Annotated in this window: 46 protein-coding genes and 1 pseudogene; 24 read left to right on the forward strand and 23 right to left on the reverse strand. The window is 69.9% G+C overall.

Annotated elements, in window-relative coordinates; translation table 11 throughout:
- Position 1 precedes the first annotated feature (1 nt).
- Positions 2 to 1,367: pseudogene (locus ACIPC1_RS33750) on the forward strand (NF041680 family putative transposase); the annotation flags it as partial.
- On the opposite strand, the gene ACIPC1_RS33755 reads toward ACIPC1_RS33750, so the two are convergent.
- The 5 genes from ACIPC1_RS33755 to xylB all read right to left on the reverse strand — a co-directional run bounded on the left by ACIPC1_RS33755 (position 1,269) and on the right by xylB (position 7,633).
- Positions 1,269 to 2,666 carry a GAF domain-containing protein gene (locus ACIPC1_RS33755; protein ID WP_402523998.1) on the reverse strand — a complete coding sequence of 466 codons (1,398 nt, stop codon included), beginning with the start codon at positions 2,664 to 2,666 and terminating at the stop codon, positions 1,269 to 1,271. The pseudogene ACIPC1_RS33750 and the gene ACIPC1_RS33755 overlap by 99 nt on opposite strands.
- A 111-nt stretch (positions 2,667 to 2,777) precedes the next feature.
- Positions 2,778 to 3,377 carry an N-acetylmuramoyl-L-alanine amidase gene (locus ACIPC1_RS33760; RefSeq protein ID WP_402524000.1) on the reverse strand — a complete coding sequence of 200 codons (600 nt, stop codon included), beginning with the start codon at positions 3,375 to 3,377 and terminating at the stop codon, positions 2,778 to 2,780.
- 210 nt (positions 3,378 to 3,587) lie between these two features.
- Positions 3,588 to 4,601, reverse strand: coding sequence for an acetamidase/formamidase family protein (locus ACIPC1_RS33765; RefSeq protein WP_402524003.1), 1,014 nt, complete (start codon positions 4,599 to 4,601; stop codon positions 3,588 to 3,590).
- A 287-nt stretch (positions 4,602 to 4,888) separates the two neighbouring features.
- Positions 4,889 to 6,103: an ROK family protein gene (locus ACIPC1_RS33770; RefSeq protein WP_402524005.1), complete on the reverse strand. Its 1,215-nt coding sequence runs from the start codon at positions 6,101 to 6,103 to the stop codon at positions 4,889 to 4,891.
- Positions 6,104 to 6,187: 84 nt separating this feature from the next.
- Complete coding sequence (xylB, locus tag ACIPC1_RS33775; protein ID WP_402524008.1) at positions 6,188 to 7,633, reverse strand: xylulokinase; 1,446 nt, start codon at positions 7,631 to 7,633, stop codon at positions 6,188 to 6,190.
- Between the two features lie 204 nt (positions 7,634 to 7,837).
- On the opposite strand from xylB, the gene xylA reads away from it, so the two are divergent.
- Positions 7,838 to 9,004, forward strand: coding sequence for a xylose isomerase (xylA, locus tag ACIPC1_RS33780; RefSeq protein WP_402524011.1), 1,167 nt, complete (start codon positions 7,838 to 7,840; stop codon positions 9,002 to 9,004).
- A 447-nt stretch (positions 9,005 to 9,451) separates the two neighbouring features.
- Positions 9,452 to 10,075, forward strand: a complete 624-nt coding sequence (locus ACIPC1_RS33785; RefSeq protein ID WP_402524013.1) for a hypothetical protein — start codon at positions 9,452 to 9,454, stop codon at positions 10,073 to 10,075.
- A 68-nt stretch (positions 10,076 to 10,143) separates the two neighbouring features.
- Here ACIPC1_RS33785 and ACIPC1_RS33790 read toward each other — a convergent pair whose 3' ends face one another.
- From ACIPC1_RS33790 to ACIPC1_RS33800, 3 genes are all read right to left on the reverse strand, one after another.
- On the reverse strand, positions 10,144 to 11,487 hold the full coding sequence (locus ACIPC1_RS33790) for an esterase-like activity of phytase family protein (protein ID WP_402524015.1): 1,344 nt from the start codon (positions 11,485 to 11,487) through the stop codon (positions 10,144 to 10,146).
- A gap of 88 nt (positions 11,488 to 11,575) precedes the next feature.
- Positions 11,576 to 12,859, reverse strand: coding sequence for an SWF or SNF family helicase (locus ACIPC1_RS33795; RefSeq protein ID WP_402524017.1), 1,284 nt, complete (start codon positions 12,857 to 12,859; stop codon positions 11,576 to 11,578).
- A complete protein-coding gene (locus ACIPC1_RS33800; RefSeq protein ID WP_402524020.1) occupies positions 12,856 to 15,708 on the reverse strand; it encodes an SNF2-related protein in 2,853 nt (950 codons plus the stop codon). Before ACIPC1_RS33800 ends, ACIPC1_RS33795 begins: the two co-directional genes overlap by 4 nt.
- 420 nt (positions 15,709 to 16,128) lie before the next feature.
- Between ACIPC1_RS33800 and ACIPC1_RS33805 the strand changes: the two genes are divergently transcribed.
- Positions 16,129 to 16,311, forward strand: coding sequence for a hypothetical protein (locus ACIPC1_RS33805; protein WP_081223009.1), 183 nt, complete (start codon positions 16,129 to 16,131; stop codon positions 16,309 to 16,311).
- Positions 16,312 to 16,510: 199 nt separating this feature from the next.
- Here ACIPC1_RS33805 and ACIPC1_RS33810 read toward each other — a convergent pair whose 3' ends face one another.
- From ACIPC1_RS33810 to ACIPC1_RS33820, 3 genes are all read right to left on the reverse strand, one after another.
- A complete protein-coding gene (locus tag ACIPC1_RS33810; protein WP_402524023.1) occupies positions 16,511 to 17,365 on the reverse strand; it encodes a hypothetical protein in 855 nt (284 codons plus the stop codon).
- A gap of 138 nt (positions 17,366 to 17,503) precedes the next feature.
- On the reverse strand, positions 17,504 to 17,818 hold the full coding sequence (locus ACIPC1_RS33815; RefSeq protein WP_402524025.1) for a hypothetical protein: 315 nt from the start codon (positions 17,816 to 17,818) through the stop codon (positions 17,504 to 17,506).
- 149 nt (positions 17,819 to 17,967) lie between these two features.
- The gene (locus ACIPC1_RS33820) at positions 17,968 to 18,519 is read right to left on the reverse strand and encodes a PadR family transcriptional regulator (protein ID WP_402524028.1); all 552 of its coding nucleotides are present in this window, start codon (positions 18,517 to 18,519) and stop codon (positions 17,968 to 17,970) included.
- 109 nt (positions 18,520 to 18,628) lie between these two features.
- Here ACIPC1_RS33820 and ACIPC1_RS33825 point away from each other — a divergent pair, with 109 nt between their 5' ends.
- Entirely contained in the window at positions 18,629 to 19,387 is a 759-nt protein-coding gene (locus tag ACIPC1_RS33825) for an alpha/beta fold hydrolase (protein WP_402524030.1), read from the forward strand.
- A 4-nt stretch (positions 19,388 to 19,391) separates the two neighbouring features.
- Here ACIPC1_RS33825 and ACIPC1_RS33830 read toward each other — a convergent pair whose 3' ends face one another.
- On the reverse strand, positions 19,392 to 19,991 hold the full coding sequence (locus ACIPC1_RS33830) for a class I SAM-dependent methyltransferase (RefSeq protein WP_402524033.1): 600 nt from the start codon (positions 19,989 to 19,991) through the stop codon (positions 19,392 to 19,394).
- A gap of 152 nt (positions 19,992 to 20,143) precedes the next feature.
- Between ACIPC1_RS33830 and ACIPC1_RS33835 the strand changes: the two genes are divergently transcribed.
- The 5 genes from ACIPC1_RS33835 (at position 20,144) to ACIPC1_RS33855 (ending at position 25,251) form a co-directional block, all read left to right on the forward strand.
- Positions 20,144 to 20,917: an MHYT domain-containing protein gene (locus ACIPC1_RS33835; protein WP_402524035.1), complete on the forward strand. Its 774-nt coding sequence runs from the start codon at positions 20,144 to 20,146 to the stop codon at positions 20,915 to 20,917.
- Positions 20,918 to 20,979: 62 nt separating this feature from the next.
- Entirely contained in the window at positions 20,980 to 23,514 is a 2,535-nt protein-coding gene (locus ACIPC1_RS33840) for a nitrate- and nitrite sensing domain-containing protein (RefSeq protein ID WP_402524037.1), read from the forward strand.
- The gene (locus ACIPC1_RS33845) at positions 23,511 to 23,948 is read left to right on the forward strand and encodes a roadblock/LC7 domain-containing protein (RefSeq protein ID WP_402524039.1); all 438 of its coding nucleotides are present in this window, start codon (positions 23,511 to 23,513) and stop codon (positions 23,946 to 23,948) included. The genes ACIPC1_RS33840 and ACIPC1_RS33845 overlap by 4 nt, the downstream gene beginning before the upstream one ends.
- Before the next feature lie 19 nt (positions 23,949 to 23,967).
- Positions 23,968 to 24,381, forward strand: coding sequence for a DUF742 domain-containing protein (locus tag ACIPC1_RS33850; RefSeq protein ID WP_384378198.1), 414 nt, complete (start codon positions 23,968 to 23,970; stop codon positions 24,379 to 24,381).
- A 264-nt stretch (positions 24,382 to 24,645) separates the two neighbouring features.
- A complete protein-coding gene (locus tag ACIPC1_RS33855; protein ID WP_402524041.1) occupies positions 24,646 to 25,251 on the forward strand; it encodes a GTP-binding protein in 606 nt (201 codons plus the stop codon).
- A gap of 55 nt (positions 25,252 to 25,306) precedes the next feature.
- Here ACIPC1_RS33855 and ACIPC1_RS33860 read toward each other — a convergent pair whose 3' ends face one another.
- The gene (locus ACIPC1_RS33860; protein WP_384378204.1) at positions 25,307 to 25,735 is read right to left on the reverse strand and encodes a PPOX class F420-dependent oxidoreductase; all 429 of its coding nucleotides are present in this window, start codon (positions 25,733 to 25,735) and stop codon (positions 25,307 to 25,309) included.
- A 94-nt stretch (positions 25,736 to 25,829) separates the two neighbouring features.
- Here ACIPC1_RS33860 and ACIPC1_RS33865 point away from each other — a divergent pair, with 94 nt between their 5' ends.
- Both ACIPC1_RS33865 and ACIPC1_RS33870 read left to right on the forward strand, forming a co-directional pair.
- Positions 25,830 to 26,240, forward strand: a complete 411-nt coding sequence (locus ACIPC1_RS33865; protein WP_402524044.1) for a roadblock/LC7 domain-containing protein — start codon at positions 25,830 to 25,832, stop codon at positions 26,238 to 26,240.
- 128 nt (positions 26,241 to 26,368) lie between these two features.
- Positions 26,369 to 27,394 carry a DUF6397 family protein gene (locus ACIPC1_RS33870; RefSeq protein WP_402524046.1) on the forward strand — a complete coding sequence of 342 codons (1,026 nt, stop codon included), beginning with the start codon at positions 26,369 to 26,371 and terminating at the stop codon, positions 27,392 to 27,394.
- Positions 27,395 to 27,410: 16 nt separating this feature from the next.
- On the opposite strand, the gene ACIPC1_RS33875 is transcribed toward ACIPC1_RS33870, so the two are convergent.
- Both ACIPC1_RS33875 and ACIPC1_RS33880 read right to left on the reverse strand, forming a co-directional pair.
- Positions 27,411 to 28,277, reverse strand: coding sequence for an acyl-CoA thioesterase (locus tag ACIPC1_RS33875; protein ID WP_402524048.1), 867 nt, complete (start codon positions 28,275 to 28,277; stop codon positions 27,411 to 27,413).
- A 19-nt stretch (positions 28,278 to 28,296) separates the two neighbouring features.
- The gene (locus ACIPC1_RS33880) at positions 28,297 to 30,810 is read right to left on the reverse strand and encodes a DEAD/DEAH box helicase (protein WP_402524050.1); all 2,514 of its coding nucleotides are present in this window, start codon (positions 30,808 to 30,810) and stop codon (positions 28,297 to 28,299) included.
- 145 nt (positions 30,811 to 30,955) lie between these two features.
- Between ACIPC1_RS33880 and ACIPC1_RS33885 the strand changes: the two genes are divergently transcribed.
- A complete protein-coding gene (locus ACIPC1_RS33885) occupies positions 30,956 to 31,750 on the forward strand; it encodes a metal-dependent hydrolase (RefSeq protein ID WP_384378219.1) in 795 nt (264 codons plus the stop codon).
- A gap of 17 nt (positions 31,751 to 31,767) precedes the next feature.
- On the opposite strand, the gene ACIPC1_RS33890 is transcribed toward ACIPC1_RS33885, so the two are convergent.
- From ACIPC1_RS33890 to ACIPC1_RS33905, 4 genes are all read right to left on the reverse strand, one after another.
- On the reverse strand, positions 31,768 to 32,043 hold the full coding sequence (locus ACIPC1_RS33890; protein ID WP_402524053.1) for a type B 50S ribosomal protein L31: 276 nt from the start codon (positions 32,041 to 32,043) through the stop codon (positions 31,768 to 31,770).
- 39 nt (positions 32,044 to 32,082) lie between these two features.
- Positions 32,083 to 32,553 carry a DUF5709 domain-containing protein gene (locus ACIPC1_RS33895; protein WP_402524056.1) on the reverse strand — a complete coding sequence of 157 codons (471 nt, stop codon included), beginning with the start codon at positions 32,551 to 32,553 and terminating at the stop codon, positions 32,083 to 32,085.
- A 234-nt stretch (positions 32,554 to 32,787) separates the two neighbouring features.
- Entirely contained in the window at positions 32,788 to 34,569 is a 1,782-nt protein-coding gene (locus tag ACIPC1_RS33900; protein WP_402524058.1) for an ABC transporter ATP-binding protein, read from the reverse strand.
- A complete protein-coding gene (locus ACIPC1_RS33905; RefSeq protein WP_402524061.1) occupies positions 34,566 to 36,419 on the reverse strand; it encodes an ABC transporter transmembrane domain-containing protein in 1,854 nt (617 codons plus the stop codon). The genes ACIPC1_RS33900 and ACIPC1_RS33905 overlap by 4 nt, the downstream gene beginning before the upstream one ends.
- Before the next feature lie 295 nt (positions 36,420 to 36,714).
- Between ACIPC1_RS33905 and ACIPC1_RS33910 the strand changes: the two genes are divergently transcribed.
- On the forward strand, positions 36,715 to 38,331 hold the full coding sequence (locus ACIPC1_RS33910; protein WP_402524063.1) for a peptide-N4-asparagine amidase: 1,617 nt from the start codon (positions 36,715 to 36,717) through the stop codon (positions 38,329 to 38,331).
- Positions 38,332 to 38,482: 151 nt separating this feature from the next.
- Positions 38,483 to 39,967 carry a cation:dicarboxylate symporter family transporter gene (locus ACIPC1_RS33915; protein WP_402524065.1) on the forward strand — a complete coding sequence of 495 codons (1,485 nt, stop codon included), beginning with the start codon at positions 38,483 to 38,485 and terminating at the stop codon, positions 39,965 to 39,967.
- Between the two features lie 114 nt (positions 39,968 to 40,081).
- On the opposite strand, the gene ACIPC1_RS33920 is transcribed toward ACIPC1_RS33915, so the two are convergent.
- A complete protein-coding gene (locus ACIPC1_RS33920; protein ID WP_402524067.1) occupies positions 40,082 to 40,537 on the reverse strand; it encodes a MarR family winged helix-turn-helix transcriptional regulator in 456 nt (151 codons plus the stop codon).
- Between the two features lie 158 nt (positions 40,538 to 40,695).
- On the opposite strand from ACIPC1_RS33920, the gene ACIPC1_RS33925 reads away from it, so the two are divergent.
- Together ACIPC1_RS33925 and mltG are read left to right on the forward strand one after the other, a co-directional pair.
- Complete coding sequence (locus ACIPC1_RS33925; RefSeq protein ID WP_402524070.1) at positions 40,696 to 42,561, forward strand: ABC transporter ATP-binding protein; 1,866 nt, start codon at positions 40,696 to 40,698, stop codon at positions 42,559 to 42,561.
- A gap of 43 nt (positions 42,562 to 42,604) precedes the next feature.
- Positions 42,605 to 43,465, forward strand: coding sequence for an endolytic transglycosylase MltG (mltG, locus tag ACIPC1_RS33930; protein ID WP_402524073.1), 861 nt, complete (start codon positions 42,605 to 42,607; stop codon positions 43,463 to 43,465).
- Between the two features lie 33 nt (positions 43,466 to 43,498).
- Here mltG and ACIPC1_RS33935 read toward each other — a convergent pair whose 3' ends face one another.
- Positions 43,499 to 44,548: an NAD(P)-binding domain-containing protein gene (locus ACIPC1_RS33935; protein ID WP_402524129.1), complete on the reverse strand. Its 1,050-nt coding sequence runs from the start codon at positions 44,546 to 44,548 to the stop codon at positions 43,499 to 43,501.
- 232 nt (positions 44,549 to 44,780) lie between these two features.
- Between ACIPC1_RS33935 and ACIPC1_RS33940 the strand changes: the two genes are divergently transcribed.
- On the forward strand, positions 44,781 to 45,203 hold the full coding sequence (locus ACIPC1_RS33940; RefSeq protein ID WP_402524075.1) for a secondary thiamine-phosphate synthase enzyme YjbQ: 423 nt from the start codon (positions 44,781 to 44,783) through the stop codon (positions 45,201 to 45,203).
- Positions 45,204 to 45,599: 396 nt separating this feature from the next.
- On the opposite strand, the gene ACIPC1_RS33945 is transcribed toward ACIPC1_RS33940, so the two are convergent.
- The gene (locus ACIPC1_RS33945) at positions 45,600 to 48,659 is read right to left on the reverse strand and encodes a lantibiotic dehydratase (RefSeq protein ID WP_402524078.1); all 3,060 of its coding nucleotides are present in this window, start codon (positions 48,657 to 48,659) and stop codon (positions 45,600 to 45,602) included.
- Between the two features lie 260 nt (positions 48,660 to 48,919).
- Between ACIPC1_RS33945 and ACIPC1_RS33950 the strand changes: the two genes are divergently transcribed.
- The 6 genes from ACIPC1_RS33950 to ACIPC1_RS33975 all read left to right on the forward strand — a co-directional run bounded on the left by ACIPC1_RS33950 (position 48,920) and on the right by ACIPC1_RS33975 (position 55,543).
- A complete protein-coding gene (locus tag ACIPC1_RS33950) occupies positions 48,920 to 49,072 on the forward strand; it encodes a hypothetical protein (protein ID WP_365440292.1) in 153 nt (50 codons plus the stop codon).
- Between the two features lie 61 nt (positions 49,073 to 49,133).
- Positions 49,134 to 51,143: a B12-binding domain-containing radical SAM protein gene (locus ACIPC1_RS33955; RefSeq protein ID WP_402524081.1), complete on the forward strand. Its 2,010-nt coding sequence runs from the start codon at positions 49,134 to 49,136 to the stop codon at positions 51,141 to 51,143.
- Positions 51,140 to 52,150 (forward strand): DUF692 family multinuclear iron-containing protein, encoded by a 1,011-nt coding sequence (locus tag ACIPC1_RS33960; protein ID WP_402524084.1) that lies wholly within the window; start codon positions 51,140 to 51,142, stop codon positions 52,148 to 52,150. Before ACIPC1_RS33955 ends, ACIPC1_RS33960 begins: the two co-directional genes overlap by 4 nt.
- Positions 52,147 to 52,923, forward strand: coding sequence for a hypothetical protein (locus ACIPC1_RS33965; protein ID WP_402524087.1), 777 nt, complete (start codon positions 52,147 to 52,149; stop codon positions 52,921 to 52,923). Before ACIPC1_RS33960 ends, ACIPC1_RS33965 begins: the two co-directional genes overlap by 4 nt.
- Positions 52,924 to 52,949: 26 nt before the next feature.
- The gene (locus tag ACIPC1_RS33970) at positions 52,950 to 54,899 is read left to right on the forward strand and encodes a RiPP maturation radical SAM C-methyltransferase (RefSeq protein WP_402524131.1); all 1,950 of its coding nucleotides are present in this window, start codon (positions 52,950 to 52,952) and stop codon (positions 54,897 to 54,899) included.
- Entirely contained in the window at positions 54,896 to 55,543 is a 648-nt protein-coding gene (locus ACIPC1_RS33975; protein WP_402524090.1) for a DUF5825 family protein, read from the forward strand. The genes ACIPC1_RS33970 and ACIPC1_RS33975 overlap by 4 nt, the downstream gene beginning before the upstream one ends.
- Here the strand turns inward: ACIPC1_RS33975 and ACIPC1_RS33980 are convergent.
- The gene (locus ACIPC1_RS33980) at positions 55,508 to 56,275 is read right to left on the reverse strand and encodes a Stf0 family sulfotransferase (RefSeq protein ID WP_402524092.1); all 768 of its coding nucleotides are present in this window, start codon (positions 56,273 to 56,275) and stop codon (positions 55,508 to 55,510) included. The two genes, ACIPC1_RS33975 and ACIPC1_RS33980, sit on opposite strands and share 36 nt — an antisense overlap.
- Positions 56,276 to 57,152: the final 877 nt, after the last annotated feature.

The raw sequence follows: 57,152 nt of genomic DNA on the forward strand, positions 1-57,152 counted from the left end.
TCTGTTGCTTGATGCAGTTCTGGGGGAGGCGTTCCCTGAAGCAGCACGCTTCAGGGAACGACTACTTTGCCTGCCTGACCGCCTGCGCGGACGAGTTGTTCGAGCTGACGGACGCGGTGCTGTGTGCGGACGGGCCGGTGACCACGCCGGTGGACCTCACGTTGACGGACGAGCATCGGTGCGGGCACGGTGCGATGTACGACGCGCTGAATCGCGGGAAAGTCGATGTGCCACGGCTGAGGCAGGTGCTAGCAGGGCTGCCGCAGCCTGAGGCCGCCGACGGGCGTCTGGTCCTGGCGGCGGACGTCACTCACTGGCTCCGGCCGGACGCGCCGACCCGTCCTGACCGCTTGTTCTGTCACGTCTACGGACGTAGCGGCCGGTCCTCGGACCGGTTCGTGCCCGGCTGGCCCTACTCGTTCGTTGCCGCGCTGGAGTCGTCGGGCCGGACCTCGTGGTGCCAGATCCTGGACGCGCTGCGGCTGGGGCCGGCCGACGATGTCGCCGAGGTCACCGCCGCCCAGGTCCGCCGGGTGGTCGAGGACCTCATCGAAATGGGGCGGTGGCAGCAGGGCGACCGCGACATTCTGATCGTCTTCGATGGCGGCTACGACGCTCCGTGCATGGCCTATCTGCTTGAAGGACTGCCGGTCGAGGTCCTCGGACTGCGCACGGACCGCGTGATGCGCAGGCCGGTCCCGGTTCCGTGGATCTCGCCGCCGCAGGGCGGGCGCCCGCCGAAGCATGGCAAGGAGTTCCGCTTCGCAAGGTCCGACACATGGGGCGAGCCTGATGTTGCGACCGTGCAGGTTACCGACCGCTACGGCACTGCTCGTGCGACGGCCTGGGACCGCATCCATCCTCGTCTGACCACCCGCTCCGCGTGGATTGACCACACCGGCGAACTCCCTCTCATCGAAGGCACGTTGATCCGCCTTCAGGTCGACCGCCTGCCCGGCGGCAGCGATCCACTTCCCGTCTGGCTGTGGACATCAGCAACCGGCCTGCCGGGCGTGGACGTCGACCTGCGCTGGCAGGCGTTCCTTCGCAGATTCGACCTGTAACACACCTTCAGAATGATCAAGCAGACGCTCGGCTGGACCCGCCCGAAACTCCGCACGCCCCAGGCGGCGGACCGGTGGACCTGGCTGATCGTCGCACCCACACCCAACTCCACCCCGCCCGGCCGCCGGCCGCGGACATTCGCCGCCCCTGGGAGAAGCCGGCCGAGCCCGGCCGGCTCGCCCCAGCCTGCGTCCGCCGGGGGCTCAGAAACCTCCGCCCGAACCTGCCCTGTCCAGCCCGCGCACCGAAACCCAATCGGCCCGGCCCCGGCAGGCCCCTCGGCTCGAAGAACAGGCATCCGCGGTCGAGTGTGAGGGAGCCATCGAGTGTGAGGGGCCGCCCGAGTACGAGGGGGTTGCCGACAGTTCGGACTCCAGTGCGCTCAGGCGCGCTCGTACGGCTGCTGTCGGCCGTGCGGCGGCCAGCGCCCGCCATACGTCAAGATCCTCCTCGCCCCAGGGCGCATGGGCCCAGTCCGCCAACAGGTCGGGATCGCGGCGGGCGATGAGCGCCGCACGCAGCCCGTCGGCGAGCCTGCGCCGCAACCGCACCACCGCCGGGGCCCCCGAACCGGGCAGCAACGGACCCGTGTACGCCGACGCGGCAGCCGTCACCGCACCGGTACCGAGCCGCCGTTCGACGACCGCGACATCGGACTCGACCGGCGTGGTGAGCCGGTAGGGGCGTGAGTCCAGCAGCCCCGGGCCGAGCAGCCGGCGCAGCCGGGTGAGCTCGGCGCGCAGTGTCACCGGCGACACCGACTCGTCCTCGTACAGCGCACACAGCAACTCGTCACCCGTCAGCCCTTCCGGGTGCCGGGCCAGCAGCACCAGGATCTCGCTGTGCCTGCGGCTGAGCCCGACCTTCCGGCCGCCCGCGACCAGTTGGGCCTCGTCGCGGCCCAGCGCGGACAGCTCGATGGTGCCGGAGGTGGCTTGCGGCGGTGCGAGCAACGCCAACTGGGACTCCGCGGCCCTCGCCACCGCCTGCACGAATCCGAGACTGTGCGGATGCGCGAGCCGGTCCCCGCCGGTGATGTCGACGGCGCCGAGCATCCGCCCGGTGCGCGGATCGTGCACCGGCGCCGCCGCACACGTCCAGGGCTGGACCCGGCGGAAGAAGTGCTCGGCCGCGAACACCTGCACCGCCCGGTCCACCGCGACCGCCGTGCCCGGTGCGTTCGTCCCGACCGAGGACTCCGACCAGCGCGCACCCGGCACGAAGTTCATCCGCCCCGCCTGTCGCCGTGTCACGGGATGACCCTCGACCCACAGCAGCCTGCCCTGGGCGTCGCACACCGCCAGGAGATGCTCCCCGTCCGCCGCGAACGTCCCCAAGAGCTCACGGAACAGCGGCATGACCCGGGCCAGCGGATGCTCCGCCCGGTATGAGCCGAGATCGCCGTCCGTGAGCTCCACGTTCGCGGTGCCGTCCGGTACGACACCGGCCCGTGCCGAACGCCGCCACGAGTCGGCCACCACCGAGCGGACCGGCCGCGGCACCGTGCCCGCCTCGGTGAACGCCTTGTGGGCACGGCGCACGACCCGTACCCGCTCGGCGGGATCGGCGCCCGGTTCCAGAGCCACCCATGGATCGGTCAACTCGGCCTCCCGGAAAGCGATGCGGCTGGCCCCATCGTCACGCCCGGTGCGGGTCCGGACAAGCTCTGTGACCATTCCTTCGGCCGGGCGGACAGTGGACGGGCCTGTGGCTCAGGCGAAGTTGACGAGCCTTATGAAGCGCGTCCAGTCCCAGTTCGGCCCCGGATCGGTGTGGTCGGTGCCCGGCACCTCGTAGTGGCCGATGATGTGCGCGCGGTCCTTGGGGATGCCGTATCTGGTGCAGATCGCGGCGGTGAGCTTGGCGGACTCCTCGTACAGGGCGTTGGTGAAGTAGGCGGGCTGATTCACCCAGCCCTCGTGCTCGATGCCGATGCTGCGCGTGTTGTAGTCCCAGTTACCCGCCTGCCAGGCGATGTCACGCTCCCGCACGCACTGCGCCACATGCCCGTCGGCCGATCGCACCAGGTAGTGGGCGGACACCTTCTTCTGCGGGTTCTGGAAGATGGACAGGGTGTCGGAGTAGTTCTCCTGGGTGACGTGGATGATCACGTAGTCGAGCGGATAGCTCGTCGGCCGGTTGGACGCCGTGTAGTTGGACGTGGTCGCCGGAACCCATTCGGTGGGCGGGTAGTCGACGGCCGCGACCTGTGCCGTGGCCCGTGCGTCGGGGAGTAACGCGTAGGGGAGGGCGGCGAGGGCGGCGCCCTTCAGGACGCGTCGCCGGCTGGGGGACGATCTGGCCCGTTCCATGGGGCATCTGCCTTTCGGTGTGGCGGGGCGAACGCCCCGCGGGAGTGTCTTCGGCTCGGCCCCGCGACGGGAGCCGTGGCCTCAGCGCGGGTGAGCCATGGCCTGGTGCCGGTGAACCGTGGCCTCAGTGCCTCAGTGCCTCAGTGCCTCAGTGCCTCAGTGCCGCGGAGCCGCGGCTCAGTGCTGGTGAGCTGCTGGTGAGCCACGACCTCAGTGCCGGATAGCCGCGGCCGTCCCGCGCAGTTGCGTGTGCAGCCCGCGATGAGTCTCGCGTGCCGGCAGCCATTCCTTGCGGAGCTTGGCGACGCACGTGTAGTTGGTGTCGCAGACGTTGGCGAGCGGCGACTCGACCGCCTGGGTCGCGAACTGGTAGGCGTCCAGCTCGCTGAATCCGTAGTCGCGCACCAGCCATCGCACCAGGTCGAGCTGGGATATCCGGAACGCGTCCTCCAACGGGCGTGCGGACCCGGTCGAGATGATGTGCGTGTCGGATTCGATGCGCGGCCAGGGGGTGGCGATCCCCTTGAGCAGCTCGACGATCACCACCGTGTTCATCGCGCACTCGACGGCGACACCACACGTCTCGCCCTCGCCCTGCCGTGCGTGTCCGTCTCCGAGGCTCAACAGGGCGCCCTCGACGTTCACTCCGAGGAAGCAGGTGACGCCGGCCCGCATCTCCGGAGTGTCCATGTTCCCGCCGTGCGCGTCGGGCACCAGCGCGGAGCGCACCTCCAGGTTCGCCGGCGCCACGCCGACGGTCCCGTGCATCGGATCCATGGGCAGCTCGATCCGTATGTCACTCTCACGCGCGCGGAACAGTGCGGTGCGCCGCTCCCGGTCGAGCTGCCAGATCCATACCGTCTCCGGCAGCGGTGGCTGCAGCGTGGCAGTCGTGTGCGTGGAAGTGAGCGCGCCGAACAGAGGGACTGTCGTCGACGCCGCCCAGTCCCGGGCCGGTTCGATCGACACGAAGTGCACCGCGACCGTGTCTCCCGGTTCCGCTCCCTCCACATGGAAGGGCCCGGTCTGCGGGTTGAGGAAGGGGAACTCGCAGACCTCGGACACCAGGTCCTTCTCGGACCGTACGCGCCCGGCGAAGCAGTCCTCGGTGTACAGGTTGAGGATGGTGCCGGGCGCGATACGTGCGACGGGCGGCGCGCCGCCGAACGTCCACGCGAACTCACCGGGTTCGGGTCGTACGGTCAGGATTCGGGGGTCGGTCATGGCTGCACAGCTCCGCTCTTCCGCGTCGGTGGACCGGGACACACTGCCATCGGTCCGACGGCTGTGCATCGCGAGAATCACGGTACGGCGCCTGCCGGTTGAGCAGGGGAGACGGTCCTGAATCAGTGGACGGAGGCCGGACTGTGGACAACATGGCCACCCGAAAGGGGGAACAGGTCTCCGGCGGCGGGCGTCCTGACGTACAACCACGGCTTTCTACGTCTGACCTGTGTCGGCCAACTGCTAGGTCCTGTCGTCGCGAGGCAGACGGGAATTGACGACAGGGCCTAGGACCGCCCTGCCACGGCCACCGCCGCCGGATCGTCGAGAACGGCCCGTACCACCGAGTGGGCCGCGCCAAGCAGCGGTCCCTCCGGCCCCAGCCGCGAAACGGACACGGCACAGGCGGGGCCCGCCGTGCGCCGCGCCAACTCGCCTTCCAGCGCGGGCAACAGCCATGGTGCGAGGCCGGACAGCGCTCCGCCCAGCACGACGGTCTCCGGATCCAGCAGATTGACCGCCCCGGTCAGGGCGATGCCGAGCGCGGTTCCGGCTCCGCGCAGCGCACGTCGTACGTCCGGGTCGCCCTGGGCCGCCCGCTCGGCGAGCAGACCGACCCGGTCTCCGCCCGGTTCCAGTCCGGCGGCACGCAGCACGGCCTCCTCACCGGCGTACTGCTCAAGGCAGCCGCGGCCACCGCAAGGGCACGCGGGCCCGTCCGGCCAGACAGGCACATGCCCCAACTCGCCTGCGAAACCGCGCGTTCCGCGCAACAGCCGCCCGTCCACGAGCACCGCCGCACCGATGCCGATCTCCGCCGACACGTGGAGAAAGTCGCGCGGAGTCGCGTTGCCGAGCCAGAGTTCCGCGAGGCCGCCGAAGTTTGCCTCGTTGTCCACGGTCAACGGCAGTTCGCCGGGCAGCAGCGCGCCGAGGTCCGTGTCGTGCCAGTCGAGGTTGGGGGCGCGGACCACGGTCCGGGCGTCCCGCGCCACCAGACCGGGTACGGCGACCGCCAGGCCGGCGGGCCACAGCTGCTCCCGCTCCGCCTCGGCGACGACCTGACGGACCATCGAAGTCAGTTCCGCGATCACGGGCTCGGGCGCCCGCCCGCGATTCGTGCCGTGCCGTACCGCCCGCGCCCGCACCTCACCGCGCAGATCGACCGCGCACACCGCGAGATGGTCGACGCCCACCTCCGCGCCGATCCCCGCCGGACCGTGATCGCTGACGGCGAGCGCCGAGCCGGGCCGCCCCACTCGCCCCGGCCGCTCGGGTCCCAGCTCTTCGAGGAGCCCCGAGCGGATCAACTCGTCCACCAGCGTCGAGATGGCCGCCCGGGTCAGGCCGATGCGCGAGGCGACGGCGGCGCGGGACAGCGGCCCTTCGGCGTTGACCGTGTGCATGACCCGGGAGAGGTTGCGGCGGCGCATGCCCTGCTGGGTGTCGGGCAGATGCCGGCCGGAACCATTCGGATGGGCCTCGTGCAACGGTGCGGTCATGCCTCTCTCAGTCCTTGTGCGGCCTGTCCGTTCAGGCGGTTCGCTCTCAGTTCTTGTGCGGCCCGTCAGTTCAGGCAATCCGCGTCAGTTTCCGTTCGGCTCCCGCTCCAGCAGCGGGGCCGCGTCGGAGAGTACCCCGGCGATCCGCGCGAGTGTCTCCTCGTCCCGCTCCACGGCGTCGAGAACGGGCCCGTGGGCGGTGTTCCAGCGCCGGGCGACCGCGGCCGGGTCCTCGCCGGTCAGCAGACCCGCGGCCTGTGCGGCGGCGCCCAGCGCCACCAGCTCCCTGGCCTCCGGTACTTGAACGGGCCGCCCCGACAGACGACGTACGGTCTGCTGCCAGGCCGCACCCTGCGCGCCCCCTCCGATGAGCAGCAGTGGCGCGGAGCGGTCGGCGTCCGGGTCGAGCACCAGGTCGAGGGCGCCCAGCAAGGAGTGGACGGCACCGTCGTATGCCGCCTGGAGCAGCTGCCCGCCGGTCGTGTCGTGCCGTAGCCCGTGCAGCAGCCCCGAGGCGTGCGGCAGGTTCGGTGTGCGTTCACCGTCCAGGTAGGGCAGGAGCGTCACGCCCGTGCTGGGCTCGACGGCCTCGCGGTCCAGGCCGAGGAGCGCGGCGACGCGGTCGACGGCGAGTGTGCAGTTCAGCGTGCAGGCCAGTGGGAGCCAGTCGCCGCGCGCGTCGGCGAAGCCCGCCACCGTGCCGGTCGGGTCGGCGGAGCGTCGCGTCGAGACGGCGTACACCGTGCCCGAGGTGCCGAGGCTCAGCACCGGTGTGCCGGGGCGCAGCCCGAGGCCGAGTGCGGCGGCCGCGTTGTCACCTGTGCCGGCGGCGACCAGCGTGCCCCTGGAGAAAGGCAGCCCACCCCTGGAGTGCACGGTTCCGGCGACCTCGCCGGGCCGGACCACCTGGGGGAGCAGGGTCGGGTCGAGGCCGACATGCGCGAGGATCTCGTCGTCGTACGCCTCCGTCGCCGATGCCCACCACCCCGTACCGGAGACGTCCGAGCGGTCGGTGGTGCCCCGTCCCGTGAGACGTTCGGTGAGGTAGTCGTGGGGCAGGCGCACGGACACGGTCGCGCGTACGGCGTCGGGTTCGTTCTCTGCGAGCCAGGCCCACTTCGTGACCGTGAAGGAGGGGCCCGGCACGCTGCCGGTGCGCTCGGCCCAGGCCTTCGGGCCGCCCAGCTCCTCCACCAGGCGGCGGGCCTGCGGCGCCGAGCGGACGTCGTTCCACAGCAGGGCCGGGCGTACGGGGTCGCCCTGGGCGTCGAGTGTGACCAGGCCGTGTTGCTGGCCGCCGATCGACACCGCTGCGGCCTCGCGCGCAGCGTCGCCGCACTGCTGCAGTGCCTCGCAGAGCGCGTCCCACCACTGCCTCGGGTCACTCTCGCGGCGCACTCCGGAGGTGACGGTGTGCGGGGCCTGCCCGCTCGCCACGACCTGTCCGGTCGACGCGTCGACGACCAGGGCCTTGGTGGACTGGGTGGACGAGTCCACCCCGACGACGAGCGGACCCTCAGCTGCTGACATCGGTTCTCCCTCTTCCGCGGCTCCGCGGGATCGGCGTGTTTTCGGGCACCCAGGACCACTGTGACCCGGGTTCCGCACCTTGTCCCTGCCCTGAAGCAGCTTGTCCCTGTCTTCGGACATCCCTGTCTCTTCCCAGAGATGCCTCCGCATACTAATTTGTTAAGCGCCATGACGAAATAGTCGGAGCCGGCAAGGAGTCGCGATATGAACTACCAGCCCACCCCCGAGGACAGGTTCACCTTCGGTTTGTGGACCGTCGGCTGGCAGGGAAGGGACCCGTTCGGCGACGCCACCCGGCGCGCCCTGGACCCGGTCGAGTCGGTGCAGCGCCTGGCCGAGCTCGGTGCCTACGGAGTGACCTTCCACGACGACGACCTGATCCCCTTCGGGTCCTCGGACAGCGAGCGCGAGTCCCACATCAAGCGGTTCAGGCAGGCCCTCGACGCGAACGGCATGAAGGTGCCGATGGCCACCACGAACCTGTTCACGCACCCCGTCTTCAAGGATGGCGCGTTCACCGCCAACGACCGTGACGTACGCCGCTACGCGCTGCGCAAGACGATCCGCAACGTCGACCTGGCGGTCGAGCTGGGCGCCCGGACGTACGTCGCCTGGGGCGGCCGTGAGGGCGCCGAGTCCGGCGCCGCCAAGGACGTACGCGTCGCACTGGACCGCATGAAGGAGGCCTTCGACCTCCTTGGCGAGTACGTGATCTCGCAGGGGTACGACCTGAAGTTCGCGATCGAACCGAAGCCGAACGAGCCGCGCGGCGACATCCTGCTGCCCACGGTCGGCCACGCCCTGGCCTTCATCGAGCGCCTGGAGCGTCCGGAGATGTACGGCGTCAACCCAGAGGTGGGTCACGAGCAGATGGCCGGGCTGAACTTCACGCACGGCATTGCGCAGGCACTGTGGGCGGGCAAGCTCTTCCACATCGACCTCAACGGCCAGTCAGGCATCAAGTACGACCAGGACCTGCGCTTCGGTGCGGGCGATCTGCGCTCTGCGTTCTGGTTGGTCGACCTCCTGGAGAGTGCCGGTTACGCGGGGCCGAGGCACTTCGACTTCAAGCCACCGCGGACCGAGGACCTGGACGGCGTCTGGGCGTCGGCGGCGGGGTGCATGCGCAACTACCTGATCCTGCGCGAGCGTTCGGCCGCCTTCCGTGCCGACTCCGAGGTCCAGGACGCGCTGCACGCCTCGCGCCTGGACGAGCTGGCGCAGCTCACCGCCGCGGACGGTCTGAAGGGGCTGCTCGCAGACCGCGCGTCCTTCGAGGACTTCGACGTGGAGGCTGCCGCCGCGCGCGGGATGGCCTTCGAGCGGCTGGACCAACTGGCCATGGACCATCTGTTGGGCGCGCGAGGCTGATCCGCGGGAACGCCGGGTGTCGGCGCCTGGCGGGTGTCGGACGTGGCTCCTGCTGCCGATCTACACTGTTTTCCGGTGCTCTCCGCACCGAATTCTCCGGAATCGTGCGATCCATGGCATGGGTCCGTATCAACTTCCGCACAGGGGTCGCCTCATGACCGGTTCGAGGCGACTCTTGACGGTATGGCCATGCCACCCTTACCGCCCCAGCCTCCTCGGCCACCGGGAGGAACACCGCCTTCTGGAGGCGGTGGTTTCGGCCCACCGTCTTCAGGAGGCTACGGGCCTCCACCCGCCGACTCCGGCGGCTATGGTCCGCCACCCGGAGGCTCCGGCGACCACTACGGTCCACCGTCACCGGGCGGCGGAGGCTGGCAGCCGCCGCCCGGATCACCGGGTGGACCCGGCGACCATCGTGGAGGACCGCGCCGCGGCACCCTGTTCCTTGTGCTCGCCGTACTGGTGGGACTCGGAGTCATCGTCGCCGTCGCGTTGATGACCACCAACGGAGGTGGCGACGATGACAAGAAGTCACCCACTGAGAGCGGCGGGAGCACGCGAACGCCCACCCCGTCGTTCAGCATCCCGTCCGAGCTCCCCAGCGAACTGCCGTCCCTGCCTTCGGAACTGCCGAGCGAACTGCCCTCGGAGTTTCCCAGCGAGCTACCTTCGGAGCTGCCGAGCGGCCTGGAATCGCTCATCCCGAACCTGGCGGACGACGAAGTGCCGTTCTACTTGCTGAGGAAGGGCGACTGCTTCGACACGCGCGACAGTCAGCCCGGGCAGGCCGCCAAGCGCTCGTGCGGCACGCCGCATGACGCCGAAGTCGTGAAGGTGGCCGAACTCAACGGCAGTTACACGACCGACGCAGCCCTCCAGAAGGCCGCGACGGAGCTGTGCGAAGCCCCACTGGAACGCAAGGCGGCCCAACAGCCCGCGGGCACCGTGCGCGGCACCCTCGTGCAGTATCCGGACCCCGGCGTCTACGAGATCGGCATCGACAACGTCGCCTGCAGCCTGGCCGCCGACATCGGCAGCGGCACCCACAAGCTCACCAAGCCCCTGACGTGAACGGCACGCGTGCGTGGCCGTTGTTCACGGCTCACGCGCGCGTGCGGCACGAAAACGGCTCCCGGGGGTCAGATACCGCGAGGCAGCCGCACGTACGTGACGGTCGTCTCGATACCGCTGTCCACCAGCCGGCCCTGCGCGTCGAACGCGCCGGTCCCGTCGGTCATCCCGAAGTCGTTGTCGTTGATGAGGGCGAGTGTCCTGTCGTCCACGCGCGCGACGCCCTCGATCTTGCCGGGCACTCCTGCGACCGTCCCCAGGTCCACTACCAGCCGCTTGCGAAGCACCGGGACGCCGGAGGCCGCCGGGTCGTCGAGTTGCTCCAGGGAGGGCGACGTCGTGTCGGTGTCCCACCGGCTGCCGAGGATGTTCGCGCTGCTGGTGAGCTTGACCGACTGCAGGCGCGCCGCCTTGTCGGTGCGCTCCTCCACGAGCAGCTCGTCGTGGCCGACGGCCACCACGGAGGAGATCTTCAGCTCCGAGGTGTCGTCCTCGCTGGGGTCGACCACGTTCACCGGGTCGAAGCGGTACGCGTACTCGGCGGTGACCGCCCGCTTCTTCGGCGAGAAGCGCAGCAGCCGCGTCGTGAGCGAGGCGTCTCCCGCGTCGCCGTCCGGCAGCGAGAGCGGGCTCTGCACCGCGAGCACCAGGTCACCGCCGGGCAGCAGGGCGAGCCCCTCGAAGCCACGGTTGGTCTTCCGGTGCAGCAGGATGGAGGGCAGCGCCTCGACCACCGGGTAGTCCGCGCCGGTCAGGTTCAGCCCCTTGGGCACATAGCGCGTGAGCACCTCTCCGCGCGCGGAGACATGGATCAGCGACGGGCCGTACTCGTCGACGAGCCAGAACGAGTCGTCCGCGGCCCGTACGATCCCCTCGGTGTCGACACCGTTCGGGTTGTACGTGAGCGGGGTCTGCGCGTCATAGGAGTACGGCGCCTCGTCGCGCCCCGCCTGGTTGGGCAGCCCGGTGACGGGCTTTCCGCCGGACGTGGTGATCGGGATCGAGTCGAGCACCTTCACGGTGTCACCGGACACCCGGATCTTCACGATCGCCGGGTCGAAGCCGGGCACCGGGAACGTGCGGCGCTTCGTGCCGTCCACTTTGATCTGGCCGTTGGGCCCGCGGTCGGTCACCGTCCAGAACTCGCCCTTGCGTCCGGCAGGGTAGATGTCGCTGCCGATGCCACCGAGGTCCACGCCTCGGTCGTCGGCCACGGTGCCCGGCAGCAGCGCGTTGCTGAACGTGCCCAGCGGGATGTCGCCGAGCGTCGCGGTGCCCGTGACCCGCGGCTGCGCCGGGTGACCCTCCGCGCTCGCGGTGCCGGTCACCACGAGGGCAGCCACCACGGCGAGCGGCACACCCGCGGCGACGGATCGGCGGACGCGGCGCCGACTGACGGCGTGCGGGAACATTTGGCCTCCTGGGGCACAAGTTGGCTGACAGCGGCCAGAGTTCGCCCTGGCACCAAACGCAGCATGATCCCTAGGTGAACGTGGCGCGTCAACCACTCGTCGGATCATCGCGCAGGTCCCCTTCCGCCAGGGCAAGAGCCGTCGCGGGGTCCCCGACCGCCGGCCCCGCAGGGCTCCACAGGCCCCGCTCCTTGCGATACGGCCACCACCGGCCGTCGCGCCCCAACCGCAGCTGAGCCGTCGCGTCGACCGCGCTCCAGCGGTTATGTGCGGTGTGCATCCGTGGCCGCTCGTCGTCGTCCCAGGCCGACTCCAGCGCGGCACGCGCGCGTGCCAGCGATTCCGGCTCGACGGTCCACTCCTCCTCAAGGACGGACAGCGCGGCCACACCGCCGTACCGCCAGGCTCGTACGGAGAGCTCCAGCTCCCTGGCGTCGCGCCCCGAACCGTCGGCGAGCCGCTGGGCGATCGCACTCTCCGGGCGTCCGGCAGCAATCCGGACCGCATCCTGGGCAGGCGTCAGCTCCGCCTCGACCGCCCGCCGTCCGTGCCCGGGGCGGAGCGCCTCGGAGAGCAGTCGGTAGGCCTCGGCCGCGGTCGCGGCGGCCAGGAACTCCAGTGCGGCCGGGTCGACCCCGGGTGCCGGAGCGGCCTCCGTGTCCAGGGAAGGAGGCTTTCCCGGCCCCTCGGGCAGCACTGGAAGGGCGGGCAGCGGCGGAAGTATGTCCCCGACCGCGTAGGCCTCGACGGCGCTCATGCCTTCCGGACGAGGGTTCGGCGTTTCCGCCGACTCCTGTGCGGGCGCGCTGCCACGCGCCTGAAGCTCCTCCAGGAGAGTGTGTTCGTCCCGCCCCCGCATCAGCAGCAGGACGAACGGATCCTGGTCCAGGAGCCGTGCCGTCTGGTAGCACAGCGCGGCCGTGTGCCCGCAGTGGTCCCAGGCCTCGCAGTCGCACTCCGCCTCCAGATCGCCGAGTCCCGGCAGGAGTTCGACTCCGGCGGCCGCCGCGTCCTCGACCAGATGCGGAGGCATGTCGCGGTCGAGCAGCGCGGCGATGTGCCCCGCGCGTTCGACGGCCATGTCCAGGAAGCGGTCCCACTGTTCCCCGGACAGTTCCTGAAGCAGCACATCCGCCCGGTGCGCGGTGCCGTCGCGGTCCTGTACGACGGCCGTGATGCGCCCCGGACGGACCGAGACGGCGCCCACCGCTCCGGCACGCGCGAGCCTGCGACCCGTCTTCACCTGCTGGGAGTCCAACGCCGCGTCCTCCAGGGCCTGTAGCCAGGCCAGGCCCCACCAGGTCTGCGCGAAACCCCGCCCGTGCGCGGGCGGCAGCGCGGCAAAGGTGCGCTCCTTGTCGCGATCAGTCATCGTGCGCCCCCTCGCAGCTCCACCAGGTCGGCCAGTGCGGCATCGGTCAACTCCGTGAGTGCCGCCTCCCCGGCGCCGAGCACCGAATCCGCCAACTTCTGTTTGTGCCGCAGCATGTCGGCGATCCGGTCCTCGATGGTCCCCTCGGTGATGAACCGGTGCACCTGCACGGGCCGACTCTGGCCGATGCGGTACGCCCGGTCCGTGGCCTGCGCCTCGACTGCGGGGTTCCACCAGCGGTCGTAGTGCACGACATGCTCGGCCCGCGTCAGGTTCAGCCCCGTGCCGGCCGCCTTCAACGACAACAAGAAGACAGGGATTTCGCCCTCCTGGAAGCGGTCCACCATCGCCTCGCGCGCGCTGATGGGCGTCCCTCCGTGCAGGAACTGCGTCGCCACACCGCGCTCCGCCAAGTGATTCTCGATGAGGCGTGCCATCCGCACGTACTGCGTGAAGACCAGAACACTCGCTCCCTCGGAGAGGATGGTGTCGAGCAGTTCGTCCAGCAGCTCAAGCTTCCCGGACCTGCCCGGAATCTTCGGCTGATCCTCTTTGAGGAACTGCGCGGGGTGGTTGCAGATCTGCTTCAGCCCGGTCAGCAGCTTCACGATCAGACCCCGCCGCGCCATGCTGTCCGCGCCCGAGATCTCCGCGAGGGCCTCGCGCACCACGGCCTCGTACAGCCCTGCCTGCTCCGTCGTGAGCGACACGGCACGGTCGGTCTCGGTCTTCGGTGGCAGTTCGGGCGCGATACCCGGGTCCGACTTGCGTCGGCGCAGCAGGAAGGGTCGTACGAGCTGGGCGAGCCGTTCCGCCGCCGCAGGATCCTCGCCGCCCTCGACGGCCTGGGCGTACCGCGTACGGAACGTGCCGAGCCTGCCGAGCAGTCCAGGGGTCGTCCAGTCGAGGATCGCCCACAGTTCCGAGAGGTTGTTCTCCACCGGTGTGCCGGTGAGCGCCACACGCGCGCGTGAGCCGATCGTACGCAGAGCTCGTGCCGTCGCCGAGTAGGGGTTCTTGACGTGCTGGGCCTCGTCCGCGACGACCATGCCCCAGGTCGCCTCGGCGAGCCCTGGCGCGTCGAGGCGCATCGTGCCGTACGTCGTGAGGACGAACTCGCCGCCGGCCAGGCCCTCCAGGCTGCGCCGGGAGCCGTGGAAACGCCGTACGGGGGTGCCGGGGGCGAACCTCTCGATCTCGCGCTGCCAGTTGCCCATCAGGGAGGCCGGACAGACCACGAGTGTGGGACCCGCGGCCGACTCGTCTGTCTGCCGGTGCAGATGCAGGGCGATCAGCGTGATGGTCTTGCCCAGGCCCATGTCGTCGGCGAGACATCCGCCCAGCCCCAAAGAGGTCATACGGGCGAGCCAGTTGAGTCCCCGAAGCTGGTAGTCCCGCAGCGTCGCGGTGAGTGCGGCGGGCTGCCCGACCGGCTCCTGCGCCTCCGGGTCCGCCAGCCGTTCCCGCAGCGTCGCCAGCCACCCCGTGGGCCGTACGTCGACCCGGAGGCCGTCCACCTCCGTGGAGCCCGTCAGAGCGGCACCCAGCGCGTCGACGGGCGTGACCTTGCGGTCCTGCTGTGCCTGGGCGCGGCGTACCTCGTGCGGGTCGATCAGCACCCACTGGTCGCGCAGTCGCACCATGGGCCGGTTCGCTTCGGCGAGCCGGTCCAGTTCCTGCCGGGTGAGGTGCTGATCTCCCAGCGCGAACCGCCAGTTGAAGGCGAGCAGGGCGTCCGCGGACAGAAACGAGGGCGCGTCCGACGAGGTTCTGGCCGGGCCCGCCTCGTCGTCCGGCGGGCCGATGACCGCGCGTGCGGTCAACTTCTGCACCAGCTCCTTGGGCCAGTGCACGTCTATGCCCGCGACCGCCAGCCTGCGGGCGCCTTCGCCGAGGAGTTCCGTGACGTCCTCGTCGGCGAGTTCGACGGCGTCTGGTACGGCTGCCGACAGGAGGGAAGCCAGTGGGTCCCAGGCCCGCACCGCGCGGCGCAGTGCGAGCAGTGCGGCCATCCGCGCGCGCGGGCCGAAGGGGGAGGCTCCGGCCCAGACGGCGGAGGCGTCCGCGACGAGCGTCGGATCACTCACACTGTGGACCTGCGGTACCGCGCGGAACGGCAGCCGGGTCTCCTCCGACACGGCCGACGCGAGCCCCGGTACCTCGACGCGCAGCGAAATCCGTACGTCCGAGTCGTGCCCGGCGGCGATGTCCGCGGCCCAGGCACGCTGCTCGGGCACGTGCTGTGGTTCCTCCGCCGCGAAGGCCTGACCGCCCGCCGCGAGCGACGCCGCGGGCGAGCGGGGGAGCGCGTCGGCGACCGCGTCGAGGAAGGCCCGGAGCAACTGTTCCGGATCGGGCAACCGCAGCGGTCCGCCGCCGTCCACCGGCACTGCGTGCGCATGGGGCGGCATCGCGGCGGCCAGCTCACGGATCCGCTCCAGGTCCTGCGGCCCCAGCGGCCCCGCGCGCCAGGTGTCGTGGTCTTCGGCGGTCAGTCCGGGCAGCAGCAGCCCTCGCGCGGCGAACTGGAGAGCGAGTACGGCGGCCGCGCCCCAGAACGAGGTCGCCCGGTGTGCCTGCGCTGCGGCACGCGCGCGCGTGAGGACCGGCAGAGCGGCACGCACGGGGAGGAACACGGCGGGTACGGTCACGAGGTCGACGCCCTCGGCCGTGGGCAGGGCGACGGTCAGATCCTCGGCGGAACCGGGCGCCACCTCGGGAGGAGGGTCGCCATCCGGGTGCCAGAAGGCGACGCCGGCGGTGCGACGCGGATCGGCGGGTACGAAAACGGCACAGCAGCGGGCCAGTTCAGTGATCTCGGCGGGAGTTGCCGCAGGAATCCTCTGCACAGCGATGGCGCATTCCTCAAATTTGACTACTGGGCGGGTCGTCGAGGGTACAGCACTCCGGGTGACAGGCAGAACCGGTGGAGTCGTGGCGTGGGCCGCCTCCGGCCGGGGACGGCACCAGGCACTGTTCGTCCTGCGTCGGGACGCGGCTAGGGGTGGGGAGATCCCCAGCCCCGTCCGCGGCTCGCCCGGCGTCTGATGCGCGCATTGCCGAGAGTTGGGTATCCCCTCTACGGATACCGGGCTCGTCGACTCCTGTCGGCAGGCCCTGCGCCACAGGGCACGAGGGCGGGGGAGCCGCCTCTCAGGGTTGGCTAGGGGTCGGGCTCAGGGTCGTATCAGGGTCCCGGTCCGGAACCGTGGGAGGCGCGGACCCGTTCTCAGGACAGAGAGCGGCATTAGCCGCGAAGGAGGCGACACATGTCGAAGAACGCGAAGATCGCCGCAGGGGGTGTGGCGGTCGGGCTCATCCTGCTGATCTGGCTGCCCTGGTGGGCCGCCTTCCTGATCGTGCTGGGAGTCCCGGCGGCCGCATATCTGGCGCTGGACCCCTCGCAGCGGCGCAGGCTGCGCCGTGTCACACGCAAGGAGATCGGTCGCTGATACGCCACCGGCCGGTTACGCCTCCTTCCAGCGTGCCGGAGCCGACCACATCACCGCTCGCGGGCCTGCCATTGGCGCCGTCCGCGAGCGAGGTTGTGCGCCCTGCTCCCATGCCTCGCTCCTCGAGGCGGCAGCCCGGAAGCTCGGGACGCTCACCCCACGAGGACCGTGTCACGTGGGTATCGCGTGACGCGGCCGCTCAGCTGGGGCGTACCGCCATCTTGTCCAGGGCGTCCAGGAGGCCGGGCAGCTCCGGACCGCGGCCTATGGGCAGGACTTCTCCGGGCTCCTCGTCGAGGAGGACGAAGGCGATGTCGTCGGTCCTGGCGACCAAGGACCAGCCCGGGCCGTCGGCGCGCAGGGTCCGGGCCTCGCTCGTGGCGAAGGCCGAGCGGACGCGGCCGAGCGGAGGTGGCGTGTCCACGTAGGAGCGTGCCTCCGCCAAGACCCGGCGGACACCGCTGAGTGCCTCGCCGTCGGTGATCTCGGCCTGGTCCGGGGGATTCTGAGGGGTCTCTTCGGCCGGCGCCTCGCCGTCCGTCTTCACGAAGTCGGCGTCGTCGATCTGCTCCCGCCAGGTCGCCCACTGCAGCGCGATCTCGTCAGCGCCGAGGCGCCGTTGAGCCGGACCCCAGATAGTGGTGTCCGGTGGGCGCAGCGCGGGCCGCTCCGTGAGTTCGGGCCCGGGGTCGTGCGGGGCCGGCACTCCCGGCGCCGCGACGGCGACCTCAAGGGGCCAGCCGGGCAGCGCGGAGACGACCGTGCGCTCGTCCGGCGACAGATCGTGCTCCATGCCGCAGTCCCAGGAGGCGATGGCGACGGCGACGAGTGAGACGTCGTCGATGACGACAGTCCACCGCGCGCCCGCACCGTCCTGACCGATCACGAGACCGTACCCGTCGGCCAGAGGCGTCAGGTCGAGCGCCGCGCAGGCCGCCGGGTAGTCGTCCCCCAGCACACTGGGGAACTTCGCCGGTGTGAGCAGCACGGCTGTGAGCACAAACAGCGCGTCGTCGTCCCCGGCGGCGATGGCGTCATCGTCCGTCCCGGCCATCCCAGCCTCCCCATCGCCTGTGTCCGTCGGCGCACCCTAGTGCGACCGGAAGGCGCTTGTCACGAGTGCCAAGCGCAGGTGGAGCTGCTTGCTATCCGGCCGGACAGGCGCGAAACGATCGTCCGGGGCCCTCTCCCGTCACGCGGCGGGCAGTCCGAGCAGTGTCCGGGCCACCGTCTGCGGTGACTCGTCGCGCTCCCGGGCCAGGGCGATGACAGCCCGGCAGGCCAGCTCGTTCACACCGAACGACAGGGCCTCCGGCGACACCCAGGCCGCGGCCTCTTCGAGTCGGTCCTGGTCGTCCTCCGCGCACGCCGACACGTACGCGGCGGCCGCCTCGAACAGGTTGTGCCGAGTCTTCTCCGGCCGTCGTGTCGCGGGCTGCCCTTCCTCGGACCGCTCGGCCGTCTTCTTGCCCCACGTCTTGCGGAGTCTGCCGAATATTCCGGACATCTGGCCGCCTTCCCCCGTGACGACCCGAGAGGGTCGTCGCTCACCGGTCAACTAATGCTACTCAACGTTGAGTTGTAGCCTCGGCGGCAGAAGAGGGCCGGGCCGGTGAAGCGGTACGACCGGGCACACCCCCAAGTGCCCTACATACCTCACCCGTCTCTCACGCCTTCCTCGCGGCTTCCGTCGAGTGAGTCGATCGTGGCCCTCAGCCACGCCAGTTCGGCCCGGCTGGTGGCCCGCGCAATGGTGAGGATGCCCCGCCGGAAGGGATCGTCCACCTCCTCGGCGCGCAGCGGTCTGTCACCGTCGTAGAAAAAGCTCGCGGGCTCCTCCAGAAAGGCGAGCCTGCGCCGTAGTACTACGGCCTGCGCCGCCGGGTTCTCCAGATGTCTGAGGAAGGCGAGCACGGTGAACCAGCGGTTCTCGTCGGTGATGTCGCGCCGCGCGGGTTCCGCGAGCCGGTGACGCAGCTCGCGTCTGCCCTCCTCGCTGAGTGTCAGGACGTGACGCGGGGCCGCCACGGAGCCGGGCTGCGTCGCCCGGGCCAGCAGGCCGGCCTGTTCCAGTCGCTTGATCGCGGGATACAAGGTGCTCTCGGCCACCGGCTTCACATGGCCTGTCAGCGCGGTGATGCGTTTGCGCAGCTCATAGCCGTGCAGCGGGGTGTCGTACAAGAAGCCGAGGATCGCCAACTCAAGCATGCCCACAGTCTGCCGCACACTCGCTGTACATCGCTTCATCTATACATCGGTTCCGATGTATTCTCTTGAAGGCGCGAGAAAACGATGAAGCGGCACAGAGGAGAGCGTGATGAAGCAGGCCGAGTTCGACGGCAAGGGAAGCCGGATCCGCTGGACGGAAACGGCGGGCGCCGAACCGGCGCGCGTCTACGTCCACGGGCTGGGGGCGGCGTCGACGGTCTACTACGCGCACATCGCGGCCTGGCCCGAACTGGCGGGCCGCCGCACCCTGTTCGTCGATCTGCCCGGCCACGGCATCAGCGACAGGCCCGCGGACTTCGGCTACACGCTGGAAGATCATGCCGACGCGCTTGCGGCGGTTCTGGACGCCGACCGCGTCACCGAGGCGGAGCTCGTCGCGCACAGCATGGGAGGCGCCGTCGCCATCGTGCTCGCACACCGGCGGCCCGACCTCGTCTCACGGCTGCTTCTCGCGGAGGCCAACCTCGACCCGTACCCGCCGGGTACGACGGGCAGTAGCGGCATCACCTCGTACGAGGAGGCCGACTACGTCGAAAACGGCGGCCACGCGCGCGTGCTCGACAAGGTCGGCCCCTCCTGGGCGGCCACCATGCGCCTCGCCGACCCGTGCGCCCTGCACCGCACGGCCACCGGACTCGCGCGGGGCACGAAACCCACGATGCGTCACATGCTCCGAGACCTGACGGTGGACCGCGTCTATCTTCAGGGCGAGCTGAGCGGCGATCTCCCGGGCAGGGAGGGCTTGGAGGCCGCCGGAGTACGCGTGGTGACCGTGCCCGGCGCCGGGCAGAACATCATGTTCGACAACCCCGATGCCTTTGCGGCGGAGGTCGCCGGAAGGGCCTGAGGCGTCAGGCGCGGCGTGCGGCCAGCGCGAGGAATCGGCTGTCCTCGTCGACGTACGACGTCATGTCCCAGCCGGAGCCGGCCAGCAGCGGGCGGAGGTTGGCCTCGTCACGCAGGTCGTCCGGAGTGAGCCGTCGACCCTGGCGTGCCGCGAGCGCCGCCCGGCCGATCGGGTGGAAGAGTGCCAGAGTCCCGCCGGGCCGTACGACTCGTGCCAACTCCCGCAGGTTTTCGGCGGGGTTCGGCAAGTGGGCGATGAGGCCCGCCCCGAAAACGGCGTCCAGTGACTCGGTGCGCAGGGGCAGGCCAGCGACATCCGCGAGCAGCAGTTGCCCCTCGCGGTCCCGTCCGGCCCGCACGGCGGCCTCCAGCATCGCTGGAGTCAGATCGGCCCCCAGGACCACTCCGGAGGGCCCCACGGCCGCTCGTAGTGGCGGCAGGGCGCGCCCGGTGCCGCAGCCCGCGTCGAGCACGCGGGCGCCCTCGGGCAGTCCCAGTTCGGCGACCGCTGCCGCGTACGCGGGGCCGTCGTCGGGGAACCGGGTGTCCCAGTCGGCCGCGCGTGCCCCGAAGAACTCCTGGACATGTGTGTGGTGGTCGCTCATGTTCCGCATGATCCCTCACCGACACGAAGTACGAACCGGCGCACACGTTCGAACGTGACGCGGTCGTTCAGTTGCACCTTTCTGTCATATTTCAACACCTTTCGAAATGCGCCCCCATTGTGCGCCCCTGCCCGGACTAGCGTCCCTGAGCCATGGGACACCTGGACCACGCCACCTTCGGTTGGCTGACACCCGTGCTGTCGTACGCGATGGCCTCCATCGGCGCCGCCTTGGGGCTGCGCTGCACCGTCCGCGCGCTCGGTGCCACAGGGCGGTCGCGCCGCAACTGGCTCCTCACCGCGGCGTCGGCGATCGGCACCGGCATCTGGACGATGCACTTCGTGGCGATGCTGGGCTTCAGCGTCAGCGGTACGGAAATGCGCTACAACGTGCCGCTGACCATCGTCAGCCTGCTCGTCGCCATGGTCGTCGTCGGCGCGGGAGTCTTCGCCGTCGGCTACGGCCGTGACCGCGGTCGCGCCCTTGCCCTCGGAGGGCTCACCACGGGCCTTGGCGTCGCGAGCATGCACTACCTGGGTATGGCCGCGTTGCGGCTGCACGGAGACGTGCACTACGACCCGGCCCTCGTCGGGCTCTCCGTCGTGATCGCCGTGGTCGCCGCCACCGCGGCCCTCTGGGCGGCACTCAACATCAAGTCGCCGGTGGCGGTCGCTGTCGCCTCTCTCGTCATGGGAGGGGCCGTGAGCAGCATGCACTACACCGGAATGATCGCGGTGAGCGTGCGTGTCAGTCCCTCCGGCGAGGCCCTTCCCGGGGCCACGGCGATGCAGTTCATCTTCCCCCTCGCCGTCGGCCTCGGGTCCTATCTCTTCCTGACATCGGCGTTCGTCGCCCTGTCGCCGACGACCGGTGAGCGCGAGGCCTCCGCGTCGGCCCAGCGGCCGGTCGAGTCCATCGCCCGCTAACGGCGGCTGCCGGCCACGACAGGTCGGCGGGCACGAGCCGAAACCATCCGAGCGAGGAGGCCATGCGTACACCCCGTAGGACCCCCAGGGCCGGCGCCGAGCCGTCGCCCCAGCCCCCGGCGCGAGGCCGCCGCGCGCACGCGGGCCGGCCGGCCGACGAGCGCGCGGACGCCGACGAAACCGTCACCGACGCGCCACCGGAAGCACCGCCGCGCGCGGGGACGTGGCACATTCGCCCCCGCACCGTACGAGCCAAGATCGTCTGCCTGTTGATGGTGCCGGTCGTCTCGTTGCTCGCGCTGTGGGCGTACGCCACGGTGACGACCGCCCAGGACGTCGCAGGGCTAAGGCAGTTGCAGAGTGTCGACTCGACGGTCCGGGCACCGGTCGACGCAGCCGTCGCCGCGCTCCAGACCGAACGCGCCGCCGCCGTCCGATACGCGACCGCCCCCGCCGCCGCGCAGGAGAACGACCTCAAGGAGCTGGCCGGGCGCACCGACCGCGCCGTCGCGAAGCTGCGACTGGGCGAGCACAACACCGTCGCCGACGGCGCGGACCTGCCCGCCGGAGTGGCCACGCGCCTCGACGCCTTCGTTACCGGAGCGGAGCGACTGCGATCCCTGCGCGCCGCCGTACTGGACCGCCGCACGGGGTGGGACGACACGTACAGGACATACACCGAAACCATCACGACGGCCTACGCCGTGGACGGCGCGCTCACCGGCCTCAAGGACGCCGAACTGGGCTCCGACGCGCGCGTGCTGCTCGAATTCTCCCGGGCCGGGGAGGCGCTCGCCCAGGAGGACGCGGTGCTGTCCAGCGCCCGGCTCGCCAGGACTCTCGACGGAGAGCGACTACGGCTGTTCACGGGGGGTGTCGACACCCGCCGGACGCTGACCGACACGGCTGTGGCTGATCTCGGCGGGCCCGAAAGAGCCGCCTGGGACAAGATCGTGGAGGGGAGCGCGTACGCCGACGTGCGCGCCGTCGAGGACAAGGTGCTCGCGGCCCAACCCGGCGGCAGAGCGATCGCCGCCGCGCCGGAAGCCGACTGGAACACCGCCCACGCGCGCGTGCAGAACACGATGCGGACGATCGAGGACAACGCGGCCCGTGGTGTCGCGGACCGGGCCGACCCGTTCACACGCGGAGTGCTCACTCCGGCCGGTGCCGCAGTGCTGCTTGGACTCGCCGCGGTCGCCGCATCGCTCGTCATCTCGGTACGCATCGGACGCGGACTCGTCGTGGAACTGGTGAGCCTGCGCAACAGCGCCCTTGAGATCGCGCGCCGCAAACTCCCGCAGGCCATGCTCAAACTGCGTGCCGGTGAGGAGATCGACGTCCGCGCCGAGGCACCGCCAGGACCACCCGCGGAGGACGAGGCCGGGCAGGTCGCGGAGGCCCTGGGCACCGTGCACCGAGCCGCCCTTCGCGCCGCTGTCGAACGCGCCGAGCTCGCCGGCGGAATCTCCGGGGTCTTCGTCAATCTCGCGCGCCGCAGCCAGGTTCTCGTGCACCGCCAACTGAGCTTGCTGGACAGCATGGAGCGCAGGTCCGACGACCCGAACGAGCTGAGTGACCTCTTCCGGCTCGACCACCTCACCACACGCATGCGGCGCCACGCGGAGAGCCTGATCATCCTCTCCGGAGCCGCGCCCGGCCGCGCCTGGCGGGTGCCGGTCTCGCTGACGAACGTGGTCCGCGCGGCCGTGTCCGAAGTCGAGGACTACGCGCGCGTGGAGGTGCGACAACTCCCCGAGGCATCGGTGGTAGGTGGCGCGGTGGCCGACCTCACCCACCTCCTGGCGGAGATCGTCGAGAACGCCGCCCAGTTCTCGCCGCCGCACACCCGAGTCAGGGTCAGCGGCGAGCCCGTCGGCAACGGCTACGTCGTGGAGGTCGAGGACCGGGGGCTCGGCATGGGCAAGGAGACTCTCGCCGAGGCCAATCGCCGGATCGAGCAGTCCGAGGCGCTCGACCTCTTCGACAGCGATCGGCTCGGCCTCTTCGTGGTCAGCAGGCTCGCGGCCCGGCACGGCATCAAGGTGCACCTGCGGACCTCGCCCTACGGCGGTACCACCGCGGTCGTTCTGCTGCCCACCGCCCTACTGCACGGTGGCGCGGCGGAACGTTCTCCCCGCAAGGCCGACACGGAAAGGCCTGCGGAACGCGAGTACGCGCGCGTGTCGGCCGCACCGGAGCCGGACTCCGTCCAGGCAGTCGCCGAGCGGCCCGCATTGGTGCCCCCCATACAGACGGGTGTGGAAACCCTGGCGAACGGCTCGCCCGAGACTCCGCCCCCTGGAGTCACCACACTGCGGCTGCACCGGCCTCCGGACGACCCCGACGAGTCCGACGACCTCCCCCGGCGGGTGCGGCAGGCGAGTCTCGCGCCCCAACTGCGTGAACAGCGCTTCGAGAAGCCGGTCGAAACGCCGGGCCACCGCACCGACGACCAGCGAACCCCCGAACTCGTACGGGACCGCATGTCGGCCTACCGCGACGGCTGGGCGCGTGGCGGCGGCCGGTCACCCGGCCTCCGTGCCACACCCGACCCCGAAGCGGGCAACGACAGCAGCGAAGGAGACCCCGCATGATCCAGGATCCGAACATGAGGGCCGCCCCGCAGTCCGGCGAACTCGACTGGCTGCTGGACGACCTGGTGCTGCGCGTCGCCGAGGTGCGGCACGCGGTGGTGCTGTCGAACGACGGACTCGCGGTGGGCGCGTCCACCGCGCTGCGGCGCGAGGACGCCGAACACCTCGCGGCCGTCGCCTCCGGCTTCAACAGCCTGGCCAAAGGCGCCGGACGGCACTTCGGTGCCGGGGGAGTACGTCAGACCATGGTGGAGATGGACGAAGGCTTCCTGTTCGTCGCGGCCGCGGGCGACGGCTCGTGCCTCGCTGTCCTCACCGCCGTGACAGCCGACATCGGCCTGGTGGCGTACGAGATGGCACTACTGGTCAAGCGGGTCGGCGAGCACCTCTACACACCGGCGCGCGTCGGCGCACAGCCGCCCGCAGCCGGATGAACGAGGACGGTCGGTGCAGATGACCGAGGACATGTCGGGCGCCCTCCAGCAGGAGGGCAGCCAGTGGTACGACAATGAGGCCGGCCCCCTCGTCCGCCCTTACGCGATGACAGGTGGGCGCACCAAACCCGGCCCCACGGGCGTGCGCTTCGACCTCATCGCCCTTGTCACGCTCGATACGGGCGCACCCGGCGTCGATGACGACACCTCACTGGGACCGGAACACCGGGCCTTGATCGAGCTGTGCCGTATCGAGACACAGTCGGTGGCCGAACTCTCCGCCGACGCCGACCTGCCGGTGGGCGTGGTCAGGGTGCTCCTGGGCGATCTCCTGGAACTGGGCTGTGTCACGGTGAGCCGCCCGGTTCCTCCTGCCCAGTTGCCCGATGAGCGGATCCTCCGCGAGGTGATCGATGGACTGAGGGCGCTCTAGATGAGCAGGGCAAGGACGAACGAAGTCAGCGACAACCAAGCAGCCGATGAACCAAGACGCCGTGTAATGCGGCCATTTGCCGGCACATCCAGATACCGGATGAGCGGGAGGCGGCCACAACGGACAAATTGCGCTCCCTTCCCTCGAAGAGGGGTTGAAGTTGTCATGATGCTGACTTCGCGCACCCACACAGAGTTACCGACCCGGACCCCGAACGGACGTACCCACATCGACCGTTGCCGGCACTCCCGAGAGAAGTGATCGATGGTCTCCGAGAACTCCGATGCCTCGGATGGTGACATGAGCGCCCTGGCATTGAAGATATTGGTCGCCGGTGGATTCGGCGTGGGCAAGACCACCCTGGTGGGCGCGGTCAGTGAGATCAGGCCGCTGCGCACCGAGGAACTGCTGAGCGAGCTGGGAGAGTCGGTGGACGACACCGACGGTGTCGACCAGAAGGTCACGACGACCGTCGCCATGGACTTTGGCCGGATCACCATCAGGTCCGGTCTCTCGCTCTACCTCTTCGGAACGCCGGGCCAGGACCGGTTCTGGTTCCTGTGGGACGAGCTCTCACAGGGGGCTCTCGGCGCCGTTGTCCTCGCGGACACCAGACGGCTCGAGGACTGCTTCCCCGCGGTGGACTACTTCGAGCACCGGCACATCCCGTTCGTGGTGGCCGTCAACTGCTTCACGGGTGCCCGTGCCTACGGTGCTCAGGACGTGTCCCGTGCCCTCGATCTCGATCAGGGCACGCCCGTGGTGCTCTGCGACGCCCGTGACCGCGACTCCGGGAAGGAAGTGCTGATTCGTCTTGTCGAGTACGCCGGGCGGGTACACACCGCCCGGCTGCTCGACTCCGTCGGCTGACAGACGTCGCGGCCGCCCGGGGTGCCCTGGCCCGGCCGCGGGCGGATCGCGACTCTCAGTCGGCCACTGCGGCGTAGGCCAGAACCTTACTGATCCTTACGCGTACGAGGAGCTCACCGGGAACCCCGTTGCGCTCCCCGAACTCCACGGCGCGCTCTTCACCCATGTAGCGGGCGCCGATCCGGCCGGCCCAGCGCCGCAGTTCGTCGAGGTCCTCCGAGAGTTCGGCCCGTCCTTCAAGGACCACGAAGGCGAAGGGCGGCCGGTCGTCGTCCACACACAACGCGACCCGCCCGTCCCGGGCCAGATTCCGTCCCTTGACGCTCTCCTTCGACGTGTTGAAGACCAGGTCGTCACCGTCCAGCAGAAACCAGATCGGCGCCACATGGGGCCCTCCGTCGGCTCGGACGGTCGACAGTTTTCCAGTGCGGGTTCCGTGCAAGACGAACGCCCGCCATTGCTCGTCGGTCATCTTCTGTGCCATGCGTCCATCCTCCTTGCCGGGGCAGCGGCTGTGGTGAAGGCTGGCTGGCCAGATCCTCCGGTCAGGGGGAGGGACACCACGGGGGGACCGGATCATGGTGCAGACGGGACTCGGCTGGTTGCTGGACGACCTCACAGAGCGCGTCGCACACGTACGGCACGTGTTGGTGCTCTCCAACGACGGGCTGGTGAGGGGCGCGAGCACGGGACTTCGACGTGAGGACGCCGAACATCTCGCAGCCGTCTCGTCAGGCCTGCACAGCCTCGCCAAGGGCTCCGGCCGCCACTTCGGCGCGGGCCAGGTGCGCCAGACGATGATCGAGTTCGACGACGCGGTGCTCTTCGTCACCGCCGCGGGCGCCGGCAGTTGTCTGTGTGTCCTCACCGCCGCGGAGGCAGACATCGGCCAGGTCGCGTACGAGATGACCTTGCTCGTGAACCGTGTCGGCGAGCACCTCGGCGTGGACGAGCGGCATCCGGAGAACGCACCCGTCGAAGACCGCTGACCTGCACGAACGCCGTCATGGCCGGAGTTATCCACAGGCTCGACGCGAGATCGGCCGAACCGGCTACGGTTTTTCCCGAAGCAAGCGCACGCCAGCGCGAGCAACTCGTACAACGGGGGAGAACCGCCATGTCCGGTAACACCATCACGGCCATCACACCAGCCGCCACGTCCGCGGCCGGCATCTCTGTGCCTGCCGTTCCTGCCGCAGTCCCGGCAGGCACAGGGGCACGCCGACCGTCTCTCTCGCTCAGCCGTGCCGCGCGAGAACTCGAGCTCAGGCGCGGTGAGTTCGAACTCGCCGTACACCTCGGGTGCGTTCGGACCCTCCCTGACGAAGGGGGAGGACGCCGAGTCTCCCGCACGGAGATCGACCGGGTGCGCTCCGAGGACGGCTACCCGGAGGCCCTGAGGGATCGCGTCAAAGCCGTGGGCACAGCCGAGGGAGCCGCCCTCATGGAGGTGACGACCGCCAGGTTCACGCGCCTCGCTCGGTTGGGTCTGGTGGTTCCTGTGAAGGTCTACCTCAACCGTTACCGGGCGGTCGTGTGGCTGTATCTGGCGGAAGAGCTGCGGCAGTTCGCGGCCGACAAGAACAACGTCAGGCTGCTGAGCGGCCGTACGCCCGAAGGGCTCCGCGACCAGCTGGACGAAGGGTTGGACCTCCGTCCTCGCAACTGGCGGGGGCGCCACATGGGATTCCTGTTGCGGCAGAGCGAGGACCCCTGGGAGCGGGCAGCGATCGTGGCGTCCCTGCTCGACCCGGTCGACGTCGCCGAGATCGTCAGGGATCCGTACGAGCGCGCCTATGTGAACCGCCTCCGGCCCGAACGCGCCCTGCACGGCACACCCGACTCTCCTGCTGCGCAGACCGCCTCGCGGATCATGACGGCTGGCGATCCCGACGAGATCAGCTGGCTCCGGGCCGACCTGGGACAGCTTCTCGCCGAGGCCCGCGATCTCCGCCCTGCTCCGCGCCCCGTGCCAAGGGCTTCACAGCCGACTCCTCCACCATCGATGGCCGCACAGCCGATGTCCTCCCGGCCGGGGCCGCTCGCTCCGCCGGACCGTCCCCGGCCCGAAGTGCCCGAGAAACCCCAGGAGCCTGAGCGACCGCGGAAGCTGCTCGGCTGGCTGCGCCGCAGGAACCTCTGACCGCCAGGCCAATTCCCTACAGAGCCCGGAAAAGCCCCTCTTGGACAACCGAGACGAGCAGGCGGCCTCCCTGGTCGTAGATGCGTCCGCGGGCCAGCCCGCGCCCGCCCGTCGCGATCGGCGACTCCTGGTCGTACAGGAACCACTCGTCCGCCCGGAACGGCCGGTGGAACCACATCGCGTGGTCCAGCGACGCCATGTCGAAGCCTCGCGGACCCCACAGCGGCTCCACCGGAATGCGGACGGCGTCCAAGAGGGTCATGTCGCTCGCGTACGTCAGCGCGCACGTGTGCACGAGTGGGTCGTCGCCCAGCGGCCCGACGGCGCGCATCCACACCGCGCTGCGAGGCTCGGCGTCCTTGATCTCCTCAGGAGTCCAGCGGAGCCGGTCCACATAACGGATGTCGAAGGGCTGGCGCCGCGCCATGCGCTCCAACGCTTCGGGGAGCGTGCCCAGATGCTCCTTGATCTCCTGCGCCAGCGTCGGCAGCGATTCCGGATCCGGAACCTCGCGGGCCGGCGGCAGCTGATGCTCGAAGCTCCCTTCCTCAGGCTTGTGAAAGGAGGCGGTCAGATTGAAGATCGTGCGGCCCTGCTGCACGGCGGTGACGCGACGGGTGGTGAACGACCGCCCGTCCCGGACCCGTTCGACCTGGTACACGATCGGCACGCCCGGGATTCCCGGGCGCAGGAAGTACGCGTGCAGCGAGTTCACCGGTCGGTCGCCTTCCGTGGTGCGCCCGGCGGCGACCAGCGCCTGCCCGGCCACCTGGCCGCCGAACACCCGCTGCAGTGACTCCTGCGGGCTGCGGCCACGGAAGATGTTGACCTCGATCTGCTCGAGGTCGAGCAGGTCGACAAGGCTCTCGGCTGGATTCGTCATGTGGGGGATTCTCCTGTGCTCACAACTGGCCGACGTCGGTGACCCGGACGACCGCGCGGCTCTCGGCGTCGGAGGCCACGAGGTCGACCTCCGCGCTGATGCCCCAGTCGTGATCGCCATTCGGGTCGGCGAAGGTCTGCCGGACGCGCCACAGGGCATTCTGCGGCTCCTCCACGATCGACAGCAGCTTGGGGCCGCGTGCGTCGGGGCCGGTGCCGAGGTCCTCGTACTCGTCCCAGTACTTGTCCATCGCCTCACCCCAGGCATCGGCGTCCCAGCCGGAGTCGGCATCCAGCTCACCGAGCTCGTTCACATGGTCGAGGGCGGCGAGTTCGACGCGCCGGAACATGGCGTTGCGGACCAGGACGCGGAAGGCGCGGGCGTTCGCGGTGACCGGCTTGACCTCGTCGGCCTTCTCCTGGGCCTCCTCGGCCGTCATCACCTCGGGGTTGGCGAGCTGCTCCCACTCGTCCAGGAGGCTGGAGTCGACCTGACGCACCATCTCGCCCAGCCAGGCGATCAGATCCTCCAGGTCATCGGACTTCAGGTCGTCCGGGACGGTGTGCTCAAGGGCCTTGTAGGCACTGGCGAGGTAGCGCAGGACGATGCCCTCGGTACGGGCCAGCTCGTAGTGGGAGACGAACTCCGTGAAGGTCATCGCCCGTTCGTACATGTCACGGATGATGGACTTCGGCGACAGCGGATGGTCACCGACCCACGGATGGCTCTTGCGGTAGACGTTGTAGGCGTGGAAGAGCAGCTCCTCCAGGGGCTTGGGGTACGACACCTCCTGGAGCCGCTCCATGCGCTCCTCGTACTCGACGCCGTCCGCCTTCATCGCCCCCACGGCCTCGCCGCGCGCCTTGTTCTGCTGGGCCGCGAGGATCTGCCGCGGATCGTCCAGCGTGGACTCGACGACGGACACCATGTCCAGGGCGTACGAGGGGGATTCGGGCTCCAGGAGCTCGAACGAGGCGAGCGCGAAGGTCGACAGCGGCTGGTTGAGCGCGAAGTTGTGCTGCAGATCGACGGTGAGGCGCACGATGCGGCCCTCGGCGTCCGGCTTGTCGAGCTTCTCGACGACGCCGCCGTCCAGGAGCGAGCGGTAGATGGCGATCGCCCGCCGGATGTGCCGCAACTGCTGCTTGCGCGGCTCGTGGTTGTCCTCCAGCAGGTGCCGCATCGCCTCGAAGGCGTTCCCGGGCCGGGCGATCACCGAAAGGAGCATTGTGTGGGTGACCCGGAAACGGGAGGTCAGTGGCTCGGGCTCGGAGGTGATGAGTTTCTCGAAGGTGCTGTCCGTCCACCCGACGAAGCCCTCGGGAGCCTTCTTGCGCACCACCTTGCGGCGCTTCTTCGGGTCATCGCCGGCCTTGGCGAGCGACTTCTCGTTCTCGATGACGTGCTCGGGCGCCTGCGCGACGACAAAGCCCGAGGTGTCGTAGCCGGCGCGCCCGGCGCGGCCGGCGATCTGATGGAACTCGCGGGCACGAAGGGTCCGGACCCGGATGCCGTCGTACTTCGCCAGCGCCGTGAACAGCACGGTGCGAATGGGCACGTTGACCCCGACACCGAGGGTGTCCGTACCGCAGATGACCTTCAGGAGACCGGCCTGGGCCAGCTTTTCCACGAGCCGTCGGTACTTGGGCAGCATGCCCGCGTGATGCACGCCGATGCCGTGGCGCACGTAACGGGAGAGGTTCTGGCCGAACTTGGTGGTGAAGCGGAAGTTGCCGATCAGGTCGGCGATCTTGTCCTTCTCCTCACGCGTGCACATGTTGATGCTCATCAGCGCCTGCGCCCGCTCCACGGCCTGCGCCTGCGTGAAGTGCACGATGTAGACGGGAGCCTGCTTCGTCGCCAGCAGCTCGGTGAGGGTCTCCGTCAGCGGAGTCAGCACGTATTCGTAGGACAGCGGCACGGGCCGGGTCGCCGAGCGGACCACCGACGTGGGACGGCCGGTGCGCCGGGTGAGGTCCTTCTCGAACATCGAGACGTCGCCGAGCGTCGCCGACATCAGGATGAACTGCGCCTGTGGCAGTTCCAGGATCGGGATCTGCCACGCCCAGCCGCGGTCGCCCTCAGCGTAGAAGTGGAACTCGTCCATCACGACCTGGCCGACGTCGGCGTGCTTGCCGTCGCGCAGCGCGATGGAAGCCAGCACCTCGGCGGTACAGCAGATGATGGGGGCGTCGGCGTTCACGGAGGCGTCGCCGGTCAGCATGCCGACGTTCTCGGTGCCGAACATCTTGCACAGCTCGAAGAACTTCTCCGAGACGAGGGCCTTGATCGGCGCCGTGTAGAAGGTGACCTCGTCACGGGCGAGCGCGGCGAAGTGCGCGCCCGCGGCGATCATGCTCTTGCCCGAGCCGGTGGGCGTCGAGACGATCACGTTCGCACCAGAAACCACCTCGATCAGCGCCTCCTCCTGGTGGGGATAGAGGGTGAGACCGCGTTCCCCGACCCACGACTCGAAGGCTTCGTAGAGGGCGTCGGGGTCTGCGGTCTGCGGCAGCTGATCGATAAGGGTCACGCACCCATCTTGCCTGTGAACCCACTCGATGGGGGAATCGGATGCCGGCTCGAAGATCGCGAACGCTACGCTGTGCCGCCGACGAAGTGTCAGCGCATGCGGGCAACTGGACAGCGGCACAAGAGGAATGGGGCGGGGAACGACCATGATGGGACCAGCACACTCACTATCGGGAGCAGCGGCCTGGCTCGGCGTCGGAGCGGCGGCGGCCGCCGCCGGTCACACCATGCCCTGGCCGGTCCTTCTGGTCGGCGCGTTGATCTGCGCGGGTGCCGCGCTCGCCCCCGACCTGGACCACAAGGCGGCCACCATCTCGCGCGCCTTCGGGCCCCTGTCCAAGTGGCTGTGCGAGGTCGTCGACAAGCTCTCGTACGCCGTCTACAAGGGGACACGCAAGCCGGGCGACCCGCGCCGCTCCGGCGGTCATCGAACGCTGACGCACACCTGGCTGTGGGCGGTGCTCCTGGGTGTGGGTTCTTCGGGCGCCGCGATCACGGGAGGCCGCTGGGCGGTCCTGGCCATCCTGTTCGTGCATCTGGTGCTCGCCATCGAGGGGCTGCTCTGGAAGGCGACCCGCGGCTCCAGTGCCGACGTCCTGGTCTGGCTGCTGGCCGCGACCAGTGCCTGGATCCTCGCGGGAACCCTGGACAAGCCGGGCAACGGCGCGGACTGGCTGTTCACGGCCCCCGGTCAGGAGTACCTGTGGCTCGGGCTGCCGGTCGTCCTGGGCGCCCTGGTCCACGACATCGGGGACGCCCTGACGGTCTCGGGCTGCCCGATCCTGTGGCCGATCCCGGTCGGCCGCAAGCGCTGGTACCCGATCGGCCCGCCCAAGATGCTGCGCTTCCGGGCGGGCAGCTGGGTGGAGCTCAAGGTGCTGATGCCGGTGTTCATACTGCTGGGCGGGGTGGGGTGTGCGGCGGCGCTCAATGTCTTCTGAGTGACCGGGTCACGCGGTCATGCCGTACCCGACCCGCTAGCGCCCTGGCTCCCGCCTCCGTACCGCCGCTCGAACTGAGCGATCCGCCCCTCCGAGTCCACCGTCCGTGCCTTCCCCGTGTAGAACGGATGGCTCTCCGAGGAGATCTCGACGTCCACGACGGGGTAGGTCTCGCCGTCGTCCCAGTCGATGGTCCTCTCGCTCGTCGCGGTGGAGCGGGTGAGGAAGGCGTACCCGGCGGCGCGGTCGCGGAAGACGACGGGGTGGTAGTCGGGCTGCTTGTCCTGCTGCATGGTGGATGCTCCTTGCGGGGGAGTGGTGGGGCGGCCCGGTCAGTCGTACGGCGAGTCGTCGTCGACGATGTGCATCGCGGCCTCCTCGGCGGAGGCCGCGGCGCCGTCGATCCCTATGTCCATGGCGAAGAGCTCGCTCTCCTCGTCCTCGTGAGCCCCTTCGTCGGGGGCCACGAGACGCCCGGAGCGGAGCGTGCCCACCTCGTTGTCCAGAGGTTCGCCGTCGGAGCCCTGGCAGTCGCCGATGCCGTCTCCGACGGGTTCGGCGATGTCGGGGACTTCCTCCGCGAGCCGCTGGTCCAGGGTCTCGCCCTGGTGGCGTTCCGCGGCCGTCACCCCGGAGTGTTCCACCGCCCATGGCCGCTCCGGCGGGGACCAGCCCCGGTCGAGGGGGTCACCGACGCCGTCGGAGTCGAGGGTGTCCTCGGCGTCGAGCAGCCCCGCGTCATCCTGTACCTCGGATCCGTCGGGCTGGTAGACATCGTCTCCCCATCCGTCGGAGCTGTCCACGGCTACCTCCAGGTGGTGCGGGCCGGGCCCGATTGCGCCGCGCTCGACGGCGGGCGCGCGGGCCGCTGGACACAGGCGTCACCCGGTGTGAACCGGGTGGTTTCCGGGGAATCCCCGGGCCGGTGTCCATGTCCAGCCTTCCACCCCCCTTCGGCACCGCGCAACGCCACACGGCCCGACCATGTGCGCCCACGGGTGTCCAGGGGCGCATATGGACCGGCCAGGCCCGCTCGCTCACCCGTGCCAGGACCGCCACAGTGCGGCGTACGCACCGTCGGCGGCGACCAGCTGGTCGTGACCGCCGAGTTCGGTGATGCGGCCGTTCTCGACGACGGCGATGATGTCCGCGTCGTGAGCGGTGTGCAGCCGGTGGGCGATGGCGACCACGGTGCGGCCGTCGAGGACACGGGCAAGGGAGCGTTCCAGGTGACGGGCCGCACGGGGGTCGAGGAGCGAGGTCGCCTCGTCCAGGACCAGCGTGTGCGGATCGGCGAGCACCAGCCGGGCCAGCGCGATCTGCTGGGCCTGGGCCGGAGTCAGTGCCAGCCCGCCCGAGCCGACCTCGGTGTCCAGGCCGTCGTCCAGGGCCTGAGCCCAGCCGTCCGCGTCGACCGCGCCGAGTGCCGCCCACAGCTCGGCGTCGACGGCACCGGTCCGGGCAAGCAGCAGGTTGTCGCGCAGGGAGCCCACGAAGACGTGGTGCTCCTGGTTGACCAGGGCCACGTGGGAGCGCACCTCCTCGGCGGGCATCCGCGACAGCTCCGCGCCGCCAAGGGTGATCCGGCCGTCCCGGGGTGCGTAGATCCCGGCGAGCAGGCGCCCCAGCGTGGACTTGCCCGCGCCGGACGGGCCGACCAGGGCGAGCCGGGTGCCGGGTGCGACCGACAAGGAGACGTCCCGCAGGACGTCCACGCCGGCGCGGTAGCTGAAGTGCACCTGGTCCGCGCGCACGTCACGCCCGTCCGGAGCCACCCCCGGATCGCTCGCGGCGGCCTCGATGTCCCGGACACCGACCAGCCGGGCCAGCGAAACCTGGGCGACCTGCAGCTCGTCGTACCAGCGCAGGATCAGCCCCACCGGGTCGACGAGCATCTGCGCGAGGAGCGCGCCTGTCGTCAGCTGGCCGACGCTGATCCAGTCCTGCAGGACGAAGACCCCGCCGATCATCAGGACCGAGCAGAGGACGGTGACATGGGTGATGTTGACGACGGGGAAGAGCACCGAGCGCAGGAAGAGCGTGTAGCGCTCCCAGGAGGTCCACTCCTTGACCCGACGGTCCGACAGGTCGATGCGGCGCTCGCCCAGCCGGTGGGCCTCGATGGTGCGCCCGGCGTCCACGGTTTCGGCGAGGACACCGGCCACGGCGGCGTAGCCGGCGGCCTCCGAGCGGTAGGCGGACGGCGCGCGCTTGAAGTACCAGCGGCAGCCGACCACCAGGAGTGGTACGGCGATCAGCACGGCGGGGGCGAGCGGCGGCGCCGTCACCGCGAGTCCGCCCAGCAGCAAAGCAACCCACACGACGCCGATGGCCAGCTGGGGCACGGCCTCGCGCATTGCGTTGGCGAGCCGGTCGATGTCCGTGGTGATGCGGGACAGCAGGTCGCCCGTTCCGGCCCGCTCCAGCACGCCGGGCGGCAACCCCACCGACCGTACGAGGAAGTCCTCGCGCAGGTCGGCCAGCATCCGCTCGCCGAGCATGGCGCCGCGCAGCCGCACCTGACGTACGAACACGGCCTCTATGACGAGGGCGAGGACGAACAGCACGATCGTGCGTTCCAGATGGAGCTCACGTGCCTGGTCCGAGACCCCCTCGACGACCGAGCCCAGCAGGTAGGGCCCGGCCATCGAGGCCACGACGGCCACGGTGTTGACGCTGACGAGCAACAGGAAGGCCCGGCGGTGCCGTTGGAACAGTTCGGCCACGTAGGCGCGTACGGTCGCGGGGGCGCCGACGGGCAGCGTGTTCGCCGTCGTCGGGGCCGCCGGATCGTAGGCCGGTGGCGCCAGGCCGATCATGCGGTCTCCTCGATTTCTTCCAGTACGTCTCCGAGTACGTCTGCGTCGATCTCTTCCAGCTCTTCCCGCGCGGCTTCCTCTTTGAGTACGGCTGCCAGTGCGCCGCCCTCCGGGGCCTCCTCGTCGGTCTCCCGGGTCACCACGGCGCGGTACCGCGGCTCGCTGTGGAGCAGCTCGCGGTGTACGCCGACCGCCGCGACCTCGCCCTCGTGCACCAGCACGACCCGGTCGGCGTGGTCCAGGAGCAGCGGCGAGGAGGTGAAGACCACTGTGGTGCGGCCGGTGCGCAGAGCGCGGACGCCGTCGGCGATCCGTGCCTCGGTGTGCGAGTCGACGGCGGACGTCGGCTCGTCGAGGACGAGTACCTCGGGATCGGTGATCAGCGACCGGGCCAGCGCGAGACGCTGGCGCTGGCCGCCCGACAAGGAGCGGCCGCGTTCGGTGACGCGGGCGTCCATCGGGTCCTCCGTGCCCAGCGACCCCTCGCCGAGCGCGTCCAGTACGTCACCGCACTGCGCGGCCGCCAGCGCCTCGGCGGCGCTCACCGCGCCCGACGAGGGCACGTCGAGCAGCTCGCGCAGCGAGCCGGACAGCAGCACCGGGTCCTTGTCCTGGACGAGGACGGCGGTGCGGGCCGAGTCGAGAGGGAGTTCGTCCAGCGGTACTCCGCCGAGGAGCGCCGAAGTGCCCTCGACACCGGGATGTCCGCCCAGCCGCTCGGCGAGCAGTCCCGCCATGTCCGGGTCGCCGCACACCACCGCGGTGAGCCGCCCGGCGGGCGCGAGCAGCCCGGTCGCGGGGTCGTACAGGTCCCCGGTCGGCGCCTCTGCCGCTCGTGACCCGACGCTGTCCATGGCGCGTTCGAGGGACAGTACCCGGGCGGCGCGCTTGGCGGACGGGCGTGAGAAGGAGTACGCCATGGCGATCTCCTCGAAGTGCCGCAGCGGGTAGGTGAGCAGCATGACCGCGCTGTACACGGTGACCAGTTCACCGACCGTGATCCGGCCGTCGCGGGCCAGACCCACGCCGTGCCAGACGACGGCGATCAGCAGCAGACCGGGCAGCAGCACCTGGATGGCCGAGATCAGTGACCACATCCGGGCGCTGCGTACGGCCGCGTGGCGGACTTCCTGGGAGGCACGGCGGTAGCGGTCGAGGAACAGTTCCTCGCCGCCGATGCCACGCAGCACCCGCAGGCCCGCGACGGTGTCCGCGGCCAGCTCGGTGGCGCGGCCGGCCTTCTCGCGCTGGAAGTCGGCGCGCCGGGTGGCGCGGGGCAGCAGCGGCAGCGCGGCGAGTGCCAGGACGGGCACGCCCACGGCGACGATCACGCCGAGCGCCGGCTGATAGACGACCAGACCGATGCAGACCAGCACGATGGTGAGCGCCGCCGCCGTGAACCGCGACACCGCCTCCACGAACCAGCCGATCTTCTCGACGTCACCCGTGGAGACCGCGACGACCTCGCCGGCCGCGACCCGACGGGTGAGCGCGGAGCCGAGCTGGGCGGTCCTGCGGGCCAGCAGCTGCTGGACGCGTGCGGCGGCCAGGATCCAGTTGGTGACCGCCGCGCGGTGCAGCATGGTCTCGCCCAGCGCGATGCCCGCCCCGCACAGCACCATCACTGCACCGGTCAGCGCCAGCCGGGTGCCGGAGCGATCGACGACGGCCTGGACGGCGAGGCCCACGCAGAACGGCAGCCCGGAGACCGACACGAAGTGCAGCAGCCCCCAGGCGAGGGCCTTGAACTGCCCACCGAGCTGATTCCGGCCGAGCCACCACAGGAAGCGGGGACCCGAGCGCGCGTCGGGCACTCCCGGGTCGGGATACGGAAGGTCTTGAATCTGCATGACGTCCAAGCGGCTCGTGTCAGGGGGCGGAGGAAACCGTGGAGTCGCAGTCGATCGACCGCGGAGCCCGGCAACTGTCGGCAACAAACCGTGAAAGGTTCGCGTCGGAGCGTGGTCGAAAGCAAGCGGTTTTCCGCCCCAGGGCAAGGAATCAGCCGCGTCCTTCAGCTGTCCATCGGAGCGGCGTCGCACTGTCGGGGTGAGGGGCGACAGTGCGGATCTGAGGGGCGAGTGAGATGGGTGTGAAGGGAGGGGCCATTGCGGCCGGGCGCCAATTCCCCGTAGAACACCGCCCATGAGAAGACGGATCATCATGTCCATGCTCTCCGGAGCGACCCTTCTGGCGAGCATGCTCCTCGGAGCGAGCCCGGCGCCCGCCGCCCAGTCCGCCGACCCACCCGCCGAGTTCGGCACCGACTGGCACGACCCGGTGACCGCGGCGCCGCCCGTCACCAAGCCCGACACGCGATCATGTGAAGTCACCGTCGCGCAGGCACAGTTCAGGGACTTCACGCCGTACGAGGGCAGCTATGCACCTCCCGGCGACTGCGGTGACCGCTGGAGCAAGGTCGTGCTGCGACTCGACGGCAACGTCAAGGGACGGCAGTTCGACCGTCTCGGCTACCTTCACATCGGCGGCGTCGAGATCTTCCGTACGTCCACTCCCGAGCCCTCGCCCGACGGCATCGAGTGGTCCGTCGAGAAGGACGTCACGCGGTACAGCGACACCCTGCGCGCGGCACAACCCGTCGAGATGCTCATCGGCAACGTCGTCGACGGCACGTACACCGGCATCATCGATGTCAAGGTCACCCTGACGTTCTACGCCGCCGAAGGCACCGCCAAGCAGGCCACGGCCTCGACCCCCGACAGCGTCCTCACCCTCCAGGACGGCGCCCTGACCACCCCGCGCAACAGCGAGCGCATCGTCGCCGAGGTGTACGCGACCGGGTCCGGCGGCGGCTGCGAGGAGTACTGGTATCTGACGGTGCCCGCATCGGCGCCGTACTCCTGCGAGGCCGACAGCGGCCCCTACCGGGAGGTGCAGATCAAGGTCGACGGCCAACTCGCCGGTATCGCTGAGCCGTTCCCGACCGTGTGGACGGGCGGCTGGTCCAACCCCTTCCTCTGGTACGTGATTCCGGGTCCGCGCGCTTTTGACATCAAGCCCATCGAGTACGACCTGACGCCGTTCGCGGGACTCCTCAACGACGGTCGCCCGCACCGGATCGACGTCTCCGTCGTGGGTGTCCCCGAGGGGCAGAGCGGATGGAGCGCCCCGGTCAACGTGCTGGTCTGGCAGGACGCGAAGAAGGAGCACGTGAGCGGTGCGCTGACGGAGGTCAAGGCAGGCACTCTCGCCAACTCCTCGACGTACACACCCGGTTCGGAACACCGTCTGGACACCGAAGGAAGCCACCGGCTGACGGTCGCCGGGTACGTCGACACCTCGCACGGCCGGGTGAAGACCACGGTGAGCCGCGAACTGGCGAACACCTCCGTGCACCGCTGGACGGACGGCGAGAACACGGACGGGCTCAAGGCCACCTGGACCGACGACGAGACGGTCACCGTCGACGGACGGGGGCCGGCCGCCGTGACCCGCACGCAGCGGACGTACACGATGGACGGGACCACCACGCTGGGCGCGGACGACCGGTTGCGCACCGTCCTGACGCTCGGTGACCGGGCGGCGGTCGACGAGAAGCGCGGCGGGCGGCGCACCGCGTGGTCACGGCTCGACGACACCTACGCGGGCGACACGACGTATACGGCGAACGCGCCGCGTGACCAGCGCCACGCGGTCGGTACGACGAGAGAGCGCTACCGCTTGTACGGCTCGGCCGGGTGTTATGACCGCACTCTGGCCACTGTGCAGGGCGTACTGACCGAGGACCGCAGCGGCTGCTGAGGCGGCAGGGGCCACGGAGAGGAACTCCGTGTCACGTCCATGATTTACACGGACGTGACACGGAGGTCTCCAGCGGAATCAATCACTCCTCAATAGTGATCACCGCGGAAGCGCTTTTCCGCATACCAGAAGTCTGCTCGGAGGAGTGCCCGTGCCGCCGCCCGTACCGTCCCCGCGACGCGTCGCACACATACTGCGTACCTCACTGTTCGCGCAGGTCGCCTGCGCGCTTGTGCTCGGAATCATCGTCGGAAAGTTGTGGCCGGGCACGGCCGCGGAGCTTCAGCCGCTCGGTGACGGTTTCACCCGGCTCATCAAGACGATCATCTCGCCGTTGGTGTTCTGTGTGGTCGTGGTCGGTATCGCGAAGGCCGGTGATCTCAAGGCGTTCGGCCGGATCGGGCTCAAGGCCCTGATCTGGTTCGAGGTCGCGAGCACGGTCGCCCTGTTCATCGGTCTTGTCGCCGCCAACGTCGTCCAGCCCGGCTCGGGCATGAACGTCGACCCGTCCACGCTCGACACCTCGGCGGTCGACGCGAAGACCGGTGGCGGTTCACTGCCCTCGACGACAGAGTTCGTCCTCAACGCGCTTCCCACCAGTTTCATCGGCGCCTTCGCCGAGAACGAACTCCTCCAAGTGCTCGTCCTGGCCTGCCTGGTGGGCGCCGCGCTGCTGCACCTGGGTCACACCAAGGTGCCGCAGGTCCTGCCCGCCATCGAGCAGGCCCAGGAGATCATCTTCGCGGTCGTCGGCTTCATCATGCGGCTCGCCCCGATCGCGGTGTTCGGTGCGATGGCCGTCCTCATCGGCCAGTACGGGCTCGGGGTGATCGAGACGTACGCCAAGCTGATCATCCTGTGTTACGCGGCCGCCGCACTCTTCATCGCGCTGCTCGGCGTCGCGCTCAAGGTGGTCACCGGGCTCAGCCTCTGGAAGTTCGTCCGCTACATCCGTGAGGAGATCCTCCTCGCGCTCGGCACCGCCTCCACCGAGTCGGTCATGCCGCGGGTGATGCAGAAGCTGCGCCGGGCCGGTGCCCGTGACGACGCCGTGGGTCTGGTGTTGCCGACGGGCTACTCCTTCAACCTCGACGGCGCCTCGCTCTATCTGTCCATCGGCACGCTGTTCATCGCGCAGGCCGTGGGCGTGGACCTGAGTCTGGGCCAGCAGATCACCGTGATCCTCGTGCTCATGCTGACCAGCAAGGGCATGGCGGGCATTCCCGGTTCGGCCTTCCTCGCGCTGTCCGCGACCGCGTCCTCCCTGGGAGCCATCCCGGCCGGCGCCGTCGCCCTGCTCCTGGGTGTCGACCGCATCATGGACTCGATGCGCGTCGTGACGAACCTGCTCGGCAACTGCGTCGCGGTCTTCGCCGTGTCTCGCTGGGAGGGCGCGCTGGACGCGGACCGGGCGAGGAAGGTGCTGGACGGGGAGATCGTGTTCGGGGAGGAAGGCGAGGTGGAGGACCCGGAGGTGCCGGTGCAGGGGCCTCGGTCGGCCAAGGTTGACGTGCCCGCGCGGGCCGCCGAGGTCGACGTACCGGCACAGGCCGCTGAGGTCGACGTACCTGAGCAGGCGGCTGAGGCAGATGCACCCGCTCCGACGGCCAAGGAGTCCGCAGCCGAGGTCAGTTGACCGAAGCAGCTCCCGATCGGGCCGCGGCGCCGACTCCAGCACTATGGAGTCGGCGCCGCGGCCCGATCGCGTGGTCCCACTGCTGTGGCCCCACCGCGCGCTGTACCGGGACTCTCAGCAGCCGTGCCTCCGCGCCGGCACCCCGTCCACCAGTGTGTTCAGCAGTCCGCCGAGCACTTCGCGCTGCTCGTCGGTCAGGGGAGCGAGGATCTCGTCCGCGGCCGATCGGCGCGCGGCGCGCAGCTCGCCCAGTGCCTTGCGACCCTCGTCCGTGACCTCTATACGGATCACTCGCCGGTTGGTCGGATCCGGGACCCGGCGCACCATGCCGCTTGTCTCCAAACCGTCGACCAGAGTGGTCACGGCGCGGGGTACCACCTCCAGGCGCTCGGCCAGATCGGCCATGCGGGGCGGTGAGCTGTAGTGCGCGAGTGTGCGCAGCAGGCGGGACTGGGCTGGTGTGATGCCCAGCTCGCGATGCTCCAGATGGCGCTTCTGGATGCGATGCACTCGGCGGGTCAGCCGCAGCAGTTGCTCGGCGAGCAGGCCGTCGACATCGGAGGTGGTCATGTGGGAACAATATCAGGACCTTGTTCATTGTGAGTATAGGTAACAATGAGCTATGCTCCGCCAGGCATCACAAATTTCCGCAACTCGTGATCAGTGATCAGTGATCAGTGATCAGTGGTCACCACAAGTCATCGTCGTCTCATCTCCCGTAGGAGCCCATGCGTCCCGACCGACCAACCTGGACCCCGTCACCTGCTGACAGAGAACAGTCGCGTGCCGACAGAGATCGGACACGTGGCGACAAGGAACGGCCGCGTGCCGACAAGGAACAACAGCCGCGGCAGGTGCGGCGCATCCTGAAGCTCTTCCGGCCCTATCGGGGCCGTCTCGCGGTCGTCGGCCTGCTGGTCGGCGCCGCGTCCCTCGTCTCCGTCGCCACGCCCTTCCTGCTGAAGGAAATCCTGGACGTGGCGATCCCGCAGGGCCGCACGGGTCTGCTGAGCCTGCTCGCCCTCGGCATGATCCTCAGCGCGGTCGTCACCAGTATCTTCGGCGTGCTCCAGACCTTGATCTCGACGACCGTCGGCCAGCGCGTCATGCACGACCTGCGCACCGCCGTCTACGGTCGGCTCCAGCGCATGTCGCTCGCCTTCTTCACCCGGACCCGCACCGGCGAGGTCCAGTCCCGTATCGCCAACGACATCGGCGGCATGCAGGCGACCGTCACCTCTACCGCCACCTCGCTGGTCTCCAACCTCACCAGCGTCGTCGCCACGATCGTGGCGATGCTCGCGCTTGACTGGCGGCTCACCGCCGTCTCGCTGCTCCTGCTGCCGGTCTTCGTCTGGATCAGCCGCCGGGTCGGCCGCGAGCGCAAGAAGATCGCCACGGAGCGCCAGAAGCAGATGGCCACGATGGCCGCCACCGTCACCGAGTCGCTCTCCGTCAGCGGCATCCTGCTCGGCCGCACCATGGGCCGCGCCGACTCGCTCACGAAGTCCTTCGGGGACGAATCCGAGCGCCTTGTCGACCTCGAAGTGAGGTCGAACATGGTCGGCCGCTGGCGTATGGCCGTCATCACCATCGTGATGGCCGGCATGCCCGCCGTCATCTACTGGACCGCCGGTATCGCCTTCAAGCTCGGTGGCCCGACGGTGTCGATCGGCACACTCGTCGCCTTCGTCTCCCTCCAGCAGGGCCTGTTCCGCCCGACGGTCAGCCTGCTGTCCACCGGCGTGCAGATCCAGACCTCGCTCGCGCTCTTCCAGCGCATCTTCGAGTACCTCGATCTCCCCATAGACATCACCGAGCCGGACAATCCCGTCCACCTCGACCGGGTCAAGGGCGAGATCCGCTTCGAGGACGTCGAGTTCCGCTACGACGACAGAAGCGGCCCGATCCTCGACGGCATCGACATCACCGTCCCGGCGGGCGGCAGCCTCGCCGTCGTCGGCCCGACCGGTGCGGGCAAGTCCACGCTCAGCTATCTGGTGCCGCGGCTGTACGACGTCACGGGCGGGCGGGTCACGCTCGACGGGGTCGATGTCCGCGACCTGGACTTCGACACGCTCGCGCGCGCGGTCGGCGTCGTCTCCCAGGAGACGTACCTCTTCCACGCCTCGGTCGCCGAGAACCTGCGCTTCGCCAAGCCGGACGCCACCGACGAGGAGCTGCGGGGGGCGGCGCAGGCGGCCCAGATCCACGACCACATCGCATCCCTGCCGGACGGGTACGACACGGTCGTGGGCGAGCGCGGCCACCGGTTCTCGGGCGGGGAGAAGCAGCGCCTCGCCATCGCCCGCACCATCCTGCGCGACCCGCCGGTGCTCATCCTCGACGAGGCGACCAGCGCCCTGGACACCCGTACGGAGCACGCCGTGCAGGAGGCGATCGACGCGCTGTCGGCCAACCGGACCACACTCACCATCGCCCACCGGCTGTCCACCATTCGGGGGGCCGACCAGATCGTGGTCCTCGATGCCGGTCAGGCGGTCGAACGGGGCACGCACGAGGAGCTGTTGGAGCAGGGCGGGCGCTATGCCGCCCTCGTCCACCGGGACGCCCAATTGGAGCCGACAAGATGAAGATATGTCGGGTTTGTAGGCATTGGCGGGTTACCGTGCCCGCATGCAGATGAACACTCCGCCACGGAGCACGATTCGGAGCACGACTCGACTGACGCGCCGGGGCCGGGGCGCCCTCATCGCGACCGGAGCCGTCGTGGCGGCCACCGCCGTGGCGGTGCCGCTGCTGAGCATGGGAGGCGAGGACGCGCCGCCCGCGGCCCTCGTGATCCCGGAGGGCTGGCGCGCCGGCCAGATCTACGACGCCGTCGACAAAGTTCTCCGGATCCCGCCGGGCACTGCCAAGAAGTCGCTCGGAAAGGCCAACCTGAAGTTGCCGAACGACGCGGAGGGCAACCCGGAGGGTTACCTCTTCCCGGCGACGTATCCGATCGACAAGAAGTCGACTCCGGAATCACTCCTGTCCTTCATGGTCGGTACCGCGAACCAGAAGTTCAACAAGGCCCCGGTCGCGGCCGGGGCGCAGCGCAACGCGATGAACGTCTACCAGGCGGTCACCATCGCGAGCATCGTCCAGGCCGAGGCGGCGACCAAGGAGGACATGGGGAAGGTGGCCCGGGTCATCTTCAACCGCCTGGAGAGGGGCATGCCGCTGCAGATGGACTCCACCATCAACTACGCGCTGAACCGTTCCACCCTGAACACGAGCCAGAGCGACACGCAGATCAACAGTCCCTACAACTCGTACCAGCGCATGGGTCTGCCGCCGACCCCGATCGCCAATCCTGGCGAGGAGGCGATGCGCGCGGCGATCTCTCCGGCACCGGGTGACTGGCTGTACTTCGTCACGGTCAAGCCGGGCGACACCCGCTTCACGGGCAGCTACGAGGAGCACTTGAGGAACGTCGCCGAGTTCAACCAGAACCGGAAGGCCACCTCCACCTCCCCGAGTCCCACCCGCTGAGCCGTCGTACGGGGCATCAGGTGGTACGGGGCATCAGGCGGCGACCGGCGCTCCCGCCAGCAGCCGCCTGATGTCCCGTACCGCGGCGCGGCCGGCCCGGTTGGCGCCGATGGTGCTCGCCGAGGGGCCGTACCCGACGAGGTGGATTCGCGGATCGGCGACCGCGCGCGTCCCCTCGACACGGATGCCGCCGCCCGGCTCGCGCAGTCGCAGGGGTGCCAGATGGTCGATGGCGGGCCGGAAACCGGTCGCCCAAAGGATGACGTCGGCGTCCACGTGACGCCCGTCGTCCCACGCGACACCGTCCGGAGTGATCCGGTCGAACATCGGCTGCCGGTCCAGGACTCCGTCGTGCAGAGCCTGCCGGATCGCGTCGTTCAGCGGGAGTCCGGTCACCGAGACCACGCTCTGCGGCGGCAGCCCCTGACGGACCCGGTCCTCGACCATCGCCACGGCCTCCCGGCCGAACTCCTCGTTGAAGGGCCCCTCGCGGAAGACGGGCGGCCGGCGCGTCACCCAGGTGGTTCGGGCCGCGTACGGGGCGATCTCCATCAGATGCTGCGTGCCGGACGCGCCGCCGCCCACGACGACCACCCGTAGCCCGGCGAACTCCTGCGGGCCGGGGTACTGCGCCGTGTGCAACTGCCGCCCGCGGAAGGTCTCCTGACCGGGATAGCGAGGCCAGAACGGCCGGTCCCAGGTACCCGTGGCATTGATCAGCGCACGCGCCGACCAGTTCCCGGCCGAGGTCTCCACGAGCAGCCGGTCCCGTGGGCCCTCACGCACCGCGTGTACGTCGACCGGGCGGCGTACTCGCAGGTCGAAGGCGCGCTCATACGCGTCGAAGTACTCCGCGACGACCTCGGCCGACGGGCGCGCCGGGTCCGCGTCCGTCAGTTCCATGCCGGGCAGGGAGTGCATCCCGTGCACCTTGCCGTACGTCAGCGAAGGCCAGCGGAACTGCCACGCGCCGCCCGGACGCGGCGCGTGGTCGAGGGCCACGAAGTCGCGCCCGGGCTCGAAGCCGGTGCGCCGCAGGTGATAGGCGCTGGACAGGCCGGCCTGCCCGGCCCCGATCACCACTACGTCGAAATCCGTGACATCCGTGACATCCGTGCCGGTCTCGGCGTCGGCTTCGCGCGCTTGTACCCCGGTGTCGTTCACGCTTCTACTAACCGGACCGGGGTCCGGGATCTTCCCGGCGGACCCAGTCGTGGTCACGACTCCTGGGCGGGGGCCAGTCGCGGTCGTGGACGGCCGTAGGTCCCTGTCGAAGCAGGTGCGAGATCCGGCGTATGCGAGCGAGGATTGGGGCATGTCCGATGCCTTCACCACCCGAGTCCTGAACGTCGCCACCGGCTCCTCGGAGGCGATCGTCGACCTCACCCGCGACTGCGAGGCCTTCCTCAGGGAGGCGGCAGCCGGTCGCGACGGCCTCCTGAACGTCTTCGTGCCCCACGCGACCGCCGGCATCGCGATCATCGAAACCGGCGCAGGCAGCGACGACGACCTCCTCGCCGCCCTGCACTCCCTGCTCCCCGCCGACGACCGCTGGCAGCATCGCCACGGCAGCCCCGGCCACGGCCGCGACCACGTCCTCCCCGCGATCGTGCCGCCTCACGCGACGCTGCCTGTGCTGGGCGGGAGCCTGGAACTGGGGACGTGGCAGTCGGTGTGTCTGGTGGATACGATTCGCGATAATCCGGACAGGCGGGTTCGGCTGTCGTTCCTTGGGTGAGACCCAGGGCCAACGACTCCAGATGCGGTGCCCGGCCGCTCCAAACGGTATGTGTCCGTGGCTGGTTGTGACAGGGAGGGCTGGGCTCTCTCCAGGAGTGGCCTTCCCGGAGTGCGGGAGCCTTGGGCGGCCGGGCTGTCCGAGGAACCGCGAAACGACGTCGCCGGGTGTCGTCGCGGGTGAGCCATCAAGGCGATAGCAGGTCGGTCCATGATCGTGCCCGGCAGGTCCGCCGATTCCGGTCGGCGCGGCCATGGCGAAGGTGGGAAACGCCGTCGGTTTGGCGGCCACCGTCCGGCCGACCGCCGGGCCGTACGGTGCGCGGTCGGCCAGTGCATGGGCCGGTCGGGCGACGGGCGAGGGGCGACAGCACGGCGGCGCCGGGGGCTGTCGTGGTCACGGTGTTCTCCTCGCTCGTGCCGTCCAGCTCAGTGCGGCGGCTCTGGCCAGGTGAAGGTGTGCGCGTTCCTCGGGAAGTCCCGGCCCGCGCATGCGGACGTGGTGGAGATGCAGCAGGTCCGGGAGCAGGTCCTGCGGGGGCAGCGTCCCCGCACCCTCAAGCGCGCTGCGGTAGGCGGCCAGCGCGGCGCGGCGTGCGGACCAGCTCGCGATGACGCGCGCGTCCAGCACCGGGGCCCCGGGGCCCCGGGGCGTGAGGAGGGCGGTCGTCAGGGCGATGGTCTGGTCGTAGACCGCTCGGGGTGGGGCGCTCCTGTCCGTGTGGGTATGCCCGACCAGCCAGCGCATCGCCTTCGCGTCGTCCCCGAGCAGGCCGACGGCGATGTCCACCATGCTCGCGGCGGTCACCGCACGAGCGTCGGGAGCGTCCCGGCCGGCCTGCGCGGTCAGCTGGGCGAGGACGGCGGCCGCGTCGGTGGCGAAATACTCCTCGGCCGCTTCCATCGCCGCGGGGCCGCCGAAGCGTGCGGTCTGCGGGAAGTAGGTCTCCAGGCTCGCGTGGGTGATCAGGCCCGCGTCCCGAAGTCGTCGGGTCCACTCGCCGATCTGCCCGACAGCGGTGCCGAGTGAACCGGGCGCGCAGGTCAGACGGAGACGTAGGTGGTCCTCGGGATCGCGGTGGCGAACGAACCACCAGCGGGGCTCTCCCAACTCCCCGAGCAAGGAAGGCAGATGCCGGATCAGGAGCGGATCCTGACGGTCGCGGTGCCCGTGCAACCTGATGGAGAGCAGGCTGCCGCAGCCAGGCAGACGGCCGTGTTCCCGAGTGACGACGTTCCCCGATCCGCGGACCGGTGCACGGGGCTGGTCCACAGCGGCCAGGGGGATGACGATCTCGTGGGCGTGCCCGCCGGTCCAGCCCAGGTCCCCGGGCTTCGGTGCGGCACGTAGCAGCGCCTTGCCGTCGCGCTCCACGTGGGTACGGAGCAGGACCCGGTGCGAGGGCTCCGCCAGGTCCAGATTCATGCGCCGGTCTCCGTCGCCCAGGTACACCTGCTCGGGCAGGAGAACTTCACGACGCCACTCGGCCAGGGCCTCGTCCCACTGCGGCCAGGGCGTCCGCGCGTCGGGGAGGTCGTCGTGGCCGAGTGTCCAGCGGGCCGGGGACAGTACGGTGCGCCCGTAGCGCACTGCGGGGAGGAACGGCAGGCTGGAAACAGCGGCTCCCCACGAGAATCCGGTGCACGGGACGGCCAGTGCCACCGGTGCCTCGAACAGGAACCGCGCCAGCGGATGGGTGTGGTGGGTCAGATTCACCGCGTTCAGCAGCGTCGTGTGCACTGGGCGGCGGCGGGAGACCGAGACCAGGTGCAACCGCTCGGCGTCGGCGGTCACCGCCAGGTCCGTCACAGGCAGTTGGCCCTTGTCCGGGCCGTGGTAGTCGCCGAGGGGGATCACCACCTCCGCCACCTGCGGGGCGTGCGCGACGTTCACCGAGCGTATGTACAGCGGAGTGGTACTGATCTGCGCGATCAGCGCGTCCTTTTCGACGCCGGGCAGGCCGGCGTAGACGTCGGTCATCCGGCGGCGGTCGTCGGCGTCGAACAGGTGGAGAAAGCGCCCGGTGCCGGCTCCGGCCGCACGGGCCACCCCGACGACGTGCAGGGTGAACTCCCCTTGTTCCAGGGCGGATACGCTCGCGGCGTGGATCCGCACGGTCACCTCGGTGCTCGGCTGCACGGGCCTACCTGGATCCACCACCGCCAGTTCGTCGATCACGGCATCATCGAGTCGGACGTGGTGGCGGCGCCTCGTCGCGGCGGTGTACGCAAGCCCCAGTAGCCGGCTGTCGCGGGCTGTCAGTGTCGGGCCCGTCGACGCGGCTGTGGACCCGAGGTAGCCGGACGGGTAGCCGAGGAGGTCGATGGCGTCCAGGACGGGTACCACCGCTCCCGGACCGTAGTGCTCAAGGAAGCGGCCATGCCAGGCGACCCACCCGGGGCTCAGAGTCGCCCGCGGCGCCAGGCGCGTGAGCACCGCGGCGGCCGACGCCGCCTCCTCGGCCACCGCCTCCGGGATCACCAGGTCCCAGTCCAACCGCAGGTCGAGGGCGAGCGCGGGCTTCGCAGCGGGACAGAGCCGTGTCATCGCGGCCGTCACCCGTGCGCGTTCGACGCGGGCGCCCGCGGGGGCGGCGGTCGCGGCGTCGTGCCGTGCCAGTCCCGCCGCGACCTCGCACAACTCGGTGGCTTCAGCCGACGGCAGGTGCTGTACGTGTCCGAGCAGGGCGGCAATCGGGTCGGAGGCCGTCACCGCAGGACGCAGGCCGGTGATCAGGAATCGCTGTCGTACCAGGTTCGCGAGCAGGTTCTCGATCGCGGTCGGTGAAGCGGTCGGGAAACCGACGGAGAGCGTTTCGGCGAGGACTGCCCACACAACTGGCGCCCGCGCGCCGTCCATGGCCAGGCGGACCGGCTCGGTCGCGCGTATCCCCACGTGCACGGGGTCGCCGCCGTTCGCACTGCTTGAGCGGTGCTCGACCATCAGGCGTCCGTCGCGCTCGAACGCGAGGCTGGAAGCGAGCAGCGTCAACTGGGGCCGGAGCTCGCGGTGTTCCTCCAACCGGTCGACAAGAGCCGCGGTCCATGCCGCGTCCGGTCTGGTGACCGCTTGGTGCGCGGTGCCCGTGCGCAGCACGGGAGCGGCCCCTGTACGGGCGGCCTCGACACCGGCGAACAGACCGAACGGAGTGGCCCGTGAGCGGGCGCGCATCAGGTAGCGCAACACCGAAAGCACCGCGCGCCGCACGGCGAGGTCAGGCACCGGCGCGCCGACGCATATCTGATGCACCCGTCTCGCCAGGTCCGGGCTGGAGAACTCGACCGCGGTGGCGAAGTCGGTTGCCCGCCACATCTGTTGAAGCCACGCCCGCCACGACTCCGTGCGCGCGGACGGGCCGGTCAGGTCCGGCCAGACCACCGGGTGGTCGGGAGGCCAAATTGCCGCCCGGACCACGGCCGCATCGACATGGCGGTACAAACGGCCCTCCAGCAGCACAGCGGTGTTTTCCTCTGTTTTTCTCCAAACCGCCCGGTGCCGAGGGCGATGATGAGTCATGGTCATTGTGGCGACTGCTGCGCCACTCCGCTGCCGCAGAGTCGCCATGAGCCGCTGATCTGGCTGAATGTCGTCCAACTAATCGACGACGTATGGGCTGTTGATGCACGTGCGGTCTGGCTAGCGTGGGCGCCACGCACGGCAATCGGCACACACGGCAAGCGGCACATTCCCATCACGTTCGCGAAGGGGAGAAAACCATGACTGCTGTATCTCCTGAGAAACTCGCCGATGAGGAATTCGGTGAGCTCGAAGAACTCCAGGTGATCGATTCCAGTGAGCTGAAGCTCGGCGCGGCTTACCACACGTACACCTACATCGCGGCGGAGAACACGGAGGACATCCCCGACTAGGACGCGCGGGAGGCAAGGCAACTCTCCGACGGATGAGACCGGTGAGACGAGGAGGTGGGTCGTGCCGTCCAGCCAGTCGGCGGACCGCACCCGCACCGACGTCCTGTTGATCTTCCCACCGCAGACCGAGGCCAGGTTCTTCCCGTATCTGAGCCTGCCTTACCTGACCGGCCACCTGCGGCGCCGGGGTCGGCGGGTTCACCAGGCCGACCTGAACATCGCTGTGCTCCACGAGCTGCTGCGATGTCCCACGCTGCTGGACGACGCGGTCCGCGCCCAGGACTCCGGCGACGACGGCGCGGCCATGAGTGACTGGTATCGCCGAGCGGTCGCCGACGTCTTCGCCGCGCACATCGGCGAGTTGCGTGCCCACGTCCTGCACAAGGAGTCGGCCGGCGAGCTGGGCCCGGACCGCGCGGTCCGGCTCGCCACTCTGGCCCTCGAACTGCTGGTCCGCGACACCTTCCTGGTACGGACCTGGGAGGACCTTGGCCGGCTCGACGATGCCGTACGCCGGGCCGCGGACCGGCCGCCCGCCGCATCGGACGTACCGCTCCTGTCGCTGCACCGCCTGGTGACCGGGCTGCTCGGCCGGCATCGCCCCCGGGTGGTCGGCCTGTCCGTGGCGTTCTTCAGCCAGCTCGCGCCCGCGCTGCTGATCGCCGCCTGGGTCCGGCGGCTGGCACCGGACACCCAAATCTGTCTGGGCGGTCAGCAGGTGATGCTCCGCCACGACAGCCTCGCCCGGCTGCCCGGAGTCCGGGAAACGGTCGACGCCCTGTGCCCGACCGCAGGGGAAGAGCCGCTCGAACGCTGGCTGGACGCGCTGGACGGGACGGTTCCGCTCGCCGCCGTGCCTGGCATGACCTGGCTGCCACGTTCCGGGACCGGGTCGCGCACGGGGCCCGCGGTAACCCTGCGCTTCCGTGACCTCGGACCACCCGACTTCACCGGACTGCCGTTCCGCTCCTATCTCAACGACGCCCTGGAGCTCGCGATCGTCTCGTGCGTCGGCTGCTACTGGGGGCGGTGCGCGTTCTGCTCGTACGGCAACCGATCGCTCCCGCAAGGCGGTTACCAGCAGGGCACCGCGGCCCAGATCGCCGACGCCGTGGAGGCCGTGGTCCGCGCCACGGGCACCCGGTACGTGTCGGTCGCGGACGAGAACACCAACCTGCGGCTGATCCTGAAGGCGATGCGCGCGGCACGCGAACGCGGCATCCGGGTCCGCTTCGGCGTGCGCAGCCGACTGGAGGCCGCCCTGACCGACCCCGGGTTCTGCCATGACCTCGCCGCGGTCGGCTGCGCGATGATCTCGGTCGGCTACGAGGGCACCTCGCAGCGCCTGCTGGACCGGATGGAGCGGGGCGTGCGCGCGGCAGACTACCAGCGGATCCTCGACAACCTCGCCGCGGCGGGCATCGCCGTCCGGTTCACCGTGATGGGCCAGGTCCTGGACGAGACGGCCGACGAGTTCGAGGCGTCCCTGCGCTTCCTCGTCGACAACGAGCGGCGGATCGGTATCGACGCGCTGGAGCTGATGGTGGCGGAGCCCGGCAGCAGACTCGTGGGCAGCCCGGAGGACTACGGGCTCGCCCTCGACACCTCGGACCGCCTCGCGGGCAACCCCGAGCTGAGCTACCTGGCCGGCCGGGTCGGCCACCCGCTGTCCGTCCGCGGCGGCCCGACGCGCACCGAGGCACTGGACCGGCTGACACGGATCTTCCGCACCGTCAGACCGGGCCGTGTGAACGCCTCGGAACCCCCGCACCCCGCCCCGAACGGCCCTCGCACGCCCGCCGTCGCGGCCCTGCGCCCACACACGTGGGTACGCACCGTGCCCGCGTACGCCGACGACCGTACGGCAGACCGCGTCACCCTCGCCGACCTCGTCCGGGAGCGGTTCTACGCGCTCCCCCGCAACGACGTGGAACAGCGCTCCGACGGTCTGCTCACGGCCCGTACCGACCGCGGCAGCCGGCTGCTGGCCCGCCTGGCCGACGCGGCGGCAGGCACACCCGACCCGGCACATTCAGCCGTCCCGGCCCCCTCAGCCAGGAGTTCGTCATGACGCAACCCCCGCGCACCGCACCCGGCGGCGCCCGAACCGTCACCGAAGCCCCCCGCCGGATGGGCCTGGGGGTACTGATGGACATGCCGTGGGGTGGCGGACGCCTCGGCAGGCGCGGCATCGGATTCCTGGAGAGCGACGACGGCGGCGGAGACATCACCGACCGGGTCCGCGCCTTCCTGCGCCGCCATGGCGGGGACTTCGCCTACTCGGCCCTCGCGTTCCAGCCGCGCTCACGCGCCCGCGTACAGACGGCCGACTACGTGCGCGCGTACGACCGCTTCTTCGAGGCGCTGCCTGCGGGGACGGCCCGCGCCTTCCACCAGACCGAGCTGAACATGGGCACCCCCGAGCGCTACGACCGCCGCCCGGCCGCCGAGTTCACCAACGAACTGGCCGCCCGCTACGGCTTCTCCTGGGTGGTCGAGGATCTGGGCATCTGGAGCCTGCGCGGCATACCGATGCCCTATCCGCTCCCGCCGCCGCTGACCGAGCCGGGCCTGGAGATCGCCACCCGGAACGTGGCGGAGGCGGCCCGGCTGCTCGATCCGCCCCTGCACGTCGAGTTCCCCGGCTTCACGGAGGGCGGTTCGTTCGTCCTGGGGCACATGGACGCCTTCGAGTACTTCGCCCGGCTGGCGGAGGACGCCGATGTGTGGGTGACGCTCGACGTCGGCCATCTGCTCAGTTACCAGTGGCTGAGGGGACGTACCGGAATCAGCATGTACGACGGGATCGAGGCCCTGCCTCTCACCCGTTGCCGGGAACTGCACCTGTCGGGCTGCCAGATCGTGGGAGGCAAGTTCCGCGACCTGCACCACGGCGTCCTGCTGGACGAGCAGGTGGAGCTCACCGAGTATCTGCTGCCGCGCTGCCCGAACCTCCTCGGGGTGTCCTACGAGGACCCGATGTACCGCGAGGACGGACAGCTGGTCGAGAAGTCCCGGCGGAACTACGCGCGGTTGCGGGACCTGGTCGCCGACTGGCAGCGCGGGGAGGCGGCATGAGCACGGTGGAGCCGGGCGCGTCACTGGACGGCGAGCGGCTGACCGACCTGCTCATGCGCCTTCTGCTGGACGCGGACCTGCGGGCCCGCCTCGCCGACGAGGGCGCCGAGGCCGTGGCCGCGGATCCCGGCGAGCTGGAGTGCCTGGCCTCCGTCGACCTGGCCGAACTGGACACCACCGCGCGCCGGCTGCGCTCCCAGGTCTGGCGGCCCGGCAGCGGCGGCAGCCTCGGAACCACGTTCCCGCGCAGCCTGCGGCTGCTCCAGGACGCCGGTGCTACGGAGTCCGGCCTGCTCACCGGCTTCCTCGGCTCACCGCACTTCGCCCGGTTCCGGCTGATCCCGTACACCGCTCCCGGGCTGTCGGCGGAGGAGGCGTTCGCGTCCTACCTACTGGATGACGCCAAGTCGGAGTTGCTGCGCGACACGGTGACTCACGAGCTGATGATCACCCTGTTCACCTCGCTGACGTGCGAGCAGCCGCTGTCGTTCGTGATCGAGGCGGAGGGAATCGTCCCGACCGACCGAGGCCACGCCGCCCTGCGTGCGTACGCGGAGGCATCCGCAGCCACCTGGAGAGCCGCCGCAGCGGAGCGCCCCGAGGCAACTGAGCACGCGGCGAACGCGGAAGCAGTGCAGTACGCGTACTTCACCACGTCCGCCGGGCTGGCTCACGGCGTGGTGTCCGGGCGGGTGGCGGCGGCCTTCGAGGCCGAACCGTCGGACCGGCGCGAGACCGCGCGGCGGGCGCTGGCACGCCGCGGACTGTGGTGACGGGGAGAGGAACCGCCTTGCACATCGTGTTGGTGGACATGCCGTGGTCGTCGCTCGACGCCCCGTCACTCGCCCTCGGCATTCTCAAACGCCGGATCCTCGACGTCTTCCCCGACGGCGCCGCGGACGTCGAAGTGGTGCACGCCAACCTCGACTTCGCCGACTGGGTGGCCGCTCGTACGGAGTACGGCTTCGAGGAGTACGACTTCTGCTCGACCTCGTACTTCTCCGGACACAGCGAGTGGATCTTCTCGGCCGCGCTCAACGATCAACCGCGTTGGCGGGTGGCGGAGTTCACCGAGCACTTCGGCGGGAAGATGCCGGAGCGCATGCTGGCCAAGGCGCGCGAACTGCACGAACTCGCGCCGCTGTTCGTCCGGGAGACAGCCGCCAAGATCGCCGCCACGGCACCGGACGTGGTCGGCTTCACCACCACGTTCGCGCAGAACGCGGCGACCCTCGCCGCGGCCCGCGTGCTCAAGGAACTGGCACCCGACACCACCACCGTCTTCGGCGGCGCGAACTGCGACGGCCCACAGGGCGCCGCGCTGCACCGCAACTTCGAGTACGTCGACTTCGTGGTGCGCGGTGAGGGCGAGATCGCGTTCCCGCGGCTGCTCACCGCGCTCCGCGACGGCGACGCCGAGGACCTGGCAGCCATCCCCGGCCTGTGCCGCCGCGACCCGCAGGGCCGGTCCGTGGCACATCCCATGGACGCCGTCCCGCTGCCCCCGGGAGCACTGGTCACCCCGGACTACGGCGACTACTTCGAGCGGCACGCGCGGTCCACCGCGGGCGGCTGGGTGGAGCCGCGGCTGGTGGTGGAGGGCTCACGCGGCTGCTGGTGGGGCGAGAAGCACCACTGCACCTTCTGCGGCCTCAACGGCTCGTTCATGGAGTTCCGCAGCAAGGACCCGAGGCGGTTCGTGGAGGAGATCCTCGGTCTGGTCGAGCGCCACCGCGTACTCGACGTATGGGTCACCGACAACATCCTCGACATGGCCTACCTCAACTCCATGGCCCCGCTCCTCCAGGAGAGCGGGTATGACCTGCGGCTGTGCTACGAGATCAAGTCGAACCTGCGGCGCGAGCAGCTGGAGACGCTGTACGCGGCCGGAATCAGCTACCTGCAGCCCGGCGTGGAGAGCCTCAGCAGCCGGGTGCTGAAGCTGATGGACAAGGGGGTGACCGGCTGTCAGAACGTACGGCTGCTGCGGGACGCGGAGACCGTCGGCGTCAACCTCAGCTGGAACTACCTCTACGGCTTCCCCGGGGAGACCGAACAGGACTACGACGAGATCGTCGACCAGTTCCCCGCGCTGCACCATCTCGGACCACCGGCCAACTCCACCCGCCTGAAGGTCGAGCGGTTCAGCCCCTACTTCGACCGGCCGGAACTGGGCTTCGGTGAACTGCGCCCCGCCTCGCACTACCACCACATCTACGACCTGCCCAAGGACGAACTCGCCGACCTGGTCTACATCTTCGACTCACCGCACCAGGGCATCGCCGACGGCTGCCGGAACCGGCTGCGCACGGCCGTCGCCGACTGGACGCAGGCGTACCCGCGCAGCCGTCTGACCCACTGCGACCTCGGCGGACACATCGTCCTGGTCGACACCCGGCCGGACTTCTCCTGGCGGCTTCTCGACCTCACCGACCCGCTCGAAGTGACGGTGTTCCGGCTGCTCGACACGCCGCACAGCCCGGCGGCGCTGCTGCGCAAGGCCGCTGCCCGGTACGCGGACACGGGGGAGCAGGCCGGAGAGGTGACGGAAGAGCGCATCGCCGGGCTGCTGGCGCGCTGGCGCGCCCTCGGCCTGGTCTTCGCCGAGGGCGGCCAGTACGTACACGTCGCGCCCGCAGTGGCCAACCAGGACCTGCTGCGGCTCGACGGCGCCGGACTGCACGGGGACGATACGTCGCTCGTCCCCGCCCTGGTGGCCCCGGCGCCGACCGGGGGAGACACACGATGAAGCCGGAACTGACGCTGTGGAAGGACCGCGATCCGGCGGCCATGCGCCTGCCGGGCATCTACTGCGGCACCCTCGAAGGGCCGCCTGACGACCCGGTGGACGCCGTCGCACGACTCGCCTCCGACGGCGTCCAGTTCGTCCAGGTGCACGAGCCCGTGGACCTCACCGATCCGGACGGCACGTCCGCGGTCGCAGTCCTCCTCCTCGTCCGGGAGCTCACCAGCCACGGCATCGCGGTGGACTGGACACTGCGCATGGCCGACCCGGCCCAGTGGCGGGCGCTGAGCCATCTGTACCCGCCCGCAGGCGTCTTCCGCGGCTCCACGGGAGAGGAGAACGAAGAGCACGTGGTCACAGCGTGGCGCGGCTCGTTCCACATCGCGAAGTGCGGCTACCGCCGCGGCCCCGGTTTCCTGGAGATCCGCGACCACCGCTGGGGCTCCTACCGGCGCCTGGTCGTCCAATCCCCCCGGAGCACGGCGTTCCAGGGGCTGCTGGACGGCGTCCCGGTGGTCGCGTCGGCGTCGACCGAGCGGGTCCTGGAGCGTCACCTGCGCGAAAACCTGGTCCATCGCGCCGGGCGCTACTTGTGGTGGACGCCGTACCGCCTACGACGCTGGCCGCTCAGCACGACGATCCCGTAGGAACCTCTCGACCCACCGCTCCGTCAACTCGTCGGCCTGACGCCTGATCCCCGGAGTCGGCACCGAGGCGGGCGCGCCGACACCGAGGAAGTCGAGGCAGCCCAGCAGGCCTGCCTCGTAGTCCGCGACCAGGTCCTCGTAGATGACGGTATGCGGGGCGATACCGTGCCGGCCGAAGTAGTCCTCCCAGACCGACGCCTCGCGGTCGAGCAGCCGCAGATGTCGGCAGATCTCCTCATAGCTGTATCGGGGAGCGGCGCGCGTGCTCCCCTCCGGCAGAAAGGTCCCGTCCAGGATCCAGACACCGGTCTGCTCAGCCAGGGTGTACGACACGGCCTGCCGCAACCGGTTCCTGCGTTGGATCCAGATGTACCGGGGTGCCTGGAGGATGTCGTACGGGTCGACCTCCAGGCTCCTGAGGTGCCCCGCGGAGATCCGCAGCCCGAACGCGCCGTTGGGGCTGGTCCGGTACGTCATCAGCTGCCGCACATAGCCCGCCGCCAACTCCCGCGGATCACTGGAGTCGAATTCCCACCGCTCCAAGTAGTCCAGCACGAAGGCGTCGGCGAGGTAGTGCTCGGCGAAGCCGGCCAACTCGGTATGCCACAGGGCGCGGGCGAGCATGTTGCTGCCGCACCTGGGGGTCGACGCGAGCACGTAACGGACCGGCGGCAGACCGGTGAATGGTGGGAAGTCGAACTCCGGACCGTTGGTCCGATAGCGCAGCACCATGGGAACACCTTCGCACCCGGCACCAGTGGCTGTCATCGGCGCCGTCGCGTTCCGGGGTGGTGTGGCAGCTCGGCCAGATTGGCCAGATTGGCCAAGGTCCTGGCTACATTCCGAGGGCGCAGATGGATGAGGTGTTCACGAGTGGCGGTGACGTGCGGCTACGAAGCCCTTCAAAGATCGTTCCCCGATTCTCCGAAGATCGTTCCCCAACGGTCAACGGGCGGGTACCTACAGGGGTCTGACGGGGCGGGACAATTGGCGCGGGGTTGCATCACTCGCGCGGGGAATGAGTTGAGACTTCGAACACGTCCCTCAACGGCACGGGAGCCTCGTGCGTTGCGCACATCGACGTCGACATCCCATCAGTGGTCACACTGAAAAAGCTCCCTACGTCGTTCTGCGGGACGCGGTGAGCCCCTCGTGTGGTTCACCCACCCAGGGGCGCCGGGCGTGGTTCGAGGAGTAGAGGACTTCGCTGACCTGCGGTGATGTGCGCGATCAAGGATATCGTCGGCTGGCTGGGCTGCATCTCGCCGGCGTCGTTTCAAGATCGAGAGGCCGTGTTGAGGCCGCGGGGTGTCGGTAGGGGCGTGCTGCTTCCTCCGCTCTGCTCGTTCTGGAGGCTCCGGCGGGTTCCGTTTGCCGGTCTGGCGTTGCCCAACTAGGCGGTCTGGCCGTCATCGACATGAACACTGGATACTTCCGGTATGAAGCTCTGGTGACCGTACTTTCGCGGTCCGCCAGGGCATCACCTTCGATGCCACCCATCTGGAGCTCTGCGGTGGCCGGTTGCGGATGTACGCGTTGCCTGATGACTCCGACCGGCTCGGGCAGTCTTCCCTGCTCGTCCTCGAAGCGGAGATCTGACGCTGTGACG

This window comes from Streptomyces sp. NPDC087263 (assembly GCF_044744645.1).
In the GTDB taxonomy this organism is placed as follows: domain Bacteria; phylum Actinomycetota; class Actinomycetes; order Streptomycetales; family Streptomycetaceae; genus Streptomyces.

Coding starts and splice junctions, on each gene's coding strand:
- xylB (WP_402524008.1), bottom strand. CDS start 7,633: ATGTCAGCAGCTGAGGGTCCGCTCGTCGTCGGGGTGGACTCGTCCACC.
- ACIPC1_RS33965 (WP_402524087.1), top strand. CDS start 52,147: ATGAGCACGGTGGAGCCGGGCGCGTCACTGGACGGCGAGCGGCTGACC.
- ACIPC1_RS33960 (WP_402524084.1), top strand. CDS start 51,140: ATGACGCAACCCCCGCGCACCGCACCCGGCGGCGCCCGAACCGTCACC.
- ACIPC1_RS33805 (WP_081223009.1), top strand. CDS start 16,129: ATGTCGAAGAACGCGAAGATCGCCGCAGGGGGTGTGGCGGTCGGGCTC.
- ACIPC1_RS33830 (WP_402524033.1), bottom strand. CDS start 19,991: ATGAGCGACCACCACACACATGTCCAGGAGTTCTTCGGGGCACGCGCG.
- ACIPC1_RS33825 (WP_402524030.1), top strand. CDS start 18,629: ATGAAGCAGGCCGAGTTCGACGGCAAGGGAAGCCGGATCCGCTGGACG.
- ACIPC1_RS33905 (WP_402524061.1), bottom strand. CDS start 36,419: ATGCAGATTCAAGACCTTCCGTATCCCGACCCGGGAGTGCCCGACGCG.
- ACIPC1_RS33920 (WP_402524067.1), bottom strand. CDS start 40,537: ATGACCACCTCCGATGTCGACGGCCTGCTCGCCGAGCAACTGCTGCGG.
- ACIPC1_RS33870 (WP_402524046.1), top strand. CDS start 26,369: ATGTCCGGTAACACCATCACGGCCATCACACCAGCCGCCACGTCCGCG.
- ACIPC1_RS33885 (WP_384378219.1), top strand. CDS start 30,956: ATGATGGGACCAGCACACTCACTATCGGGAGCAGCGGCCTGGCTCGGC.
- xylA (WP_402524011.1), top strand. CDS start 7,838: ATGAACTACCAGCCCACCCCCGAGGACAGGTTCACCTTCGGTTTGTGG.
- ACIPC1_RS33815 (WP_402524025.1), bottom strand. CDS start 17,818: ATGTCCGGAATATTCGGCAGACTCCGCAAGACGTGGGGCAAGAAGACG.
- mltG (WP_402524073.1), top strand. CDS start 42,605: ATGCAGATGAACACTCCGCCACGGAGCACGATTCGGAGCACGACTCGA.
- ACIPC1_RS33925 (WP_402524070.1), top strand. CDS start 40,696: ATGCGTCCCGACCGACCAACCTGGACCCCGTCACCTGCTGACAGAGAA.
- ACIPC1_RS33795 (WP_402524017.1), bottom strand. CDS start 12,859: ATGACTGATCGCGACAAGGAGCGCACCTTTGCCGCGCTGCCGCCCGCG.
- ACIPC1_RS33855 (WP_402524041.1), top strand. CDS start 24,646: ATGGTCTCCGAGAACTCCGATGCCTCGGATGGTGACATGAGCGCCCTG.
- ACIPC1_RS33950 (WP_365440292.1), top strand. CDS start 48,920: ATGACTGCTGTATCTCCTGAGAAACTCGCCGATGAGGAATTCGGTGAG.
- ACIPC1_RS33910 (WP_402524063.1), top strand. CDS start 36,715: ATGAGAAGACGGATCATCATGTCCATGCTCTCCGGAGCGACCCTTCTG.
- ACIPC1_RS33790 (WP_402524015.1), bottom strand. CDS start 11,487: ATGTTCCCGCACGCCGTCAGTCGGCGCCGCGTCCGCCGATCCGTCGCC.
- ACIPC1_RS33980 (WP_402524092.1), bottom strand. CDS start 56,275: ATGGTGCTGCGCTATCGGACCAACGGTCCGGAGTTCGACTTCCCACCA.
- ACIPC1_RS33900 (WP_402524058.1), bottom strand. CDS start 34,569: ATGATCGGCCTGGCGCCACCGGCCTACGATCCGGCGGCCCCGACGACG.
- ACIPC1_RS33975 (WP_402524090.1), top strand. CDS start 54,896: ATGAAGCCGGAACTGACGCTGTGGAAGGACCGCGATCCGGCGGCCATG.
- ACIPC1_RS33820 (WP_402524028.1), bottom strand. CDS start 18,519: ATGCTTGAGTTGGCGATCCTCGGCTTCTTGTACGACACCCCGCTGCAC.
- ACIPC1_RS33835 (WP_402524035.1), top strand. CDS start 20,144: ATGGGACACCTGGACCACGCCACCTTCGGTTGGCTGACACCCGTGCTG.
- ACIPC1_RS33845 (WP_402524039.1), top strand. CDS start 23,511: ATGATCCAGGATCCGAACATGAGGGCCGCCCCGCAGTCCGGCGAACTC.
- ACIPC1_RS33860 (WP_384378204.1), bottom strand. CDS start 25,735: ATGGCACAGAAGATGACCGACGAGCAATGGCGGGCGTTCGTCTTGCAC.
- ACIPC1_RS33850 (WP_384378198.1), top strand. CDS start 23,968: ATGACCGAGGACATGTCGGGCGCCCTCCAGCAGGAGGGCAGCCAGTGG.
- ACIPC1_RS33865 (WP_402524044.1), top strand. CDS start 25,830: ATGGTGCAGACGGGACTCGGCTGGTTGCTGGACGACCTCACAGAGCGC.
- ACIPC1_RS33890 (WP_402524053.1), bottom strand. CDS start 32,043: ATGCAGCAGGACAAGCAGCCCGACTACCACCCCGTCGTCTTCCGCGAC.
- ACIPC1_RS33875 (WP_402524048.1), bottom strand. CDS start 28,277: ATGACGAATCCAGCCGAGAGCCTTGTCGACCTGCTCGACCTCGAGCAG.
- ACIPC1_RS33940 (WP_402524075.1), top strand. CDS start 44,781: ATGTCCGATGCCTTCACCACCCGAGTCCTGAACGTCGCCACCGGCTCC.
- ACIPC1_RS33765 (WP_402524003.1), bottom strand. CDS start 4,601: ATGACCGACCCCCGAATCCTGACCGTACGACCCGAACCCGGTGAGTTC.
- ACIPC1_RS33770 (WP_402524005.1), bottom strand. CDS start 6,103: ATGACCGCACCGTTGCACGAGGCCCATCCGAATGGTTCCGGCCGGCAT.
- ACIPC1_RS33760 (WP_402524000.1), bottom strand. CDS start 3,377: ATGGAACGGGCCAGATCGTCCCCCAGCCGGCGACGCGTCCTGAAGGGC.
- ACIPC1_RS33840 (WP_402524037.1), top strand. CDS start 20,980: ATGCGTACACCCCGTAGGACCCCCAGGGCCGGCGCCGAGCCGTCGCCC.
- ACIPC1_RS33810 (WP_402524023.1), bottom strand. CDS start 17,365: ATGGCCGGGACGGACGATGACGCCATCGCCGCCGGGGACGACGACGCG.